This window comes from Cobetia sp. Ld8, from assembly GCF_045066615.1.
Classification (GTDB): domain Bacteria; phylum Pseudomonadota; class Gammaproteobacteria; order Pseudomonadales; family Halomonadaceae; genus Cobetia; species Cobetia amphilecti.
Genome location: NZ_JBISHF010000007.1, coordinates 1,208,236 through 1,265,906 on the forward strand (window position 1 = coordinate 1,208,236; position 57,671 = coordinate 1,265,906).

A 57,671-nucleotide genomic window follows, 5' to 3' on the forward strand; every position below is an offset into this window, starting at 1 on the left:
GGAAGCCGCAACGCATGTCGGGCAGTGACTTGAGCCCCCAGGCATTGAAGCCGCCTGGGAGATTCAGGATCAGGCTGACATGCTCCGCCAGCTCCGGCACTGAGCGCGGCGTGCCGTGGCTTGCCAGATAGTCCGGTGATGCACAGATGACGCGATGGTTGGTGGCCAACCGCCTGGCGATCAGGCCGAGCTCGGGCTGTGCGGTACTGCGTATCGCCAGATCCATCCCTTCATGGACCAGGTCGACCACCGCGTCCGACAGCGTCAGGTCCACGATCACCTCGGGATAGCGCTCCATGAAGCGCAACAGCAGGGGCATCACCTGCAGCTTGCCCAATGCATTGGAACACGAGAGGCGAATGCGCCCCTTGAGCGCACCGCTGCCTTCGGCGATATCCTGTTCGACATTGCGCAGGCGCTCCTGCAACTCGCGCGTCTCCAGGGCATAGAGCTGCCCTGCTTCACTCAAGCGCATCTGCCGAGTGGAGCGAATCAACAGCTGGGCACCAAGACGCTGTTCCAGCTGCGCGATGCGCTTGCTGATCGCGGAGTGGGTAATGCCAAGCTGGCGCGCCGCCCCGGTGAAGGTGCCGGCGTCGACGACGGCGTGAAAGATGTCGAGGTCCGTATGCGTTTTCATATGTTCCATTTGCTCACGGATACTGTGCGCGCACAACGGATTATCACCGTCCGCAAGGCATGTCACCCTGTCATCAGTTCCTGAAATGACAGATTCAGTGCCACATTGCTCAGCATATTCCTTGCCACATCTTTTACTTAACCAGCACCAAGAGAGACATCGCCACCATGACAGACCAGCCGACAGCCTCCGCCCTGTTCACCCCTTTCACGCTGCCAAGCGGCCGGGTGCTCGCCAACCGAATCGTCAAGGCTGCGATGTCAGATTCTCTCGGCGATGGCACGGGGCACCCCAGTGAGGCACAGCTGCGCCTTTACGAGCGCTGGGCAGAGGGTGGCGTGGCGGCGTCACTGGTCGGTGAGGTACAGCCTGACCACCACCATGCCGAGAAACCGGGCAATCTGGTGCTCAACGCGCAGTCCGATCTCGCGGCCTTCACGCAACTGGCCCAGCGCGGTCAACAGCACGGTGCAGACCTCTGGCTGCAGCTCGGCCACGCCGGTGCGATGGCCTACCCACCGACCAGCACGGCGCACGGCCCCAGTGCCCTGGATATTCCCGGGCTACGTTGCGAGGCCATGAGCCTGGAGGCCATCAAGGCATTACCTGCCGCCATGGCAACGACGGCTCGCCTGGCGCGTGAAGCCGGGTTTGGCGGGGTACAGGTACATGCGGCACACGGTTTCCTGCTCAGTCAGTTTCTGTCTCCCCTCTTCAATCAGCGCACGGATGACTACGGCGGCAGCCTCGACAACCGCATGCGCCTGATGCGTGAGGTGATCATTGCCGTGCGTGAGGCCGTTGGCCACGACTACCCGGTACTGGTAAAGCTCAACTCCAGCGACCAACTGCAAGGGGGGTTCGAGGAAGCCGAAGCGCTGCAGGTGATAGCAGCGCTCGATGAGTTGCCCATCGATCTGATCGATATCAGTGGTGGCACCTACTTCCCCGGCGCCAGCTCCGCGTCGGATGCCAGTGCCAGCGGCCCCTACTTCGTCGAATTCGCCAAGCGTGCACGCGAGGTAACGACCCTGCCCCTGATGGCAACCGGCGGCTTCAAGACTCTCGCCCAGGCCGAAGACGCCGTGGCACAGGGCGCCGTCGACCTCGTCGGCCTGGCCCGCCCACTGGCGCTGCACCCGACACTGCCCGCCCTCTGGCAGGCCGGAGAATGCCCCGCGCCAGAATTCCCGCGTTTCAGCGCGCCGCCTGAAGGCGGGGTGACAGCCTGGTATACCCTGCGCCTGACCCAGCTGGGCGAGGATCGCGAGCATGAGTCACTGGGCGAACTGGGGACGGTGCTGGCCGACTATGAAGCCCGTGACGCCGCACGCGCCGAGACCTGGAATGCGCACTTCTCGAACTGAGTCGCTTTCAGTAGGACAGACACAGAACGCCGCAGCGCTGACGCTGCGGCGTTCATGTTTCAGTCCCTTGCAGTGATACATGTCAGGTCGTGGGAAACCGCACCAATGAAGCGTCTTCAGGCAGCGTTGTGCACACTGACTGAAGGCGCTTCACTGCCGCCCCTGTTTCCCTGCGACTTGCCCTAGCGCTGATAGCTGCCCTTGCCCTTGCGCGCCTTTACCACGCGTTGCTTGAACATCGGGGTACGCAGCACCGCCTTGAGCGCATTGTCCTGCACCTTGCGCTTGTGGGTCATCGTGTCTTCTCCTGTCGTCGATGAATCAACACAGCGACTATAGACCTCGCCAAGTACAAATCAATCCCTGGCGAGGGACTGAACACTGAAAATACAGCATCGCCAACTCAACGATATGGGTTGAGTTTCCAGCGACTCAAACGTGCGTCAATGACGTGGTCATGCTCGGGTCACTCAGCATCATCAGCGCCTGCGGCTGCGCGATGACCCGCTCCGGCGCCATGCTGGCCAGACGCTCGGGGCTCTGCCATCCCCAGCTGACGGCAGCGGCACGACACCCTGCCTCGTGCGCGGCGCGAATGTCGCTGACGGCGTCGCCCACCATCCAGCTGCGCTCCACCGCCACTTGCGGCGCCGCCAACAGACCCGCCAGCTTGGCCCCCTTGCTGCCCGCGATCTCACCGCCCAGCACTTGTGACACGCAATCCGACAGACCGGCGGCGGCGAGCGTGGCACGAATCATCTCGCTGTGATTGGCCGACAGCACCATGACGTCGCCCTGTTCGGCGAGTGCTGACAAGGCCTCGCGCATGCCGGTGAAGACCGCCGGCGGCGTCGCCTGGCGGGTATAGGCAAAGACATGCGCGGCAAAGCGCGCGACGGCCTCGCCCGTGAAGCCCTGCACACGCGCCATCTCCTCGAAGGTCACGTTGTCCAGCGACTCCCAGCTATCGCGTTCCAGCACGATCGTCCGCCCTTCCAGGTGCGCCGCATGTGCACAGGCCTTGAGGCACAGTGTCAGGCTGTCGGCAATCACACCATCAAAATCAAAGACATATAACGCCTTGTTCATTCTTTTGCTGCCTCAGCTGCCTGCAAGGTATTGCTCAACGGCTCGCGCTCGCGAGTCGGAATCCGCTCATCGCGCTGCAGAGCGATCAATTCATCGAGCGCCTCCAGCGACTGGGCGGCCTCGAGCGTGTCGTGGAAGAAATAGCGGCGACTGTCATCCATGTAGAGGTGCAGGTGATTGACGATCTGCTCCTCGCCTATCATCAGCACGCCATAGGCCGGCGGCTCATGACTGCCGGCGAGACAATCCGCCGCGGAGACCAGATCCAGCCCGACCTGATGATTGACGCCCGGCAGGGTCGAGAACGAGAGCCCCCGCCAGACACCGCTGGCCGGACGATGCACATGCCCGAACAGCAAGTGCTCGACGTTGCCATGCCGCTGGATCACATCATGCAGCGACTGTGAATTCTGCAAGTGGATGTCGTCCATGTAGCGGATGCCGAGGGCCATGGGCGGATGATGCAGCGCCAGCAGGATACGGCGATCGTGATGCGCAGCCAGACAGGCATCCAGCCACGCCAGGCGAGACTCACACAGCAGACCACCATGCTCCCCCGCGACGGCCGAATCGAGCATCACCAGCACGCAATCATCGGCGTCGGGTCCGAAGGCATGCGCATACTGCACGAAGCCATCGTCATCACAGGGCAGCTCCGGGAAGGCGGCCTGCAGAGCCTCACGCGCATCGTGATTGCCCATGCCGAGGAAATACGGCATCGACAGCTCTTCCAGTACCTCACGCAGCGCCTGGAAGGCGGCCGGTTCACCGCGATCGGTCAGGTCACCACTGATGATCACGCCCTGAGCATCGCCGTGGCGCAGATTGATATCGGCGACGGCAGCCGCCAGCCGTGCACGTGGGTCCAGCCCGTAAAGTCGCTTGTCAGGGGCGACCAGATGGGTATCGGTCAGATGAATCAGTTTCATGCTATCGCGCGTTCCATGAGTGCCACCTTGAGGGGCCGCCATTATCAAGCTCTCAGGTGACGACTGCGTGACGCACGCCACACTCTCTTCGCGCAAAGCCAATCGGGTGCAATGGCACCTATCAAAAACGCCGCAGCGCTGAGCGCTGCGGCGTTTGATGTGCCGGTCATGATGCCCGGAGGGTCACGGCGTCTTCTTGCTCTCGAAGGACGCTTTCTCGTGGCGCAGGATGTTGGCGCTCAGCGCAATGCAGACGCCAGCGGCGACCAGCAGGCACACCGCCACGGCGCCAGAGTTGCTGAAGAAGAAGGCGTAGTTGCCAGCGTGTACCACAGTTTCGACAGTTTCCATTGCAAGACTCCTTGCGAAAGCGGATATCGGTTGGGTCTACCAGGACTGCAATAACGGGGCCAGTCAGCGCTTATCTCGACAGACCGGCCTTTTCAGAATGTGCGCCGGGGCTCAGCTGATGTCAGGACGCTTGTCCATTGGCGCCGCGACCACCCCACCGGAACGTGCCGGCACGCTGGAGCTCGTCTCGGAGGACAGGCTTTCCGGATAGGCCTTGGCCGGGACTTCGAACAGGTCCAGACCCAGTACCTCGACATGCGGTGGCACACGCAGCAGGTTGAACTTCTTGAGCAGATAGGCCACGCCCCAGCCCGGAATGAAGCCCGTCAGCGCCATCACCACCGCGCCGGTCAGCTGGCCGGTGAAGGAAACGTCCGGCACGCCTTCGCCGACATTCGGGAAGCCGGCCGCGAAGATGCCCACCAGTACCACGCCGTAGAAGCCGCAGAAGCCATGCACCGCGAAGGCGCCGACGGAATCATCCAGGCCACGCTTCTCGAGCAGTGCGCCGATCTTCGGCATCAGGGCGCCACCGGTGACCGCCAGCACGAAGGCCAGGCCCGGGTTGTAGAGATCCAGCCCCGCCGCGACGGTGATGATGCCGCCCAGCGCACCGGACATGGTCCAGAAGGGATCACGCGAGGACAGATAAGCACCGATCACGCCGCCGCCGAAGCCCATCAGGGTATTGAAGGCGAAGGCAGAAAGGTTGGTGCGATTGCCGTAGATGGTGGTCCAGCCGATGTCACCGGTGTTGAAGATGATGCAGCCGCCGAGGAAGCCGAAGAAACCGACGATGATCAGCATCAGGCCGATCAACGTCATCGGCATGTTGTGCGGCGCGATCACCTGCGGCTTGCCATCGTCACTGTACTTGCCGATGCGCGCGCCCAGATTGAGCAGCACCCCCAGCGCGAAGAAGCCGGCCACGGCGTGCACCACACCGGCGGCGCCGACATCGTGGTAGCCCAGCTTGTGCAGCATCCAGCCATCCGGATGCCAGCCCCAGGCGCCCGCCATGATCCAGACACCGGCGCCGAGAATCACCGCCAGAATCAGGAAGGCCCCCAGGCGGATGCGTTCGATCACCGCCCCCGACAGGATGGAGCCGGTAGTCGCGCCGAACAGGGCAAAGGCAGCGAAGAAGATGCCGGTGCCCATGTCATCGGCGTCCGGACGCATGCTCGCGCTCCACGGCAGAGCGGCGGACGCCTCGATGGGGATCAGCCCGTTGGGGAAGGCGTTGTAGATCCACCAGCCCACGAAGTAGAAGGCGGGGATGATCGAGGCCAGCGTCAGCACGTTCTTCATGCCGGATGCCAACGCATTCTTGGAACGCGAGGCACCGATCTCATAGGCCAGAAAGCCTGCATGGATCAGGAACATGATGGCGGTACACCACCAATAGAACACCTCGATGTTCATCGCCTGATGCATATCCAATATGCTTTGCAACGTCTTTTCATCCATCGTCTTTTCTCCTTTACCGGAGCCTGTGGATCAGCGCGCTTCACTGTGCAAGCGGCACTGCCCGTCCGGGGGTTGTTGTTGTTTTTCAAGGGGACCTGCTGGATAAAGCAAGCGACATGCCAGATGACCCTGATTGGCCACCCTCAGCAATTCGTTGTTTTTACTGCATCATTCTTGAAACCGAGGACTCCTCTTCAGATATGAAGCCCATGAAGCCTTCCCTGCGAGGAGGATGGGCGTTATTGAGGCATGCCGGCCACGGCATGCACCGTGAGATGACTTGCAGGGCGCTGCATATACGCAGGTCATTGCGCGCGACTTATCTCTCATGCTTCCCCTCCTGGCAGTGAGATCAGCTACGCACCTTGAGGCGCTCCGGGTCATGGAAGGGCAATGTCACCACCTCGGCGGCGAGGCGCTTCTGATGGCCATCCAGCTGACCGATCTCAAGCTGGGTTCCCGGGCTTGCGAAGTCCGGTGCCAGGCGGCACATCGCGATGGAGCGATCGAGCAGCGGCGACTGGGTGGCACTGGTGACCACGCCCACCGGATAGCGGCCGTGATAGACGAGGTCGCCATGGCTGACCAACTCGCTGCTGTGCATCTTCAGGCCCATCACGCGATGCCGTGATTCCGGCGCCTCGCGTTGCAGCGCTGCCCGCCCGACGAAGTCATCCTCCTTGCTCTTCATCGGCACGGTGAAGCCGATGCCCGCCTCATAGGGGGAGGTCTGCGGGCAGAATTCATGACCGGCGAAGATCAGCCCCGCCTCGATTCTCAGCATATCGAGGGCATCCAGTCCCAGCGGCGCGATGCCATGGGGCTCACCCGCCGCCCAGATCGCCTCCCACACGGCCGGGGCGTCCTTGGGATGGCACCAGATTTCATAACCGAGCTCGCCGGTATAGCCGGTACGCGACACCATCAGCGGAATGCCATCCGGCCCCGACAGACGACCGATCATGAAGCGGAACCAGCCCAGCCCCTGAACGTCTGGCTGGGTACGCGCATTCCAGATCAGCGGCGCCAGCACCTCGCGGCTCTTCGGGCCCTGCAGCGCGATGTTGTGCAGCTGATGAGTGGAGTCACGCACCGTGACGCGATAGCCCTGGCGCTGGGCAAGCTCCCTGAGCCACTGGCCGCTGGCCGGGTCACCGCAGATCCAGCGGAAGGTCTGCTCGCCCATGCGGAACAAGGTGCCATCATCGAGCATGCCGCCGGTTTCCTGACACATGGCCGAGTACACCACCTCGCCGATGGAGAGCCGTCGTACATTGCGGGTCAATGCGTATTGCAGCAGGCGTTCGGCATCGGGGCCGGCGACCTCGAACTTGCGCAGCGCCGAGAGATCCATCATCGCGACCCGCTCGCGGCAGGCCAGATATTCGGCCCGCGCGCCCCACCCTTCGTAATGCGTGGCCAGCCAGTAGCCGTGGTAGTCGATGAACTGCTTGGTCAAGGCGGAGGTGCAGGGATGAAAGGCGGTGGGCAGTGTCATGCGCGGCAATTCCTCGGGCCGATTGCGATAGGCGATCCCACGGGGGAAATCATGTTCAGCGGCGTAGATGCGCACCTGGATATCGGTCGGCACCCAGCCATTGGCGGCGTCGATGTCATCCGGACAGGCCGATGAGGCGCAGATGAGGTCACGGTCGGCGCGCAGCAGCACGTAATCGCCGGGGCGCGACCAGGGCTCGTCCACCGCCAGGGTCCCGCAGGGCTCTACATAGGCATTGAAGAAGAAGTTGATCGCCGGCCAGCTGGCACGCTGTTGAATGCCATGCGACGCCGACAGGGCGTTGTTGAAATTGATCGTGCAGCTATCGTGGCCGAAGTAGCCGTGGTGTTCGTAATACTGCGGCGAACAGGCGAGCATGAAGCTGTCATGGCGTCCCACCGTGTCCTGCACCACTTCCAGCATCGGATGCAGGTGCTGATCGAAGAACACCGAATAGAGCCCCGGGTTGGGCATGCAATGACCGGACAGGCTGCGCGTGGCGCCGGCGTCCAGCCCCAGCTCTTCACCCTGCGCCCAGGCATTGGCATCGAAGGCCACGAAATCGGAGCACTGGCGACCCGCCACATCGATGATCTGGATCCACTCGCCCTGCTTGACCTCATAGACCTCGACCGTGCCCGCCGAGACTCTCGTCTCCTGCTTGATCGGCGCCAAGGGCGCTGGCAGCTGCTCCTGCCCCACCAGCCCCTCGCAGAAGTGCGAGACCTCAAGCTCGGTGGCCAGATGCTTGCCATCGAGCTGCATGTCATCACCGGGAGCCAGCAGAATCAGGCGCGCGGCAGGTGCTTCACGCGGCCAGCGAATCTCGGCCGGCAACCCGGCCACTGACAAGCGCTGCCACTGCGACAGTGGCACCTGCGCGACTCCCAGCGCTGCCAGACGCTGCTGGGTGAACGGACTTCGTGCCTGCTCGGCCTTACCCTCTTCTCCCCCTTGTGGCTGGCTGGCAAAGGCATGTTCTTCCAGACAGGTGATGCTGGCGTAGCGCGCGAGTGTCAGTCCATCGACTGTGTCTGCAATCTCTCCAGCTTCTGCCCCTCCAGCTTCTGCCCCTCCAGCTTCTACCACCCCGTGCTGTCCCTCCCGGCCCCCTGGCGGCAATAGCAGCCACTCGCAGGCCTGGGCACCATCGACGGATGACACCTGCACGCTGTCCCCCGGCGACAGCTCAAGCGCCAGCGCATCCAGCCCGGGTATTCGATAACGATACGGCTGGCACGGCGTGGCAGCGGGTATCTCGACTGCAAGCTCCATCGTGGTGATACCTCTTGTGGTCATGGCAAGTGGGTTCGGCGTTGCACGCGTGATGGGGCGAAGCAGCTCCCCGATGTGCCTGGATGGTGCATGTTCCCTTCTGTGACGCACCACGTTCTTCATGGTTAATTAAATTTACTCACAGTGGAGATCGCGACAATCCATCAAGAGAGTTACCCATGAAGGGGTAAGCCGTTCACTGGCATGAAGCTTGCTCATCAAGCTTGCTGGCGCGACATCGCAAGCCCGAAGAAAGAACCCCGAAGCAGGAAGTAGAGAGAGGAGCTCGCATGCAAGTCATTCTCGCCGCAGGGAAGGAAGGCAAGGTGCCTGCTGCACGAACGGCGGCCGCCCTGGTTAATGCCCGCCGTGCCGACGAGCCACTGCACTCCTCCCCCGGCGATGCGAGACGCGAGACGCCCAAGCTCGACGCCATCACCCTGGGCATCGCCACCTGCGCTGACCTCACGGAGACGCTGCCATCATTGCTGGGAGAGCTGCTGCGAGAGCTTTGGGGAGAACTTCAGGGAGAGAGGATGGGCCTCTTCAGCCAGCAGGTTGCCGGCACTCAGGCTTGCTCACGTCCTGTCGAGAGCTGCGTGCTGCATCGTGGGGTCGATCAGCAACGCCATGAGGTGATCGCACCGACTGGCCTCGCCCTGCCCACAAAGACGCGTCAGACCCTGCAGGAGACCGTCAGCCAGATCGCCCATGACGCGCACGCCAGCCGCCAGCCGTTAGCTGTCTCGGGCAAGCCCCACGGGGTATTGATCGCCCTCACGCACACCACTGACAGACAGGCGACAGGCGATGACTGGTTGTGGCTTGGAGAGCCGGCCGCCGCAGCCCTCGAATCAGGGCCCGCGAGCGCCGTCATCGATGCCCTGAGCCGTGGCCTGGCACTGCATCAGCAGCAACAGGCGCGTCACGCTGAAGACAGGAAGGCAGCGGTGGCACAGGCGCTGAAGAACGAGCGCCGACATCTGGCGGCGGAGCTGCACGATACCCTCGCCCAGGAATTGAGTTATCTGCAGATGCAGAGCGCACGCCTGAATCGCGCCGCCCGCCATGCGCCACAGGAGGTGCAGGCACTGGCCGAGGACGTGCATACCCAGGCGCGGCGCACCTTGCGCCAGACCCGGGAGCTGATCAACGGCGCGCACGCCACCTGGGGAGACGCGCCGCTGGCCCGCGTGCTGGATGACTTGATCGAGGAATTCGAGACACGCTCAGGGATGGTGTTCGAGCTCGACAACCGCATCCAGTCACTGCACCTCCCCGATGCCCAGGCCCTGCAGGTGATGTTCATCGTGCGCGAAGCGATGACCAACAGCGTGCGCCATGCCCGGGCCACCCACCTGCGCCTGCAATTGCTCTATCAGTCTTCAGGGCCTCATCAATCTTCAGGGCCTCAGCCGGCGGAGCGGGTGTTGCTGACCATCGAGGACAACGGCTGCGGCTTTGACCCCGCCGACATCGCCCCCGCCCATTTCGGACTGGGCATCATGCAGGACCGCGCGCGCCAGCTCGGGGCCGACTTCGCCATCACCCAACCCCGCCAGGGCGGTACCCGCGTGACACTGAGCTGGGAGCGCCACGACACATGACCGTGACTCGCCAGGTGCCCTCGACACACCAGACACCCTCGACACCCCCGACACGAGTCGTGCTTGTCGACGACCATCCGCTGTTTCGACGCGGGCTTGCCGAGCTTTTGAGTGAAGGTGGCCTGTTCGAGGTCGTGGCCGACTTCGATGACGGCACCGATCTGCTTGACGCCCTGTCCACCCTCACCCCGGAGCTGGTGATCGTCGACTGGCAGATGCCGCAGCTCGATGGCCTGACCCTGATGCGCCATCTCAAGCAGCGTGATGCCACTCTCAAGGTAGTGCTGCTGACCGCCTCCGATGACAGCCGTCACCTGCTGGATGCCATCCAGCAAGGGGCGGATGGCTACCTGATGAAGGACACCGACCCCGAACGCATTCTCGAGCGCCTGCAGGCCGTGGTCGACGGCAAGCTGGGGCTGGAAGAAGAGACCTTGCTGCTGCTCGCTCGGCGTCTGCAGCAGGACCACCGCCAGCGCGAACAACACTCGCAAGCTCAAACGCATAAACAGCAGCATAAACAGCAGCAGGAGCGGGAGCAGACTGAGGCACCGCCAACTGTGGCGAATCCCCCTGCTGGCCCCACGCTCGACGGGGCCGCCGCTCTCGACCGACCCACGACACCTGACTGGCCCACGGCAGCTGACTGGCCCAAGGCACCTGACTGGCCCACGGCACCTGAATGGTACGAAGGCCTGACCGAGCGTGAACGCGATACCCTCAAATGGATCGGGCGCGGCCTCAGCAACAAGCTGATTGCCCGCGAGCTGGGCATCAGTGACAGCACGGTGAAGGTCTACGTCAAGAATCTGCTGCGCAAGCTGAACCTGCATTCGCGACTGGAGCTGGCCGCCTGGGTCTACGCTCACCCGCTGACGCCCGCGAGCGATGCCAGCCGAGCGCTCGCCGAGGACGCGACAGGCGCCGAAACGGATACGACCCGGGCCAAAAAGGAGAGCCTGCGATGATGCGCTTTCTCGAACAGTTCGCCTCCGCCTCGATTGCCTCGCCCGCCTCGACTGCCTCGCCCTTCAGCGCACAGGCGATTCTCGATGGGCTGAGTGATGCCGTGCTGGTGGTGAATGCCGACAGTACGCTGCTGTATGCCTCGCGCGGCTGGCAGTCCCTGAGCGGACACGAATCGCGCGACCCACGGGAAGACATGCCAACCGCCACTCGAGCGGACGGGCACGGCACGGCAGCGCAGCGCCTGCGCGATGCCCTGCACCCCGCGGATCAATCGCGCTGGGACATGCTCGCCCGCCACGTTTCGCGCCGCGAACGCCCTGACTGCTGGCGATTGCGCATCATGGGGGCGGACCACCACTATCGCTGGTGTGAAGTGCGCAGCCAGTCGCTCTCGCTGGCCTCGCCCTGGCCCGCCACGCTCACCCTGCATGACATCAGCGAGCGCGTGCAGCAGGAGCAGATCGACGCCGCCAACCTGCGCAGCCTGACGCGGCTGATCAAGGGGCTGCCCGCGATGGTCTATCGCGCGCGCAACAACCGCCACTGGTCGATGGAATACATCAGTGACGGCTGCCTGGCCATCACCGGCCTCAGCCCCCAGCAACTGCTCGACCATCCCTCCCTCACCTACGGCGAGATGATCCATCCCGAAGATGCCGACCGCGTGTGGGATCAGGTGCAGGCAGCCCTTGAGGCCCGCACCCCCTTCACCCTTGCCTACCGCATTCGCCATCGCGACGGCGAGGTCATCCGGGTGCAAGAAAAGGGCCATGGCATCTATTCACCGGATGGCACGCCCTTGGCGGTGGAGGGCATCATCTTCGCCGTCGACACTTCGGATATTCCAGGCGTACCGCCATCGACTGAATCATGAAATGAGACATGAACTGAGACATGAACTGATGTACCCCTTTATGGCTACCCTTTCCGAGCAATGTGCAGCCGGACCACATCTCGCTAGCCTGTTTCGTTGTCAGTGTTTCACGACGTCACCACGTCCTGAAGCCTCGGATAACGCATGAAGACACAACAAGAACAGGAAGGTATCCATGACCCAACGTATCGCGATCATCGGTGCAGGACCCAGTGGCCTGGCTCAATTGCGTGCCTTTCAATCCGCCGCCGACAAGGGCATCGAGATTCCCGAGATTGTCTGTTACGAAAAGCAGGATGACTGGGGCGGTCTGTGGAATTACAGCTGGCGTACCGGACTGGATGCCCACGGCGAGCCGGTCCACGGCAGCATGTATCGCTACCTGTGGTCGAATGGCCCCAAGGAATGTCTCGAATTCGCCGACTACTCCTTTGAAGAACATTTCGGGCGCCCTATCGCCTCCTATCCGCCGCGTGCGGTGCTGTTCGACTACATCAAGGGGCGCGTCGAGAAGGCCGGCGTGCGCAAGTACATCCGCTTCGGTTGCCCGGTGCGCCAGGTCACCTTCGATGATGCCAGCCAGCAATTCACGGTCAGTGTGCATGACCAGGCACTCGATCTGGTGACCAGCGAAAGATTCGATCACGTCATCGTGGCCTCCGGGCATTTCTCGACGCCCAATGTGCCGGAATTCCCCGGTTTCTCGAGCTTCAATGGCCGCATTCTGCATGCCCACGACTTCCGTGATGCCCTGGAATTCAAGGGCAAGGACCTGCTGTTGCTCGGCAGCAGCTATTCCGCCGAGGACATCGGCTCACAGTGCTACAAGTATGGTGCGCGCAGCATCACCACCAGCTATCGCACCGCCCCGATGGGCTTCAAATGGCCGGACAACTGGGAAGAGAAACCGCTGCTGGTGAAGGTCGATCGCAATACCGCCTATTTCAGTGACGGCAGCCACAAGCGCGTCGATGCCATCATCCTGTGCACCGGCTATCTGCACCACTTCCCGTTCCTCGAGGAGTCGCTGCGCCTCAAGACTGCCAACCGCATGTGGCCGCTGGGGCTCTACAAGGGGGTGGCGTGGGAAGAGAATCCGCGCCTGTTCTATCTCGGCATGCAGGACCAGTGGTACACCTTCAACATGTTCGATGCCCAGGCCTGGTGGGTGCGTGATGCGATTCTCGGCACCCTGCCCCTGCCGTCATTGGACGCGATGCGTGCAGACAGTCTGGCGTGGCGGGCCCGCGAGGAAACGCTGGAAAGTGATGAGGACATGATTCTCTTCCAGGGCGATTACGTGAAATCGCTGATCGAGGAGACCGACTACCCGAGCTTCGATATCGATGGCGTGAATCGCACCTTCCTGGAATGGGAGCATCACAAGCACGAGAACATCATGACCTTCCGCGATCACGGCTATCGCTCCTTGATGACCGGCACCCTGGCGCCCAGGCATCACACGCCGTGGCTGGAGGCGATGGACGACTCGCTGGAAGCCTATCTGGCCCAGCCTTCCGAGGCCGCGACACCATCCGATGCGGAATCAGACATTCAAGCGACGACCACGCCGCTGGCCTCCTGACGCTCCTGGTCACAAGGGCGCTTGTTCAAAGGGGCTTCTGGTCTCAGGGGTTCGTGTTGACAGGGGCTCTGGCCAAACAAGGCTGCACGAACGACTTGCCAGGCAGCAGGTGGAGGGTCAACAGGTGGAGGGACAACTGGCGGAGGGGCTCCCTCCGCCTTTTCCTGCATCAAAACATCAACAAAAACTCATATAGACTGATGTTGGATATTGATGAAACGCAGGCCTCTCACAGGTGATGAAACACCGCATTTCTCGACACCCCACAAGGACACCCGATCACCATGCGCATCACGCTCTACTTCCTGATCTCGACCCTGTGCGAAATCGGCTGGGCCACGGGCCTGAAAGTCGCCGACAGTCCGCTTGAATGGGCACTGACGGTGCTGCTGGTCATCATCAGCCTGAGTCTGGTCACCCAGATCGCCAAGACACTGCCCGCCAGCACCACCTACGCCATCTTCGTTGGCCTGGGCACGGTGGGGACGGTAGTCGCTGACCTGCTGTTCTTCGATCTCGAATTCCAGTGGTCCACGCTGGGCTTCGTGGTGCTGATGCTGATCGGCATCATCGTGCTCAAGACGGCCCCCAGCGCGCCTGCCGACAAGCAGCCTCGCGCAAGTGCCACACCGCAGACCACCCTCAGTGAATGACCAGGAGTGACGCCATGGATTGGGTCTATCTGATCGCCGCCGGCTGCTGTGAAGTCGTCGGCGTCACCGGTTTCAACCAGTACGCCAATCAGCACCGCCGCATGGGCGTGTTGCTGGTCGCGCTGGGCTTCAGCTCCTCCTTGAGCCTGCTGTATCTGGCCATGGACACCATCAGTCTGGGCATCGCCTATGCCGTGTTCTCCGGCATCGGGACCGTGGTCAGCGCCATCATCGGCGTGCTGTTCTGGCGCGAGCACTTCTCGTTTCGCCGCATGGCCTGCATCGGCGTCATCGTGCTGTCCATCGCCGGTCTGCACCTGTCCGGCGGGCATTGAGCGCCGGCCGGCGCTTGATTATTGCCACATGTGCAATAACCAATTGCCGACAGGCGCCTTTTTCTACCCGCGCCAGTGCACTAGCCTCGTGAACCAGCCTCCCGGACTCGGCACCGCAGGCACCCGCCTGAGTGCCTGTCCCTGCGGCATCCTCTGACAACCCATCGTGAAGGAGGTCTCGTTCATGTCAGCGCCCGTCCCTACCCGCATGGCGTTCGTCAATTATCAGCTCGACCGCCCGGAAGGCCTGCAGATCAAGGTGGACCCGAACGGCGAGACCGGTCGCCGCATCGAGCCGGAGCATGACCGCCGCGGTGTCAGGCTGCAGGACCTGCGCGCCACACCGCCCAGCTTCGCCTGCCAGGGATTGCTGTTTCTGGATACACCCGAGCTTGCCGTCGATGTGCGCGATGCCAAGGTTCGCGATCGCCTGCACACGCCGGCCATCGAGGCATTGCTCAAGCAGCAGCTCGGCGTCAGTGAAGTGCAGGTGTTCGACCACACCCTGCGCGGCTTCGAGGGTGAGCGCGTGCCGGCGCAGCATGTGCATGTCGACTACTCGCCGCGCTCTGGCCCGCAGCGCCTGCGCGATCTGCTCCCGCCCGAGCAGGCGGAGCAGTGGCTGAGCGGCCACTACGGCATCGTCAATGTCTGGCAGCCAGTCGAGCAGGCCGTCGCACGCGACCCGCTGGCCTTCGCCGATACCCAGAGCGTGCAACACGAGGACTGGGTCAACATCGACATCCTCTATCCGGACCGCTGCGGCCAGATCCAGGGCCTCGTGCACAATCCGGCTCACCGCTGGTACTTCGCCTCACGGATGCGCCCCGACGAAGCCATCGTATTCAATGCCTTCGACAGCGCCGGCAAGCCGCCGGTCGCGCATACCGCGGCCGAGCTGCTCGATACGCCCGACGATGCGCCGACACGCACCAGTCTCGAGACGCGGGTATTGGTCCGCTATCCCGACTGAGGTGACACGGCCGTTGGTTGAAAACGGCTGGTCGGTGGCGGCTGGTTGAAAATGACTGGTTGGTGGCGGCTGAGCGCCGCGGTCGAGATGGCAGACACCTGGCCCATCCGGGTAGCTGCCCCTCGCCCGCCCCTCGCCCGAACTTAACGGCACTCGCCGCCAGATGACCGTCGTCCAGGCCTCCCTCCTTGCAGGCCTGGCGGCCACCGCTTGGCGGACACCACTTGGCGGCCACCACGTTCTCGTCACACATTCTTCGTCATTCAGGAGCTTTGCCATGAGCTTGTCTTTCCATGTCGTCCGCCACGAACGCGGCTTCTCTCCCACGCCCCTGCCCATCTGGACCGACAACGGCGACGTGTCTGATCTCTTCCAGGCCGACGCGGCGCCAGAGGTGGTCCGTCAGGAGGTCGAGGGTGTCCCGGGTGCCTTCCAGCTGCTCAATGTGCTGACACCCGCCGAGTGCGACAACTTCGTCGCCGCCCTGGAGGAAATGGGCTTCGAGGAAGATGCGCCCGTCTCCCTCCCGCGTTCGGTACGCCACAACCACAACGTCAACTGGGTCGTCAGTGAAGCGGTCGATCAGGTCATCTGGCAGCGTTCGGCACCGCTGGTGACCGAGCAGATCCAGGGCGAAGGCGCCAAGGGCATCAATGCGCGCTTCCGCGTCTATCGCTACGAGGCCGGCGACTTCTTCAAGCCGCATACCGATGGTGCCTGGCCAGGCAGTCGCGTCATCAATGACGAGATCGTCCAGGACGCCTATCCGGGCCTGATGAGCCAGTACACCTTCCTCATCTTCCTGAGCGATGGTTATACCGGCGGGCGCACCGAGTTTCTGGTCAGCCGTCGCGACCCCGGCAAGCCGGCCCAGTCGCAGGATGACATCCAGAAGGTCTCGGTCTCCACGCCCAAGGGTGGCGTACTGTGCTTCCCGCATGGCTCGCATCCGCAGCACTGCGTGCATGCCGGCGAGCCGATCCGCGACGGTGCCAAGTACATCATCCGCAGCGATATCCTCTACTGATGGCTGCCTGAGCAGCAGTGGCCAGGCGCCGCTTGGCAGATACCGCCTGGCAGGTACCGCTTGGTAAGTGCCGCTTGGTAAGTACCCAGCGCGCAGCCTGAAAACACGAAGGGCCCGATCTCTCGAGACCGGGCCCTTCGTGTTTTCCTGCGTGCCATTCACAGGGCTTGTCAGCAGGACAGCCGCTCGCGGCGGGCAAGCAGGAAGTCGACCCAGGCACGTACGCGCGGGTTGTGCTGATTCTCGCGCGCGAAGACGACGTGGATACCGGTGTCGAAATCCGATGAAGTGACCTGAAAGTCCTCCAGCACCGGCAGCAGGCGGCCACTTGCCAGCTCTTCCCGGATGGCCCAGAGCGGCTGCACCACCACACCGGCGCCCCCCAGCGCCGCCTGGGTGAGAATGTCGGCGTTGTTGGTGCGTAGCGCGCGGGCGCGCACCGAGATGCGATGCTCCCGATCGCCCTGCACCAGCCGCCAGTGATGATTGGCGGTGGTATAGCTGAAGGTCAGCAGACGGTGCTGCTCCAGGTCCTGTGGCTGATGGATAGGCGGCTGGGCGGCGAGGTAGGACGGCGCGGCAGCCAGCACGAAGCGCTGATCACTGATATGGCGCGCGATCAGGCTCGAATCTTCCAGATGGCCGATGCGCAGGGCCACGTCGAAGTGGTCCTCGACCAGGTCCACCCGCTGGTCGCTGCTGACGATATCCAGCGCCACCTCAGGATAGCACTGCATGAACTCGCTCACCAGCGGGGCCAGATAGAGGCGTGAATAGCGCCACGGCACCGAGATGCGCAGCGGCCCTGCGACCCGCTCACTCAGCGTTTCCAGCTCATCCTCCAGTTGATCCACCTCGGCCAGAATGGCGCGAAAGCGGATCAGGGCGCGCTCGCCGGCCGGCGACAGCCGTACATGGCGCGTGGTGCGCACCAGCAGCGGCTCGCCCAGCTGGCGCTCCAGATGATTGACGTGACGCGTCGCCGTGGAACTGGCGATATCCAGCTCCCGCGCCGCCACATTGAAGCTCTGATGCTCCGCCACCTTGAGAAAGGTGCGCAGGCGTTGGGTCAGTTCGTTCATGGTGCTCCTGCTGTGCCCTCCATCGAAAGGTCGGCGTCCTTGTCGTACAGCCAAGCGGCCAGACAACCGGTTGGCGCTCGCCAGCCACGAGCATATCATCGACGCACCGCAGGATGACCGCGACACGAGGATGAACGACATGGACATGATAAGCAGCATGAAAGGACTCGCCGGTGGCGTCCTGATCGGTCTCTCGGCAGTGATGCTGATGGCCTTTCTGGGACGTATCGCCGGTATCAGTGGCATCACGCGCGGTGCGCTGCTGGAATCAGGCCAGGACCGCCGCTGGCGTCTCGCCTTCGTACTCGGGTTGATCAGCGGCCCACTGCTGCTTTTGCTGCTCAACCTTGACTGGGGCAACGTGGCCGCAAGCACGGATGCGCTGATCGGCAATCCCACCAGCGGAGTGCTGAGCATGATGTTCGCCGGTCTGCTGGTGGGTATCGGAACAGGCATCGGCGGCGGCTGTACCAGTGGTCATGGCGTCTGCGGTATCGCGCGTCTCGCCCCCCGCTCGCTGGTGGCCACGGTGGTGTTCGTGACTGTGGCCATGCTGACGGTGTTCGTGAGCCAACATCTGCTGGGGGAGTCACCATGAAAACGGTCATCGGCTTTCTCACCGGGCTGGTCTTCAGCCTCGGGCTGACACTCAGCGGCATGACCGACCCCGCGCGCGTGGTCGGCTTTCTCGACGTGGCCGGAGACTGGGACCCCACGCTGATCTTCGTGCTTGGCGGTGCCGTCATCACCACCTTCCTCGGCTATCGCCTCGTCTGGCGGCGTGGCACTCCCCTGCTGGGCGAGCGCTTCCAACTGCCCACGCGTCGCGATATCGATGGCCGCCTGCTGCTCGGCGCGGCCCTGTTCGGTATCGGCTGGGGGCTGAGCGGTTACTGCCCCGGGCCTGCCATCGTCTCCAGCAGCGCCATGAGTCTGCCATTGGCAGGCTTTCTGGTGACGATGCTGCTGGGCTGGTGGCTGGCCACTCGTCTGACGCGCAATAGCTGATCTGACAACCCCGCCTTGAAACGCAAACGCCCGCCAAATGGCGGGCGTTTGCGTCTTCCTGCAAGGGAGATCGTCACGGCTAGACGATGCCCTTGGCCTTCATTTCGCGCAACACGGCGGCGACATAGTGCATCTCCTCCGGCGTGCCGAGTGACATGCGACACCAGCCATCGGCCGGCGGGAAGGCGCGCCCGATCAGCACGTGGCGTTCCTTCATCGCGGTCTGGAATTCCTTCAGCGGCCTGGAGATACGGTGGAAGACGAAGTTGGTCTGCCCCGGCAGATACTCCCAACCCAGCTCGTCGAACGTCGCCGTGAAGATGGCGCGCGCTTCATCGTTGCTCTGCTTGCTGTGGACCAGAAACTCCGGTGACTGCATGGAGGCCGTCGCCGCCATCACGCCAGGATACGACAGCGTCATGGCATCGTCTTCGACGTAGTGGGAGACGTGCTCGAGACGATCGACATCGCCGACGGCGTAGCCGACACGCAGGCCTGCCATGGCATGAATCTTGGAGAAGGTCTTCAGCAGCAGGACGTTCCTGGCACCACCAGCAATCAGGTGATCGGCGGAGCGGAAGGCCGGGTCATTGACGAATTCGGCGTAGGCTTCGTCGATGATGAACAGCGTATCGTCGCGGCTGTCGTTGACCCAGGCCTCCAGTTCATCGCTGGAAATGATGGTCGAGGTCGGGTTGTTGGGGTTCACCAGATAGACGATGGAGGGGCCGGAGTGGTCGGCCACGGCCTGCTTCATGTCGGAAATCTTGAATGACCAGTCCTCGCGCGAGGACGGCACCTTGCGAATGGCGAGGTCATAGAAGCCGGCATACAGGGCGCCATCGCCATAAGTCAGCTCGGGAATCACCAGCTGGGTATCGGGAGTCGCATGGGCCAGCACACTGGCACGGATCGCATCCGAGGAGCCCGGCGTGAACAGAATGCTCTCGCTCGGCACCTTGTGGTGAGTCGCCACCAATGACTGCAATTTGCCCAGATGGGCGAAGGGATAGCGATTGGAATGCGGGATGGATGCCGCTGCGGCACGCTGTGCAGACGGTGCCATACCCAGCGCATTCTCGTTGTAGTTGAGTCGCACCGGTGACTTGGCGGAAGGCTTGAGCACCGCCGCCGCAGGTGCCGTCTCCTTGGCCAAGGCACTGGGGATACCCGGCAGGAACTGACCCAACGCCGCCCCGGCAATTGCCGCCCCACTCATGCCCAGGAAACCACGACGCGAACGCGATGATGGAGAGCCCTTCTCAACCGCCTGAACCACAGAAGACTCCTGCAGATCCTTCTCGACTACGTCTGTCATCGTGTGTCCTTTGTCTGTCGCTGCTGCCCTTCCCCCTCGTGTGAAACCACACGGGCAATCGGGAGCCAGCCGTTGTTTTTGTATGTGCTAATAAAGCACCACCAACGTATAAGACTTTGGTGAGAGGCACAACGAAACGACGCGCCGGATCGCGCAACCATGCGCCGCGGCAAGGGCAACCCCTTGAGAAAGCTGCGCGCTGCATTGTGAGCGCTTAGATAGAAGCAATATGATAGTTAATGAACTAAAAACCAATAATAAATCACAATCACTCCTAGCACCTACAATTATTTACGGTCGCTGAGATATAAAAGCTCACAATCTATATAACTTAATGGGAGCGAGAAAAATCCACCCTCCCAATTTAACCAAACTTAGCTTAACTTATTATATCAATACCCCATTTCCTTTAACTTTTTTTCAAACTCCTTCAGCCCTTTATATAACTTTCCGAAATTATTTATAGTCAGAGAGGGAGCATCAACTAATCTTTGCGTACCTTTTAAATGGGTGTGTGCTTCTTTATTTCTCATTGCCTTAAGATTACCGAGCGTCGCTTTAAATGTAATCAGGACGGCTGCATCGATTTTCTTTTCAAGCTTCTCCCACCCAGTCAACCCTATCAAAGAAACAATCATATTCTTAAAATGTTTCTCATACTCAAACCCAAAAGTTCTTTTCACTACACGGTCAGAAAAATATTTCTTACTGGAAGCGTCTTTAAGAACTCTGCTTGAAGATCTTAGTGCAATATCATCCATGCTCTCTTCAAGCCAACCGCACAATTCAAGCAAAGCCAGCTTAGAGTAATATAATTTTTTCTTGTTTCCAGTAGATTTATTATATAATCGATCTAAGCTATATAAATTTTCATTGATGTAAGACTTGGCAATCATAGCCTCAGATCACTCACTAAAAATTTGAATCGATGTCGAAATCCGCTCTTCGACCTTAGTCTTCTTCGCAATCCCCTCACTTAGGTAAGCAGGAGCTAATGATGCTGAACTTTTCAAATTATCAAACATTACTCTAAGCCGTCTTTGATCAAGGCTTTCCAGGTAATCAATATTCGTAGCGACACCTACAAGCAAAGCTTCAAGTGTTGAGGACCCGATGCGGTCTTCATCTCTAAGAATAGAACTATTAATAAGTTGGACAGTGCGATTAAAAAGTACCTTTTTACTATCCAAGAATTGCTCACTTGGATTCCTATTTCTCCGCATATATTCGTTAAGAAACTTGGATAAAACCCCATTATACTCTTGAAGGTTGTCATAAAAAGAGAAAAATCTTAATATAACCTCTACATTTTTAAACCTTTGATCCTCGGAGGCCTTAATATGATTTATATGCAGCCAGTCTTCATTTTCATTTAGCTCTTTGAGGAGGCTATTAAAATCTCCGCTATAAATACAGTTTCTTATCTCTTGATTGTTTAAGCGCATCCCTCCAGTATTCAGTCTATGAAAAATAGTAAACAGATATTCCATATGACTTTTTTTAGCATGGTCACAACGGAGCACAGTGATTGGAAGAGTTAAGTTTTCTAATCTCTGATATAAAATATGCTCTGAAGACTCGGGATCGCGTAACCTAGAAACCTTAACACCTGATAACCTCTTATCTATATCATCAAGATTTGACAGGCGCCAATCTTTATCCGTCATAAAACGAATAATAGCGGACATCCTTTGCAATCCATCAATAACCTGCCATTTCTGTGTCTTATAATCTAAGCTAAAACACATACTTGGAATAGGCAGTTGCTTTATAAGAGAGTCAATGAACCGAGTTTGTCCCGCAGACTTCCACACAGATTCCCTTTGAAATTCTGGTGTGATATCAAGCATTCCTTTTTCGTACATTCTAAAAAGGTCAGCACAAGACCTCAATTCATTATATGCAACTATGTCAGAAGGCGGCTGTTGCTCCGATTCGTCTTCATAGAATGTATTTTCTTCCACATTTTCTAAAGCAACATTCATATTCTCGTCGTTCATAATGGCGCTCACCTTAAGAATAATCAGACAATCATATATCAAAATATCAGTAAAGCATCAACTTCTAAAAACCAACAATCAACACAAACTGGTGCATAGATCCAGAACCTCACCATCATGGTGCATTTTATAAAGGAACGCATCTACATAATAGATTGATTTTACTACAAACCACTGAAATATAGTTATATTTTTTATATGGCACACTTCCTGCTAGACATTCAGCGAGGCACCGATAGGCATACAACAATCGAAAATCTACACCAATGGAGCGCTAGGGTTCCGGTGACTGGCTGATAGCCGTCACGACTGGTCCGAGAGCACTCGACCTCCAAGCTGGGGGTTACACGGCGGGACAAAAGCCCGGGAGACGCAAAGCCTGTAAAGGTCGGCGCCTCTCACTTTTTCCGCCGGAGATAACGACAATGACCCAGCTCACTCGCCTTTCCCAGTCCGCGACTTCCCCCTCGGATGCCAGCGCCCAGGTGTCATCCGCTGCTGTCTCATCTGCTTCATCTGCCATTTCCCGAAACGCTTCCAGACGTGCTGCGTTGGCCGGCGCCCTGCTGCTTGGCGCATCGCTGAGCCCGCAGGCCGTGGCGCAGGATTCCTTCAGCGTGTGCTGGTCGGTGTATGCCGGCTGGATGCCGTGGGAATACGCGGACACCCAGGGCATCGTCGACAAGTGGGCCAAGAAGTACGACATCAATATCGATGTGGTGCAGGTCAACGATTACGTCGAGTCCATCAATCAGTACACCTCCGGCAATGTCGATGGCTGCGCCATGACCAACATGGACGCCCTGACCCTCCCCGCCGCCAGCAGTGTCGATTCCACCGCGCTGATCCTGGGCGACTACTCCGATGGCAACGACGGCGTGATGGTCCGCGATGGCGATTCCATCGAGTCCCTGAAGGACCGCGAGGTCAATCTGGTGCAGTTCAGTGTCTCCCACTACCTGCTGGCACGCGCACTGGACAGCGTCGGCATGAGCGAGCGCGACCTGACCACCACCAATACCGGCGATGCCGATATCGTGGCTCTGGCCAGCAACACCGACACCCAGGCGGTGGTGACCTGGAACCCGCAGCTGGCCACGCTCAAGGAGATGCCCGGCTACACCGAAGTCTTCAACTCCAGCGACATTCCCGGCGAGATTCTCGACCTGATGGTCGTCAATACCCAGACGCTGAAGGACAACCCGGACTTCGGCCACGCACTGGTCGGTGCCTGGTATGAGGTGATGGAGAAGATGAAGGCCGGTGACGAAGACGCCCTCTCCCAGATGGCCGATGCCGCCGGCACCGACCTCGCCGGCTATCAGTCCCAGCTGGCCGCGACCCACATGTACTACACCCCCGCCGAGGCCGTGGCCGCTTTCAATGCGCCAAGCCTCAAGGACACCATGCAGCACATCGCCGACTTCAGCTTCGCGCAGGGCCTGTTGGGCGAAGGCGCCCCGGATGCCGGCTTCATCGGTATCGAGACCCCCGCCGGCGTCATCGGCAATGAAGGCAACGTGATGCTGCGCTTCGACCCTAGCTACACCGCCGCACTGGCCAACAGTCAGTAACGCCACGCGGTGGATGCCGCACACGCTCCGCGGGGCAGCCTGCCTCGCGGAACGTGAACCGACCGCCTCCCTCGACCGCACCCTCGTTCGCACCCGTGGAGCCCGCGCATGAAACGCCTGATCAATCTGACACCCTCCCGTGGTGGCCGCTGGCTGCTCGGTGGCCTGCCCTTCGCGCTGCTGGCCATCCTCTACATCGTGCAGTCCAACCAGCGACTACTCGACAACCCGAATGACCGCCTGCTGCCGTCCTTCGCCGCCATGGGCGAGTCGTTCTCGCGACTGGCCACCGAGGTCAACGTGCGCACCGGCGACCTGCCGCTGTGGACCGACACCTTCGCCAGTCTCGAGCGCCTGCTGGCCGGCGTGCTGATCAGTGCGCTGATCGGTCTGAGCGTCGGCCTGCTCACCGGTGGCCTGCCGCTGCTGCGCGCCAAGCTGTCACCGCTGATCACCGTGCTGTCCCTGATTCCGCCGATGGCGATCCTGCCGATCCTGTTCATCGCCTTCGGTACCGGCGAGCTGGCCAAGATCGCGCTGATCGTCATCGGCATCACGCCCTTCCTGATTCGCGACCTGCAGAATCAGGCCCTGCGCCTGCCCGATGAGCAGCTGATCAAGGCCCAGACGCTGGGCGCCAGCTCCTGGCAGGTGCTGACCCGCGTACTGCTGCCCCAGCTGACCCCGCGCCTTCTGAGCGCCACGCGCCTGGCACTCGGCAGCGCCTGGTTGTTCCTGATCGCCGCCGAAGCCATTGCCGCCCAGGATGGCCTCGGCTACCGCATCTTCCTGGTGCGTCGCTATCTGGCGATGGACGTCATCCTGCCCTACGTGGCCTGGATCACGCTGCTGGCCTTCCTGCTCGACCGTCTGCTGGTGCTCGTCTCGACCCGCGCCTTCCCCTGGTACCACGCTGAGGAGAGCCAATCATGAGCCTGATCCACGCCAAGGGCCTCGAGAAGCACTACGGCCAGCAGGTCGTGCTGGAACGCATGAACCTGACCGTCGAGGCCGGAGAATTCATCACCCTGGTCGGCGCCTCCGGCTGCGGCAAGACCACCTTCCTCAAGCTGCTGCTGGGCACCGAGGGCGTCTCGCGCGGTGAACTGCTGCTCGATGGCAAGCCCATCCCCGGCGAGCCGGGCCCGGACCGCGGCATCGTCTTCCAGAAGTATTCCGTCTTCCCGCACCTCACCGTGCTGGGCAACGTGATCATGGCCGAGGAGCTGGCACGAGCCCCGCTGACCGGCAAGCTGTTCGGGGCCAAGCGCCGTGAAGCACGGGTCGCCGCCGAAGCGCGCCTGGCGGAAGTCGGCCTGTCCCACGCACTGGACAAGTACCCGCATGAGCTGTCCGGCGGCATGCAGCAGCGCCTCGCCATCGCCCAGGCGCTGATGATGAAGCCGCGCATCCTGCTACTGGATGAGCCCTTCGGCGCGCTGGACCCGGGCATTCGCAAGGACATGCACCAGCTGATTTTGCGCCTGTGGGAAGAACAGCAGCTGACCATCTTCATGATCACCCACGACCTCAAGGAAGCCTTCGAGCTGGGCTCGCGCGTCTGGGTGTTCGACAAGGTGCGTGTCGATGCGCAGGCCCCGCAGGCCTATGGCTCGACCATCACCTATGACCTGCCCACCGAGCGTAGCAAGACCAAGGCGTCGTCCCAGCAGCCGGGGGCTCACCCACCGGGCTCTGACCAAACGACGCTCGAGCGCGAGCACGAAGCGCTGACGACACCAGCCAACTCCGTTTCCCAAGCCACTCTCACCGGAGGCCAATTCAATGAACATACCGCTTGATGCCGCAACCACCGACCGCGCCAGCTTTACCGCGAGCTTTACTGCAAAGTACAAGACCCATCTGCCCGGCGGCCATCACTGGTCGATGCGCATGCCGCGTGGCAGCGCGCTCAAGCTGACCGCGAGCGAGGCCAACGCCAATGTCGGCCTGGTGATGTACAACCCGCTGGATACGCTTGAGCGCCTCAATCTGCCGGATACCCTCAAGGGTCAGCACACCTTCCGCCTCACCGAAGGCCACTGCCTGTATTCCGACATGGGCCGTATCTTCGCCTCCATCATCCAGGACGATCTCGGCTGGCATGACAGCGCCAGCGGCAACCTGATGGAGCACCACTTCGCCGCCAAGGGCTGGCACAAGAAGGCCTATCAGCAAGCCTTCAATGACTTCACGCCCAGCGGCCACGACAGCCTGCTGATCGAGATGGCCAAGTACGGTCTGGGCGAGCGCGACCTGTGCGCCAACCTCAACCTGTTCTCCCGCGTGCGCGCCGATGAAGACGCCAATCTGCACTACGTCGCGGACCACTGCGCCGCCGGCGACAGCGTCACCCTGCGCTTCGAGATGGACACCCTCGTCATGCTGCACACCTGTCCGCATCCGCTGGACCCCGCCGAGGACTATCCGCTGCGCGGCGTGGACATGACCTTCGGCACCGCGACGCCGATGGATGAGCATGACGCCTGCTATCTGTCGCGCCCCGAGAATGCCCGCGCCTACGCCAACAACCAGCTCTATCACCTGGCGGGCTGAGGCGTCCCCCGACAGCAGATGGACGCCACGCCGACTGGCTAGTGGCAAACGACGCCCCAGATGACAAGGACAAAGGACATCCCCATGTGCACCTCGACACTCGAACTCCCACATGCCCACACCCCGGCCGCGACGGACGGCGCCCCGCTGAGCTACGCCGACCCCGCACAGCAGCCGCGCGAGCTTGAGCGCACCATCGAGGCCGGCGATCACTTCATCGGCCTGGTCCGCGCCGGCCAGCACCTGCGCATCACCGACCTGCATGGCAATCAGGCCGCCGACACCCTGTTCTTCTCCGCCGACGACACCGCCGAGCGCTACAGCGCGATGGACACCGTGCGCGAGCAGGGCAAGGTCTACCTGACCACCGGCACGGTGCTCTACTCCACGCGTGGCCGTGCACTGCTGACCATCACCGGCGATACCTGCGGTCGGCATGACACCCTGGGCGGCGCCTGCTCCAGCGAGTCCAACACCGTGCGTTACGACCTGGAGAAGCGCCACATGCACTCCTGTCGCGACAACTGGATGCTGGCCATCGCCCGCTACCCGAAGTACGACCTGACCAAGCGCGACATCGGCCACAACATCAACTTCTTCATGAACGTGCCGGTCACCGCCGATGGCGGCCTGAGCTTCGAGGACGGCCTGTCCGGCCCGGGCAAGTACGTCGAGATGGTCGCCGAGCGTGACGTCTACGTGCTGCTCTCCAACTGCCCGCAGCTCAACAACCCCTGCAATGGCTACGACCCGACACCGGTCGCCATCCGCATCAGCGACTCGCCGCTAGGCTGATCCGCCGAGCTGATCGGCCGAGCTGAGCCGCCGAGCTGACAGCGAAGCTTTCGAACACGCATACGACAAGAAACGGCCGAGCCCCACCTGACGATGTCATCTCTCTTGCATCACTCGTCAGCTCTCCAAGGCTCTGCCCGGCTACCGGACGACCGGCAGCTCACAGTTTGAAGGCGGGACGACCCGCCGCCGGAAGGATGACTCCGTCATGTTCCACAAGGTCCTGATTGCCAACCGTGGCGCCATCGCCACCCGAATCCAGCGCACGCTGCGTGCCCTCGGTGTCCAGAGCGTCGCCGTCTACGCAGAAGCCGACCGTGAATCCCCCTTCGTGCGCGAGGCCGATGAAGCCTACAGCCTCGGCGAAGGTGCCGCCGCCGAGACCTATCTCGACATCGACAAGCTGATCGCCATCGCCCGCGAGAGTGGCGCTCAGGCCGTGCACCCGGGCTATGGTTTCCTGTCCGAGAACACCCGCTTCATCCAGGCCTGTGACGCCGCCGGCCTTGTCTTCCTCGGCCCGACCGTCGAGCAGATCCACGCCTTCGGCCTCAAGCACGAAGCGCGCACCATCGCCGAGAATGCCGGCGTGCCGCTGGTGCCCGGTACCGGCCTGCTGGACGATGTCGAGAGCGCACTGAGCGAGGCCGCCCGTATCGGCTATCCGGTGATGCTCAAGTCCACCGCCGGTGGCGGCGGCATCGGCATGCAGGTCTGTGACGACGAAGCCTCCCTCAGCCGCGCCTTCGATTCGGTCAAGGGCCTGGGCGAGCGCAACTTCGGTGATGGTGGCGTCTTCCTCGAGGCGTACATCGCCCGCGCCCGTCATCTGGAAGTGCAGCTGTTCGGTGATGGAGAAGGCACGGTGATCGCGCTGGGCGAGCGCGATTGCTCCAGTCAGCGCCGCCACCAGAAGGTCATCGAGGAATGCCCTGCACCGGATCTGCCCGAGCGCGTTCGCGACGACATGATCTCCACCGCCATCCGCCTGGGCGAAGCCGTCAATTACCGCAGCGCCGGTACCGTCGAATTCATCTATGACGCCGAGCGTCAGGCCTTCTATTTCCTGGAGGTCAATACACGCCTGCAGGTCGAGCACGGTGTCACCGAGCTGGTGTGGGGCGTGGACATCGTCGCCTGGATGCTCAAGTTGGGCGCCGGTGAGCTGGGCAATCTGCGCGAGATGGTCGCGCCGCTCACTCCCCGCGGCCACGCCATGCAGGCACGTGTCTATGCCGAGAATCCGCAGCACGACTTCCGTCCCTCCAGCGGCCTGCTCACCGAGGTGGAGTTCGCCAATGACGCCGTGACCGCCGCCCTCGCCGACGACAGCCAGCTGCGGGTGGATCACTCCATCGAGGCCGGCTTCGAGGTCCCCGCCTGGTTCGACCCGATGCTGGCCAAGATCATGGTGCACGCACCGACCCGCGAGCAGGCGCGCGGCGATCTCTCCAAGGCATTGGCGGCCTCTCGCCTCTACGGTATCGAGACCAACCGTCAGTGGCTGTCGCACCTGCTGGAAGACCCGCGCTTCATCAATGTCGAGATCTACACCCGCTGGCTGGAAGGCCTCGAGTGGGCCGCGCCGACCTTCGAGGTACTCGTGCCCGGCACTCTGACCACCGTGCAGGACATGCCGGGTCGCCTGGGCCACTGGGATGTGGGCGTGCCGCCCTCCGGCCCCTTCGATGACTACGCCTTCCGTCTCGGCAATGCGCTGCTGGGCAACGCCGCCGATGCCGCAGGCCTCGAGATCACCCTCAATGGCCCGACGCTGCACTTCCACCGCGCCACGCGCGTGGTACTGGCCGGCGCGCCGCTGCCCGCCACGCTGTCCGTTTCAGCACCGCAAGACGGCGCTGATGACGCCGCGACTCACGAGCTTGCCCTGTGGCAGGTGCATGAGATCGCCGCTGGCAGCACCCTGAGTCTGGGCAAGGTCGCCGCTGGCGCGCGCAGCTATCTGCTGATCGCCGGCGGCATCGACTGCCCGCAGTATCTGGGCTCGCGCGCGACCTTCACCCTGGGCCAGTTCGGCGGCCATGCCGGACGTGCGCTGCGCAGTGGCGACATCCTGCCGCTGGCCGATCTCGCCGAGTGCCACCTGCCCGCCCTGACCCGGCTGCCCGAGGCGCTGATCCCGCAGGGCGCTGGTGCAGTGAATGAGGCGCAAGGCAAGAATGATCAAGGCAAGACAACGGGCCGCGAATGGCAGATCGGCGTGCTCTACGGCCCGCACGGGGCGCCGGACTTCTTCACCGAAGACGACATCAGCACCTTCTTCGGCCACCGCTGGGAAGTGCATTACAACTCCAGCCGCACCGGCGTACGCCTGATCGGCCCGCGTCCGCAGTGGGCGCGCGCCGACGGCGGCGAGGCCGGTCTGCACCCCTCCAATATCCATGACAACGCCTACGCCTTCGGCACCATCGACTTCACCGGTGACATGCCGGTCATCCTCGGTCCGGACGGCCCGTCGCTGGGCGGCTTCGTGTGTCCGGCCACCGTGGTGCGTGCCGAGCGCTGGAAGCTGGGCCAGCTGGCCGCCGGTGATCGCATCCGCTTCGTCGCGCTGACTCTGGAGGAAGCCCGCACCATCGAGGTGCAGCAGGACACCGTGATCGCCGCCCTCGCCAGTGGCCAGCTCGACACTCTGGAAAAGGGCCTAGCGGAGACCAGCGGCGCCACGCTGAGCGCCATCGCCGCAAAACGTCCGCGCCCCGCTGACTCGCCGGTGCTCAAGCGTCTAAGTGCCGAACAAGGCGGCGAGCAGATCGTCTATCGCCGCGCCGGCGATGACTTCCTGCTGATCGAGTTCGGCCAGATGGAGCTGGATATCGCGCTGCGCTTCCGCGCCCATGCCTGGATGCTGTGGCTCAAGGAGCACCCGCTGCCCGGTCTGATGGAGATGACCCCCGGCATCCGCTCGCTGCAACTGCATTACGACCCGCGCAGCCTGACGCTCGAGACACTGATGGCGCATCTCGAACAGGCCGAAGTCGCGCTCAAGGATGTCGAGGACATCGAGATCGAGGCCCGCACCGTGCACCTGCCGCTGTCCTGGGATGACCCGGCGTGTCAGCAGGCCATCGACAAGTACCAGCGCTCGGTGCGCCCGGACGCCCCCTGGTGCCCGAGCAATCTGGAATTCATTCGCCGCATCAATGGCCTCGGCGATGAGGCGGCAGTGCGCGAGACGGTACTCAACGCCCGCTATCTGGTGATGGGCCTCGGCGATGTCTATCTCGGCGCACCGGTGGCCACGCCGCTGGACCCGCGCCAGCGGCTGGTGACCACCAAGTACAACCCGGCACGTACCTGGACCGCCGAGAACTCGGTGGGCATCGGCGGCGCCTATCTGTGCGTGTATGGCATGGAAGGCCCGGGCGGTTATCAGTTCGTCGGCCGCACGCTGCAGATGTGGAATCGCTATCGCCGCACCGAACACTTCACCACCCCGTGGCTGCTGCGCGTGTTCGATCAGCTGCGCTTCCATCCGGTCAGCCATGAAGCACTCGAGCAGATCCGTCGTGATCATCCGCAGGGGCGTTACGACCTCAAGATCGAGAAGACGCGCTTCCGTCTCGCCGATTATCAGGCGCAGATCGCCGAGCACCAGGCCGAGACCGATGCCTTCCGTGAACGCCGCCAGGCGGCCTTCCAGCAGGAAATCGACGACTGGCATGAGCGCGGCCAGTTCACCTTCGAGGATCAGATCAACGAGGTGCAGGAAGCCGACAGCCTGAGTGATGACGAGCTGGGCATCGAGACGCCGGTCACCGGCAGCCTGTGGAAGCTGGAAGTCGCCGAGGGCGATGACGTCGAGGCCGGCCAGGTGGTGGCGCTGGTCGAGTCGATGAAGATGGAAGTCGAGATTCGCACCCACACCGCTGGCCGTGTCGTGCGCCTGCCGATCAAGGAAGGCAGTGGCGTCGCCCCCGGCCAACCGCTGATCGTACTGTCGACCGCCATCGAAGCCACGGATTCCGCTGATGCCAGCGCATCAGACAACACCCGATCGACCCTGTCCTCCGAGGAGACGCTGTGATGATGACCCATACCCCGCTCAACCTTAGCATCACGGCGCTGAGCAAGGCCTATCAGGCCGGTGAGATGACGCCGCGCCAACTGGTGGACGAGCTGCTGGCCGCGCAGGCCGAGACCGACGCCGCCTGGATCACCCGCCTGTCAGCACAGCAGCTGGAACCCTATCTGGCACGTCTGGACGACGTGGCGCCCGAGTCGCTGCCGCTCTACGGCATTCCCTTCGCGATCAAGGACAATATCGATCTCGCCGGCGTGACCACCACCGCCGGTTGCCCGGACTTTGCCTACACGCCGAGTGACGACGCCTTCGTGGTCAAGCAGTTGATCGCGGCAGGCGCGATTCCGATGGGCAAGACCAATCTGGACCAGTTCGCCACCGGGCTGGTCGGTGAACGCGCCTTGCCGGTCTACGGCACCCCGGCCAATGCCTTCGACCCCGCCTATGTGCCGGGTGGCTCCAGCAGTGGCTCGGCCGTCGTCACCGCCCAGGGCCAGGTCAGCTTCGCGCTGGGCACGGACACGGCGGGTTCCGGGCGGGTTCCGGCCTGCTTCAACAATCTGGTCGGCGTGAAGCCGACGCTTGGCCTGCTCAGTGCAGGCGGTGTGGTGCCGGCCTGCGCCACCCTGGATACCATCTCCATCTTCGCGCTGGGCTGCGATGATGCCGCGAAGGTGCTGTCCGTCACCGCACAGTTCGATGCCGACAACCGCTGGGCGCGCGAGCATGACTTCAGCGTTCACGGCCAGGCCTATGGCGTGCTGCCCGACCTGGCTGGCCTGCGCATCGGCGTGCCGCCGCGTACTCAGTGGCATACCGACAGCGATTACAGCGGCTACATGGAAGCGGCGATGCGCCAGTGCAAGGCGCTGGGGGCCGAGCTGATCGAGCTGGATTGCAGCCCGCTGCTGGCCGCCGCGCGCCTGCTGTATGAAGGCCCCTGGGTGGCGGAGCGCTACCACGCGGTGCGCGAGCTGATCGAGCGCAATCCCGAGGCGCTGCACCCGGTAACCCGCGAGATCACCCTCGGCGGTGCCACGCCGCTGGCCGTCGATGCCTTCGATGCGCGCTATCAACTGGCCGAATACCGCCGTCAGGCCGAGGCGCTGCTGGCGCAGGTGGACGTGATGCTGGCGCCGACCACGCCGCGCCTGCCGACCAAGGCGGAGCTGGCCGAGGCGCCGATCGCGGTCAATTCGGAGCTGGGCACCTGGACCAACTTCATGAACCTGCTGGATCTGAGCGCGCTGGCCGTGCCGGTGGGCTTCAACCGCCAGGGCCTGCCGGGGGGCGTGACGCTGTTCGCGCCGGCCTTCGAAGACCTGCAGCTGCTCAGCATCGCGCGTCTGCTCGAGCATGAATTCGCGCTGCCGCTCGGTGCCAGCGCCGTCGCCCGCCCCCAGGCGCGCCTCGCGGAAAGCCAGCTGCCCGCGGCGGCCAATGGCCGACTCGAGATCGCCGTCTGCGGCGCACACCTCAGTGGCATGCCGCTCAATCATCAGCTCACCCAGCGCGATGCCCGTCTGGTCGCGCGCACTCACAGCGCACCCAGCTACCGCCTCTATCAACTGGATGACGCGACACCCGCCAAACCGGCCATGCTGCGTGCCCCGCAGAACGGCACCAGCATCGCGCTGGAGGTCTGGTCTCTGCCCATCGGCAGCGTCGGCAGCTTCCTCGCCGGCATCCCCTTCCCGCTGGGACTGGGCCAGATCGAACTCGAAGATGGCCGCTGGGTCGCGGGCTTCATCTGCTCGGTATCCGCTGACAGCGGCGTGCCGATGACGGACATCAGCGAGTACGGCGGCTGGAAGGCGTGGGTCGAGCGCGAGTGAGCGCGCCGTAACCTCTGATCCGTAACCCTGAGCCGTCCTGCACCACAAGACAAAGAGCAACAGATCTGAAACGAAACGCCCCGCGACCGGATGAACGGTCGCGGGGCGTTTCAGTATGACGCTTGCGTGCGTGGCCTGAATGTGTCGAACACGTGGCCCGCATGCATGGCCTGCATGAGTGGCCCGGCAGCTGTCTCTGGCCTGCCGCATGACCAGACCCATCGCCCGATAGCACCACGTCGGGCTCATGAAGTTCCCCGAAATTTTCATTCTTGGCATCCCGCAAAGCGTGTCTGGCATTTCGCAAAACAAAAGTGCCGCCAGCGGGTAAATAATAATGATTATTATAAACAACTAGGGAACGCAGTCTTGGCTCACTCACTCCGCCGTCCAGGTTTCACTCGCTCGCCACTCGCCCTCTCCATTGCGCTCGCGACCTCGTCACTGCTCAGTGCCACCGCTATCGCGGATGAGACTCGCACACTTGAGGCGATGACCATCGTCGGCGAGGCGCAAGGCGGCACCACGGAAGAGACTCAGGCGTATACGGTCGACTCCAGCACCAGCGCCAATGGCTTGACCCTGTCGCCGCGCGAGACACCGCAGTCTGTCAGCTTCCTGACCCGCCAGCAGATGGATGATGAGGCGCTGACCAGCACCACGGAGGCGATCAACCGCCTGCCGGGCGTGTCCTCCAATCGCCTGGACGGCACCCGCGCCAGCTTCCAGTCGCGCGGCTATACCATCCGCAATTTCCAGTTCGATGGCCAACAGAGCAACACCAGCAGCTTCTGGCCGTTCGGCGACGCCGAGTGGGACACCGCCATCTATGATCGCGTCGAGGTGGTCCGCGGGGCCACCGGCCTGATGACAGGCGTCGGCGACCCGTCCGCCACCGTCAACTTCGTGCGCAAGAAGCCGCTGGACGAAGCCGCGGCCAGCGTGACAGGCGCTGTCGGCAGCTGGGACCGACGACGTGGCGTGGTGGATGTCAGCACGCCGCTGGATGATGCCGGCAAGGTCGGCGTGCGCTTCGTGGCCGCCAAGGACCGCTCCGACAGCTTCATGGATGATGTCGAGAATGACCGCGAGACCCTCTACGGGGTGATCGCCGCCGAATTGACGCCTGACACCGAGCTGAACGTCGGGGTCGAGTATCAGCGCTATGACCAGGATGGCGCCTATCTGGGCGTGCCGCTCTACTACACCGACGGCACGCGCACCGACTTCGACCAGTCGGTCGCCAACAATACCGAATGGGCGCACTTCTTCACCGAGAACACGCGCGGCTTCGCCGACCTGACCCACTACTTCGCCAACGGCTGGAAGGCGACCGCCGCCTACAGTCATGGCGATGCCAACTACGGGCTGACCTACAACTACCGTGGCGGCTATGTGGATCGTGACAACGGCATCCTCTACTACGACAGCAATCGCGAGTATCCGACGACCTCCTATCTGGTCGACTATCGCGGTGATCGCACCCAGAAGAACCTGAATCTGAGCGCCGAGGGCCCCTTCGAGCTGCTCGGTCGTGAGCACCAGCTGGGCTTTGGCTACATGCAGCTCAAGGAAGAGTACGAGATCTGGAGCCGCACCCCGGCGAGCGCCGTGCCGGCGCTGGGCAGCTTCACCGATCGCGATGACCCGGCGCTGGTCGAGCCGGAATGGGGCGAATGGGGCCTGACCGACGACACCGAAACCGAGCAGAGCGGTTTCTACGCCGTGACGCGCTTCTCGCTGGCCGACCCCGTGCACCTGATCATCGGCGCCCGCCTGACCGACTGGGAGATCGACCAGGACTACCGTGGCGAGCGCAGCTACGAATACAACGATGAGTTCACGCCCTATGCCGGCCTGATCGTCGACATTACCGACAACCTCACCGCCTATACCAGCTACACACAGATCTTCAACACCCAGAGCGAACGTGCCCCCGATGGCGCCCTGCTCGACCCGCTCGAGGGCACCAGCTATGAAGCGGGCCTGAAGGCGGCGTTGTTCGAGGACCGCGCTGACGTGTCCTTCGCCGTCTTCCGCAGCGAGCAGGACAATCTGGCCGTCGAGATCCCCGGCGTCTATGTCGCCGGCACCACCGATCAGGCCTACACCGAGTCAGACGGCGCCGTGGTCGAAGGCTTCGAACTGGAAGTGGCCGGTGAAGTCGCGCCGGGCATCAATCTCTCCGCCAGCTACGCACTGGTGGACGCCGAGGACTCCGATGGCACCCAGCTCAATACCAGCTATCCGCGCCAGCAGGCCAAGGTCTACGCCACCTGGCAGCTGCCCGGCGACTGGTCGCGTCTGACGCTGGGCGCTGGTGGCACCTGGCAGGGTGATACCTACAAGGATACCGACACGCCCACCGGTACCGAGAAGGTCGGCCAGGGCGATGTCTTCCTCGCCAACGCCATGGCGCGCTATCGCTTCAATGACAACTTCAGCACCCAGCTCAACGTGTCCAACCTCTTCGATGAGGAGTACTACACGCAGCAGGGCTTCTACAGCCAGTACCTGTACGGCGCGCCGCGCAGTGCGCTGCTGAGCATGACCTACGACTTCTGAGCATGGGCCCGCCCTGCCGACAGGGCACTCGTCTCCACACGTAACGCTTGCCTACCCAATGACAGCCTCTCCCCGCCAGGGGCTGTCACCTCGTCTCTGGCCAGCGGCGTCTGCCGCCAGCCGATCACACAAGGAGTCTCCCTTGCGACTCACGCGACTTTCCTGCGCCATCGGCCTGACCACCGTCATGGCTGCCTGCCTCACGCCTGCCGTACAGGCACACGAGTCAGCGACTGCACACACGTCGTCTGCCAGAACATCTGCCGCCTCCGCCGAGGCAACGGCGCAGTATCCGCTCACGATCGAACATGCCTTCGGTACCACCGTCATCGAGAACAAGCCGCAACGTATCGCCACCGTCGCCTGGGCCAATCATGAAGTGCCGTTGGCACTGGGCGTGGTGCCGGTGGGCTTCCCCCGTCAGGACTTCGGGGATGATGATGGCGACGGCATGATGCCGTGGGTCAAGGCGCGCCTCGAAGCACTGGGGGCCGACTCGGCCAATCTGTTCGATCAGGGCAAGACCCTCGATTTCGATGCCGTGGCCGCCAGCCAGCCGGACGTCATCCTCGCCGCCTATTCAGGATTGAGCGAAGACGATTACGCCAAGCTCAGCAAGATCGCTCCGGTCGTGGCGCGCCCCGGCCCGCGCTGGTCTTCCAGCTGGCGCGACATGATTCGCCTCGACAGTGCCGGCATGGGCATGGCCGCCGAAGGGGAAGCACTGATTGAGCGTCTCGAGGCGCAGGTCGCCGAGAACATCGCCACCCACCCGGAGATCAAGGGCAAGTCGGCCATCACCCTGCGCTATATCGATCCCGAAGACCCGACCCGGATCGCCTTCTACAACGACAACGATGCCCGGGGGCGCTTCCTTGCCGAGCTGGGGCTGACCTCCCCGCCCTTCGTGACGGCGAGTGCCAGCGACGGCAAGATCGGCGGGCGAGTGCCCCCGCAACAACTGGCGGAGCTGGCCGACGTCGATATCATCCTGACCTATGGTGGTCAGGCGCTGATTGAGCGCCTCAACCAGCATCTTGCGGACAATGACCTGCCCACCTTCAGCAACGACAGGGTCATCCTGCTGGAGAATGACCCGATGGGCACGGCGGCCAACCCGACACCGCTCTCGATGCCGGAAGTGCTCGATGCCTACGTGACCCAGCTTGCGCGGGCAGCGAAAGCCTCGAATGGCTGATGGTGGCTGGCGTGTTCTACTGAAACAGGCGACTGGCTCGTTCTACTGAAACAGGCGACTGGCTCGTTCTACTGAAACAGGCGACTGGCTCAGAACAACTGAACCAGGCGGGCGCAGCTGAGACCCGCCACCTGAAAGACGAAAACCCCGCGACCGGTGACCCGGTCGCGGGGTTTTTCATGGAGCCTGAACTCGCCCGATCTACTTCTTGAGGCTGTCGATCAGCAGCTCAGCGACACCTTCGGAAGACATCGGATTCTGACCAGTGATGATCAGGCCATCCTGAATCGCGAAGGAGGTGAAGTCGGCCTTCTTCTCATAGATGCCACCTTTCTGCTGCAGGGCATCTTCGACCAGGAACGGCACGACATTGGTGAGGCCGACGCCTTCTTCTTCGCCATTGGTGAAGCCGGTGACACGCACGCCATCCACGAAGGGAGTGCCGTCAGGCTTGCGGGCGTTCAACAGCACTGCCGGGGCGTGGCAGACGGAGCTGACCGGCTTGCCAGCCGCATGGAACTGCTCGATCAGACGGATGGAATCCGCGTCGTTGGTCAGATCCCACAGCGGGCCGTGGCCACCCGGGTAGAAGATGGCGTCGAAGTCTTCGACCTTCATGTCTGCCAGTACGGCGGTGGTGGCAAGATCCTGCTGAGCAGCGGCGTCCTTGTCGAAGCGACGCGTGGCATCCGTCTGGAAATCCTCGCCTTGGCTTGCCGGGTCCAGCGGCGGCTGACCGCCCTTGGGAGAGGCCAGCGTCACCTCGATGCCGGCGTCCTTCATGACGTAGTAGGGAGCCGCCAGCTCTTCCAGCCAGAAGCCTGTCTTCTTGCCCGTGTCACCCAGCGTATCGTGGGATGTCACTACTACCAGAACCTTGCTCATGATGCTCTCCTCAACGTGCGGGATAGCCCGCAACGGTCACTTCACGAAAGATGTCGGCGACGTGATGGTCACCACGTGATGCTCACCACGTGATGGCCACCAAGTGGTGCTCGCCCTGTGTTGAATGAAGCTTACTGCTCACGCCACCATCGTCATAATCGATAGTCCGGATAGCCACTATCGCACACACAAATAGTTGTCTTGCGCCAGCGTGCTTATCGAGCGCACCCGCTCGCCAACTCGCATGCCGGCAACCGGCTCAATAGGTCGGCATCAGATGCACTTCGCGGATATTGGCACGCGGCGAAGCACTGATGGCGTAGAGCACGGCATCCGCCACATCCTGCGGGTCCAGCTTGTCCGGCTTGGGCTCATCGAAGAAGGCGGTATTGACCATGCCCGGGGTAATGGTGGTGCAGCGGCCTTGCCACTCGGCCATTTCCATCGCCAGGTTCTGGCCAAAGCCGTAGGCGAACCACTTGCTGGAGCTGTAGATGGAGCCCGCATGATTGGCGCGGCCGGCCACGGAACTGGTGAGGAGGAAGTGGCCCTTGCTCTCTCTCAGGTGCGGCAGGGTCGCGTGGGCGGTCCACAGCAGCGCATTGATGTTGATGTCGATGACTCGCTTCCACTCCTCGGGATCGCCGTTCTCGGTGCCTGCCTGGCTGACGCCGGTGCCGGCATTGGCGAACGCCACATCCAGACGGCCATGCTGGGCGACAGCCTGCTCGACGACCTTGGCAAGCTGATCGTATTCCGTGGCATCGGCGGCAATCGCCAGCACCTTGTCGCTGCCCAGTTCATCGACCAGCGCATCGAGGCGCTCCTTGCGACGGGCGGTCGCGACGACCTTGTGCCCGGCCTTCACCAGTGTGCGCGCGGTGGCCTCACCGATACCGCTCGAGGCACCGGTGATCAGCACGATCTTTTCCCCTTCGGCTTGCGTCCGCTTCACATCACTCATGGCTCACTCCTGTGGGTCGCTTGGATCACTCGTCGTGTTCTGATCACTACCCTACCGCCTGAACTTGGCATCGTGATAATCGATAGTACAGATAGCTGCTATCATCCAGACAAATAGTGCTCACTCGCCCGAGTGCAGCCGCGACACTCCGCCTGCTCTGGTAGTCATCATGAAGCTCAACTACGACCTCAACCTCCTGCGCACCTTCCATGCGCTGTATCTCGAGCAGAACGTCACGCGCGCCGGCGAGCGTCTGCACCTGAGTCAGCCCTCGGTGAGCGCGGCGCTCTCCAGGCTGCGCGAGCTGTTCAATGACCCGCTGTTCATCCGCGACCGCCAGCGCATGCGCCCTACCGAAAAGGCCGATCACCTGTTCCCGACCATCGAGGCGGCGCTGACCGACCTCGACGGCCTGATCAACAGCGAGCGGCACTTCGACCACACCACCGAAAGCCGTCATTTCGAGATCGCCGCCAACGACTACTTCGAGGTGCTGATCCTGCCGCAACTGGCGACGATCCTGCGTGAACAGGCGCCGGGTATCACCCTCCAGGTACGCCGTCTCTCGCAGGACATGAGCGAAGCCGGCGTGATGAGCGGCACGACGGACCTCGCCTTCGGGCGTCAGGTCGATCCGCCCGAGAATCTGGTGGTCAGGGAAGTGATCACGGAAGGCATCGACTGTCTGGTCGGCAACGGGCATCCGCTATTGGAGCGTCTGGATGATGAAGGCCGCATGACAAAGGCGGATTTCGAGCACCACGCCCATGTGCTGGTACAGCCCCATACCCGCCTGAAAAGCGGCATCTTCAAACAGCTCGAGGGCCAGGGGCTCAAGCGTGAGGTGGCCCTGGCGGTCACCTACTTCATGGCCGTGCCTTCGCTGCTGGAGCGCTCGCCACTGATCGCGAGCCTGCCCACCGGGCTATGCCAGCACTTCTGTCGCCAGTTCGCCGTCACCCGTGTGGCACCGCCCCTCGCCTTCGCCTCCTTCCCCTTCCACTTGAGCTGGCATCGCCGCTATCAGAAGGACCCCGCGCATCGCTGGATCCGCGAGCAGATCATTGAATGCTGTCAGCGTCTGGCGGAGGGACAGCAGGTGCTGCGCTAAGTCCTGAGCCCTGAGCCCTGAGCCCTGAGCCCTGAGCCCTGAGCCCAGAGCACAGAAAATAAGCGCCCGGCTACGAAAACGGCCCCTCACCATCCAGTGAGGGGCCGTTCTTGTCATGCCACGGGATTCAGCAGGCGAGCATCAGCCCTGCCTGGCCGCCAGGGCAGCACGATGGGCGTGCAGTTTCTGGTAGCTTTCGATCAGACGCAGGTGGCGATCGAGTCCTTCCAGCTGCATGTTGGTCGGCTCCAGACCATGGAAGCGCACCTCGCCCTGCACGGAGCCCACCACGGCAGCCATGGTGTCTTCCCCGAACATGCGGCGGAAGTTGTAGAGGTAGTCCTCAAGCTCCAGCTCGTCATCCAGCGTGATCTCCAGCACCGCCTTCATGGCCTGATAATAGAGGCCGCGCACGACGGTGTTGTCGTTGTACTGCAGGAACATCTCGACGCGATCCAGCGCGTCCTCGTGCTGACCCAGCGCGAGGTTGATCATCAGTTTCAGCTCGAGAATCGTCAGCTGGCCCCAGATGGTGTTCTCGTCGAACTCGATGCCGATCAGCGTCTTGATGTCCATGTGTTCATCAAGCTGGCTCTCTTCGAGGCGCTCGCCCAGGTCCGCCAGCTGCTCGTCATCGAGACGATGCAGATTGAGGATGTCTTCGCGGTAATCCAGCGCCATGTTGGTGTTGTCCCACACCAGGTCCTCGACCGGATAGACCTCGGAATAGCCCGGCACCAGGATACGGCACACCGGCGCACCGAGATCCTCATGCACCGCCATGTAGGACTCCTTGCCGATCTCATCGAGGATGCCGAACAGGTTGGCGACTTCTTCTTCATTGCTGCCGGAGAAGTCCCACTCGACGAACTCGATATCGGTCTTGGAGCTGAAGAAGCGCCAGGAGACCAGACCCGAGGAGTCGATGAAGTGCTCGACGAAGTTGTTCGGCTCGGACACGGCCAGCGAGTTGAAGGTCGGCGGCATGAAGTCGTTGAGCCCCTCGAAGCTGCGGCCCTGCATCAGCTCGGTCAGGCTGCGCTCGATGGCGACCTCAAAGCTCGGGTGCGCGCCGAAGGAGGCGAAGACACCGCCGGTCTTCGGGTTCATCAGCGTGACGCAGGCCACCGGGAACTGACCGCCCAGCGAGGCGTCCTTGACCAGAATCGGGAAGCCCTGGGCTTCCAGCGCCTCGATGCCTTCGACGATTTCCGGGTACTTGGCCAGCACCTCCTGCGGCACGTCCGGCAGGGTCAGTTCCTGCTCGAGAATCTCGCGCTTCACGGCACGCTCGAAGATCTCGGACAGACACTGCACCTGAGCTTCCGGCAGTGTGTTGCCGGCGCTCATGCCGTTGCTGAGATACAGGTTCTCGATCAGGTTGGACGGGAAGTAGATCGTCTCACCGTCCGAACGGCGAGTGAACGGCAGGGACACGATGCCACGATCCGCACGCCCGGAATTGGTGTCGATCAGATTGGAGCCGCCCAGCTCGCCATCCGGATTGAAGATCTCCAGGCAGTAGTCATCCAGCACACCTTCCGGGATCTCGTCATTCGGGCCCGGCTGGAACCACTTCTCGTTCGGGTAGTGCACGAACTCGCTGTCAGCGATGGCTTCGCCGAAGAACTGGTCGTTGTAGAAGAAGTTGCAGCTCAGGCGCTCGATGAACTCGCCCAGGGCCGAGCACAGCGCGCTCTCCTTGGTCGAGCCCTTGCCGTTGGTGAAGCACATCGGTGAGGCGGCATCACGAATGTGCAGCGACCAGACGTGCGGCACGATGTTGCGCCAGGAGGCGATCTCGATCTTCATGCCGAGATCATTCAGCAGGCCCGTCATGTTGGCGATGGTCTGCTCCAGCGGCAGGTCCTTGCCTTCGATCCAGGTGCTCTGCCCTTCCGGCGGCTCCGCCATCAGCAATGCCTGGGCGTCCTCGTCGAGGTTGTCGACCGTCTCGATCTCGAAGCCCGGGCCGGTCTGGACGACCTTCTTCACCGTGCAACGCTCGATGGAACGCAGGATACCCTGACGGTCCTTGTCGGAGAGGTCTTCCGGCAGCTCCACCTGGATCTTGAAGATCTGGTTGTAGCGATTCTCCGGGTCGACGATGTTGTTCTGCGACAGGCGGATGTTCTCGGTCGGGATGTCCCGCGCCACGCAGTACACCTTCACGAAGTACGCCGCGCACAGCGCCGACGACGCCAGGAAGTAGTCGAACGGACTCGGCGCCGACCCATCACCCTTGTAGCGGATGGGCTGATCGGTGATGACCGTGAAGTCGTCGAATTTCGCCTCGAGCCTCAGGTTGTCGAGAAAGTTGACCTTGATTTCCATGAACGATGCACCGCTGTGAAGAGTGTGGGCGCCAGCACGCCAGTCTGACGGCTACGCGATGGCCGCCATTATCCAGATTTTGGGGGCCTGCGTCGCGGGTGAGGCGAAAAGCGAAAACGCCGTGACTTCCTTGACGGTAGGGGGATTGTCACCTATTGGTTAATTTATACGCATAAATACAATAATTGATGCTTTGCCATGCCTGGTTCCCTGCCATCGACACGACAGGTCACAACCCGCCCCACCAACCACAATAAAGGGGAATGCAATGAGAAAGCGCTTCACGACCCGCAAGGTCGCCATCTACGGCAGCATGCTGCTGGGATTCTTGATGCTCGAGAGTCCATTGATGCTGATGGCCAACAAGATCGAGCCCATGGTGATGGGAGTTCCGTTCTTCCTCGTCTGGAACCTGGTGTGGTGGGGCTTCCTCACCGCCGTGTTCCTGTATGCCTACCTGACCAACTGGGGTAGCGCCAGAGCCCCTTCCACCGGCGGCAAGCGCTGAGGAGCTCACCATGACTGGAAGCATCTTGATCATCGCGGCCTTCATGATCATTCCCTTGATCGTCGGGCTCGTCTCGGCCCGCAAGTCCCAGACGACGAGCGAAGACTTCTTCGTTCAGGGGCGGGCCATGGGCAGCATTGCCGTGTTCTTCACGGTGGCGGCCACCTGGTGGAGCGCCTTTGCCTTCCTGGGATCGAATGCCACCTTCTACACCAGTGGCCCGATCTATCTCACCGCGCTTGCGTGGAACCTGCTCTTCGGCTTCATGTACTACTGGGTGGGCAAGCGCGTCTGGTATCTCGGCAAGCGCTTTGACTACCTGACGCCGTCAGACCTGATGGGCGATTTCTACAACAGTGAAGCACTCAGAGTCCTCGTTGCCGTCATCACGCTGATCTTTACCGTGCCATATCTGCAGATCCAGCTGACAGGCGGCGCCTACCTGATCGAGGTCGCCTCCGGTGGCGTCGTGCCCTTCTGGCTGGCCGCACTGCTGTTCTACTTCATCATCATCGTCTATGTGTGGGTCGGCGGAATTCGCGCCATCGCCTGGACAGATGTGATCTACGGGGCGCTGCTGTTCTTCGGCATGATGTATGCGGGTTACTACATCGCCGGCCAGGCAGGTGGCCCGACCAGCATGTTCGCTCAGCTCGCCAGCGATTCGCCCGCGCATCTGACGCTGCCGGGGCCGAATGGCAACATGGGCTACTCCATGTGGTTCTCTCTGTTCGTGATCGTGGCCATCGGCGCCTTCATGGGTCCCCAGATCTGGCTGCGCATGTATTCGGTGAAAAGCGGCAAGCTGTTCGGCTTGATGCCCTTCCTGCTGGGGCTCGCCGCCTTCGCCTACTTCGGCTCGGTACTCACGGGGTACACCGGCGTACTGCTGGAGCCTGGCCTGGAGAATGCTGACCAGATCCTGCCCGTCATGCTGATGAACTATGCGCCCTATCTGCTGGCATCACTGATCATGGCGGCTGGCGCGGCAGCGGCGATGTCCACCGCCAACTCCCAGATCCATGCGGTATCGACCGTCGTCACCATGGATATCTACAAGCGCTACGTGAACCCGCAAGCGGATCAGAAGCGCATCGTCCACATCGGGCGCCTGTCTCTGGTCGGCTTCTCTCTGGCGGCCTACATCCTGGCACTGACCGTTCCGGGGCTGCTCGTCACCATCGGGATCGCGGCACTGGCGGGCACTGCTCAGCTGATCGTGCCGACACTGGGCGCCATCACCTGGCGCAAGGCACACCCGCAAGCGGCCTTCTGGGGCCTGATCCTGGGTATCGTGACCGTCCTCTGGCTGTCCTACGGCGCCAGCGTCAGCAACCCGCTTGGCCTGCATGCCGGCATCTGGGGCCTGATCCTCAATGCGTCAGCCTTCGTCATCATCAGCCTGGCCTTGCAGCGCAAGGATGCCGATGTGGTGGAACGCTTCGCGCGGGCGCGTCGGGATTACACCGCGGAATATCACCCGGAGCAGCTGGAAGATGATGCGGCTCCCTCACCTCAGGTGATCGAAGCCCGCTGACCAGCGACAAGGGCCTGCATTGCGCAGGCCCTTTTCATTGCCGAGAACATCTCACGTGCCGAGAACGTCCCACGTGCGAGTGCTTGATCACAGTACCTGATAGCCGGCACTTGATAGCCAATGGACAGGATCTGACATGACCCCAGCCTCTCTTCCCACGCAATTATCTGAATTGACCGCCACTGACGCCCTGACGCTATTTCGCCAGGGTGAGCTATCCCCTGTCGAGCTGACCCGGGACTGCCTGGAGCGTATCGATACGCTCAACCCCAAGGTCAATGCCTTCGTGCATATCGCCCATGATGGGGCAATGAAGGCGGCGAAAGACGCCGAAGCCCGCTGGATGAACGGCTCGCCCTGCGGCCCGCTGGACGGTGTGCCGACAACGCTCAAGGACCTGACGCTGTCCCAGGACATGCCGACCCGGTACGGCTCCGCCACCACATCACCCGACGGGGGGAGTGACGTCGATTCCCCCGTCGCCGCGAGCCTGCGCAAGGCAGGCGCCGTCTTTCTCGGCAAGACAGCCTCACCGGAGTACGGCTGGAAGGGAGTGACGGACAACCCCCTGCATGGCGTAACGCGCAACCCCTGGAATACCGCGCTGACGTCGGGTGGATCCTCAGGCGGGGCTGGAGCAGCGGCCGCGCTGAACCTGGGCATGCTCCATCAAGGAAGTGACGCGGGCGGTTCGATCCGCATACCCTGCAGCTTTACCGGCACCTTCGGCCTGAAACCCACGTTTGGCTGGATTCCTCAGTGGCCGACCAGCGCCATGTCGACACTCTCACACCTGGGACCGATGACGCGGACGGCGTCCGATAGCGCCCTGATGCTTGCCAGCATGGCAAGACCGGATGCCCGAGACGGATTGCTCGGCAACCCGCATGGCATTCATTGGAATGCGCCACTCCCATTGTCTCTTGAAGGATGGAAAATCGCTTACAGCCCGACGCTTGGGTATGTCGACGTTGCACAGGACATACGCCTGCGAGTGGACGAAGCGGTCGCTCTACTGTCGAGACTGGGCGCTGACGTCATCGAGATAGACCCCGGGTTTTCCTGTCCCCTCGATACCTTCAATACCTTGTGGTTCGCGGGTGCCACCCAGGTGGTCGAAAAGATGACCGACAGCCAGCGAGAGCAAATGGACCCGGGCTTGCTGGACATTGCAGAGCGCGGCAACAACATTTCCTTGTCGCAATATCTGGCGGCAAGACGAGAGCGGACTGCACTTTGCGCACACATGCAATCCTTCCACGAGCAATGGGATCTGCTTGTTACCCCCACCTTGCCCATTTCACCCTTTGTCGCTGGGCACAACGTCCCACCCGGCGAGAAATACACTGACTGGATGGACTGGACGCCGTTCAGCTACCCCTTCAACCTGACCCAACAACCCGCGGCATCACTCCCCTGCGGATTGGATGACAATGGGCTGCCTGTCGGACTGCATCTGGTGGGAGGAAAGTTCCAGGATATGAAAGTGATGCATGCGGCCATGTTGCTTGAGGAGATGCTTCCTGGCCTTGTCTATCCCAAGCCCTAGCCAAGAGAAGTCCATCAACCAGCCGCCGAGCTTATGGCATGCCTCAAGCCTCTGGCTTCAGCTCGCTTCACACCTCACTCCTCACATCCCACCCCGCCCCGCCCGAGCAATCGTGCGGGGCAAGCGTATTGATGAGAATCCTGATACCCACAGCATCAGGAATTTGATGCTAAAGATTGGCGAAGCAGTGTCGATAGTAGATTCAACAGTAAATAAACATTACTTCAGCACAATCGCATCAAGGATGTCCGCAGTCGATGACGGATTGGTGCCTCCCCTCTCTTGCCAGGAACTCTCCCATGCTGCTCGATCGTGCCCAGGCCCTGCGCCGTGCGCTGGAAGACCACACTGCCTGCATCTTCTTTCGCCCGGATGGCAGCATTCTTGGCGCAAGCGACGCCTTTCTGTCAGCGACGGGCTATCGCCGTGATCAGGTCGTGGGGCAGCATCACCGAATGTTCTGCTCGAGCGAGGTCCATCAGGCCCCGGACTATCAACACTTCTGGCAACAGCTGGCCGCCGGCCATTCACGCGGTGGCACCTTCGAGCGACGTGATGCCAGAGGCGCGACCTTGTGGTTGGAGGCGACCTACCTGCCGGTCATGACTCGCCGCGGGCGTGTGCGTTACATCATCAAGATTGCCCGCGATGTCAGTGAGCGTCACGAGAGCGCCAGCAGTCAGGACGCCATTCTCACCGCGCTCAACACCTCGATGGCAGTGATCGAATTCGCGCCGGATGGCACCGTGCTCAAGGCCAACGACAACTTCCTCAAGGTGATGGGGTATCAGGCCCATGACGTCATCGGGCAGCATCATCGCCGCTTCTGCGCTGACAGCTTCTATGAGGAAAACCCCGACTTCTGGCGCGAGCTGGCCAACAACAGCTTCAAACAGGGGCGTTTTGCGCGCGTCACGGCCAATGGCAGCCCGATCTGGCTGGAAGCGACCTACAACCCGGTGCTCGATGCCCGCGGCAAGGTGGTGCGCGTCATCAAGTTCGCCAGCGATATCACCGCCGAGATGCAGCAGCATCAGGCCACGCGAGACGCCGTCACTGCCGCGCGCACCAGCGCCCAGCAGACGGAGACCATCGCCGCTGACGGCCTGACACAACTGGCGGCCGCCGTGGAGGATGTCACCCGTGCCGGCACGGAAGTCGCGACGGCGCGGCAGGTCATCGAGGCGCTCAATCATCATGTGAGAAGCATCAACCAGATGGCCGAAAGCATTTCCCACATTGCGCAGCAGACCAACCTGCTGGCCTTGAACGCGGCGGTCGAAGCCGCCCGCGCGGGAGATCATGGCAGAGGCTTTGCGGTGGTGGCCCATGAGGTTCGACGTCTGTCACAAGCCACTACGCAATCCGCCGAGCAGATCAGCAAGGTATTGCGCGACAACACCGCCTTGATCCGCCAGGCGGGCGAGCGCATGAACACCGTCGTCATCCACAGTGAAGCCGGCCAGCAGAGCGTCGATCAGACCCAGGCGGTCATCGCCGAGATCCTGGCCGGTGCCCGGCAGGTCAGCGCCGCGATCGATCGCCTCTGAGGCTAGCCTGCGCCATCCATCCGCCAGCCCTTGCATGCCCTTGCATACGACGACGCCCCGCCCACGCTGAGAGATCAGCATGAGCGGGGCATCATATTGCAGCGTGACAGCGGTTCCCGGCGCGCTTCAGCCAGCCAGAGAGCCGAGCGTCTTCTCCATCGTCGCGACCACTTCACGGCACAGCGCATCATCGAGTGCGTCAGCGTGCGGCGGTGCGAATCGCTGGGCGTCGTTGTCGAAGTACTGACCATTGGCGCCGGCGAATTCCTCATCCAGTGCCGCACGCACCAGGATATCGGCACCGATGCCCAGGTCCTTGCCCGGCACGCCGAAGCCTTCCTTGACCATCTTGCTGGCCAGCAGAGAGCCCGGGTTGACCGCGATCAGGATCGGCCCCTGGCCTTCCCAGTCCTGGGCAAGCATGCGGGTCCATATGGTGATCGCGAGCTTGCTCTGGGCATAGGCCGCGTAGTGGTCGTTGAACGCGACCTCTCCGGTCAGCGCCTTCAGGTCCACGGAGGATTGAGCCGCCGAGGAGAGGTTGACGACCCGCCCGGCCGGACGCAGTGCCGAAGCCAGTTTCTGGGTGAGCAGATACGGGGCAAGGGTATTGACCACGAAGCGCAGGTCGAGACCGTCAGCCGTCACGACGCTGGGGGCCTGGAAGACACCGGCATTGTTGATCAGGACATCCAGACTGGCGTTGGCCGCCAGCACTTCGCTTGCCAGTGAATCGATGGCGGCCAGGTCGGACAGGTCGGCCACGAAACCGGCGACACGCTCAGCCCCTGCCAGCGCCGCAAGTTCAGCGACGACGCCATTGACCTTCTGCTCACTGCGCCCGTGAATCAGCACGCGATGGCCGCGCTCCAACAGGGCCTTGGCCGTGACCAGGCCGATGCCATCGGTAGAACCGGTGATGAGGATGGTTTTCATGCGCTCTCTCCTTGAAATGTCACACGACGCTTGAGACGCGAACTACAGGGTGTGCCGTATGGCCACTCCCTGTCGTTCATCTGTGCCAGCGCAGTGTCAAAATACTGCCGCCTGGATGGCTGGCGGGTCTCGCTATCAGGTCTCGCTATCAGGTCTCGCTATCAGACCTCGGCATCAGGCCTCAGCAGCAGGTCTTGGCATCAGACCTCGACGATGACCTTGCCGGTTGCCTTGCCGCTGCCCAGACGGGCGTGGGCCTGGCCCACTTCCTCAAGCGGGAAGACCTGATCATCGATGATCGGCTTGAGCGCGCCGGCATCGGCGATACGCGCCATGTCGGCCAGAATCTCGTGGTGCTGCTGACGACGGAAGTCATGCAGCATCGGGATCAGCATGAAGACGACATGCAGTGACAGGCCCTTGAAGTGCGCGGTGGTCAGATCGATTTCCATGAAGGACACGGTCGTCGAGACATGGCCATTGAGCGCGGCAGCCTCGAAGGAGGTCAGCAGGTTGGCGCCGCCGACGGAGTCGAACACGATGTCGAAGCCCTTGCCGTCGGTGTGCTTGGCCACATAGTCGGCGACCTGCTCATTGCGGTAATTGATGGCACTGGCACCCAGCCCTTCGACCAGCGTCTCGTGCTCATCACGACCGACGGTAGAGGCGACGTCGGCACCGAAGTGACGGGCCAGCTGGATGGCGATGTGACCCACACCACCCGCACCACCGTGAACCAGCACCTTCTGACCGGCCTCGATGTTGGCGCGCTTGAGACCTTCATAGGCCGTGATGCCGACCAGCGGCAGCGCCGCGGCTTCCACCATGCTCAAGGACTTCGGCTTGTGGGCGATCAGGCGGACATCGGCGGCGATATACTCGGCCAGGGTGCCCGGAAGGTCGGCCAGGCCACCAGCACAACCATAGACTTCATCCCCGATGGCGTAGCCTTCGACGCTCTCGCCCACGGCTTCGACGGTACCGGCGAAGTCCATGCCCAGCAGCGCCGGCAGTGCCGGAGACAGCGGCAGCTCAGGGCCCATCTCGCGAATCATGGTGTCGACGGTGTTGATGCTGGTGGCGGCGATGCGCACCAGTACCTGACCTGCCGCCGCTTGGGGCTTGGCGATTTCCGCCGCTTCGAACACCTCGGGACCACCGAATGATTTGACGAGCATCGCTTTCATGAGTCTGTCTCCTGCGTGGATGTGGAGCCAGCATAATTGTCATGGGCCTGAATGATAAACGGCGATAAACTACAATCAGTTTATTGTTTTTATTGAAAGTAATAGATGTGTTGGACGTATTGGGCGTATTGAACATCACGAACATTGCGCCAAGCCGTTGCTGGCGTGCCTCTCGCCATCGGGAGCCACGCACATCGACGCAAATGAGGACACCCGCATGAATCTTGAGCACCTGAAGTTGTTCGTCCGTCTGGCCGCCGTGAACAGCATCAGTCAGGCCGGCGAGGATCTGGGGCTGTCACCCGCCGTCGCCAGCTCTCACTTGCGCAAGCTCGAGGACCGTCTGGGGGTGCGCCTGTTGCATCGCACCACGCGTCATGTGGCACTGAGCGAAGAAGGTCGTGCCTTTCTCCCCCATGCAGAGGAGGTACTGATCAGCGCCGAGGCCGCGCGGGCTGCCGTCGGCATCGGCACGACCTCCCCCAGCGGCACCTTGCGCATCACCGCATCCGCCTCCTTCGGGCGCATGCACCTGGTGCCGGGCCTGGCCGGTTTTCTCGAGCGCTGCCCTGATCTGGAACTGGACCTGCGCCTGACCGACACCATCGTCGATCTGGTCGAGGGCGGCTTTGATATCGCCATCCGCAACTCCGCCCTCAAGGATTCCAGCCTGATCGCGCGGCGCCTGGCACCGGACAAGCGCATTCTGTGCGCCTCGCCGGACTATCTCGCGCGCCATGGCACGCCGACGCACCCCTCGATGCTGCACGAACACGAATGCCTGACCCTGATCGGCATGGACCAGTGGTGCTTTCAGTGCGAGAACGGCGTCGAGCCGATTCGGGTCAAGGGGCGTATCCGCACCGACAATGGCGAAGCCGTTCGTGACGCCTGCGCCGCTGGCCTGGGCATCACCCTGTCCTCGACATGGAGCATTTACCGCCACCTGGCCGAAGGCAGCCTGGTAGAGGTACTGCCCGAGACGCCCTTGATCAGCGAGACCGGCATCTGGGCGGTCTATCCCAGCAACCGCCAGCTGGCCCCCAAGGTGCGCGCCTTCCTGGACTACTTCTCCGAATACTTCGGCAGCCCGCCCTATTGGGATGTTCAACAGGGCTGAGACGCCGGAAAGCCCGTCATCCCGCCGCCAGCACCCAGCGCTGGAGCATCGGCTTGTAGTGAGCGAAGTCCGGCGTCTGCATGCCGGCCACCTTGGCGGCATCATCCAGGCGACGCACCTTGAGAATGGCCGCAAGCTGGGGCAGCTGGGCAAAGGCCGCGGCCTCGTGCGGCTCCATCGCCCCGCCCTGCAGGGCCAGGCTATCCAGCGAGGCCTGTGACAGACAGGCGCGATAGCTCGGCTCCACCGCGACCAGATAACGCTTGGCCGCCACGTGCTGGCGTACCGGCTCGACGATCTCGGCCGGGAAGAAGCGCGCCAGCCAGTCGGCACCGCTGACCTGATGACGATTGTCCTGGCCGTTCATCAAGACCTCCGGCGGCAGCGCATTGGCGTAATGCCCCACGTCATGCAGCAAGGCGGCCAGAATCACCGACTCGGATTCTCCCTGCTGCTCGGCCAGATGCGCCGCCTGCAGCATGTGCTCGGCCATGGTCACCTCCTCGCCCAGATAGGAGTCCGCACCGTGCAGGGCGAAGATGTCCTCGATCAGGCCGACGATGCCCTCGGCGTTGGCAGGCTGAGTGATCATCGGGCGTTCTCCAGCAGGTTGAGAGTGGAATACAGACTGTCGAGATCGGCGTAGGCGCCCTGCAGATGACGATTGCCACCGGCCACGAAGGCGGTACGGGCATGCATCACGCGACTGTTGTCGAACAGCAGGCAGTCCCCCGGGGCAAGGCGCAGGCGCGTGGCCTGCTCCGGCTGACCGATCACGCGCGCCCAGTCGTGATAGGCACGATAGAAGGCGCGTTGCGCCTCAAGCGGCAGCGGCAGAGAGGCGATGGAGCGGTTGTTGTAACGCACCTGGCGGATGTTGCCCTTGTGGTCGGTCTCGATGAACGGCACCCAGCTTCTGAGATCGGCATGGTCCGCGTCATGGAAGCGGAACGGCACCCGCGTGCGCGTCAGCAGCGCGAAACTCTCGGGCGCCAGTTCGCGCAGGCGCTCGGCGGCGGCGAAGCCATCCACCAACAGGGTCTGGCCGCCTTCCACCTCGTTGCTCAGGCAATGCAGCAGCTGGATGCTCGGCGCCGGATCACGATAGGGGTTGTCGGTATGCGCCCCGAGTCCGAGATTGCTGAAGGCGAGATTGCTCGGCGAGACCTCGGTGCGAACATCGAACAGCTTGCCGTAATTGGTTTCGCGCACATACCCGAACTGCTCGATCACCTCGAGCACCTTGCCCGGCTCGACAGGCACGCCACGCAGGCACACCACCCCGGTGTCACGGACACAGGCCAGTGCCTTGCGACGTGCCTCTCCCCCGGCGATGACATCGGCCCACTCGACCCGGGCGACCGAGAACTCGCTGCCCTGCCAGAGCGTCTTGTGCGCACTGCTGCGCTCATCGGGGAAGCCGGTGCTCAAGGCGGCCAGCTCATCGACGCCGTAGCGAATCTCGCGTGCATTGCTCAGTGTCACTCGCAGGACGTCGCCCTGTTCAAGCGCCGCCTCGCTGATGGCGGCGTCCCAGTCGAGGTCGAGCACACTGTCCAGACGCTGGCCATTGGCATGGCGACGGGCGGGGTCATGGTCTTGCAGCCACAGCACATGCTGGGCAAGGGTCTGGCCATCATCCAGAGTCAGGTGAAGCTGTTCGGCGTCAAACGCGAGGCGAGGCATGCAGAGTCTTCCTGTCTGTCGAGTGCGATCACAAGCCGCAAGGCACGGCATGACGAACGGGTGTGGCTGGCGCTCATGTCAAACGAGCGATCCGCCAGGGAATGCCCGCCATGCTAGTGAACGCAGCCCCGTGACCATAGCGAGACTTTCTGGCGGCGAGCCTTAGTTTTTATGCGCGCAGACTGTCACGTCATCGTCATGCACGGCTGCAAGAATGAGCGCCCGGCCGCGTGCCGCGGCAGGATCTGCAGTCATGGCTTCAGCACCAGCCGCCGATGCGGCGACTGGCTCAGTCAAGCTGGAGTTCTGCATGTCGCGTCCTGCCTATCACCCTTCCCAGCGCCTCGCTCAGCGCCTGCCCCCCTTCAATGCCCTGACCGCCTTCGAGGCCACCGCCCGCCTCGGCAGCCTGACCCGCGCCGCCGCCGAACTGTGCATTACCCAGGGCGCCGTCAGTCAGCGAGTCAAGCAGCTGGAAGACTTCCTCGCGGTCAGCCTGTTTGTGCGCCGCGGCAATCGCATCGAGCTGACCGACGAGGCGCATGCCTATCTGCCGCTGGTCAGTGGCGTGTTCGAGACCCTCAAGCGCGGTACCGCCACCCTCTTCCAGCACGATGAGCAGCAGAGCCTGACACTGCGCTCCAATCACAGCTTCGTCGAATACTGGCTGATCCCCAGGCTCAAGGACTTCCAGCGCCTGCATCCGAACATCCAGGTCACGGTGCTGCCGCACAACCAGGTACTCCCGGAAGAGCAGCCCGACGTCGATATCGAGATCATCAATGGCTACGGCGGCTGGTGCGGGCGCGAGTACGAGAAACTGGCCGATGAGCAGTGGGTCGTCGTGGCCAGCCCCACCTTCCTGCACCACTCCCTCGCTCCCAATGCCTCGCCCGCGAGCCCACTCGACGAGCTGGCCCGCGCGCCCAGAATCGAGTGCATCGGCTACCGCGAAAGCTGGCTGGACTGGTTCCGGCTGCAGAAGTTTCGCGGCCACATCCCGCCGGCCGGCCTCAAGTTCGGCAATGCCAGTCTGGCGATTGCCGCGGCACTCGAGGGGCATGGCTTCCTGCTCGTCCGCCAGTCCTTCGTGATGGACCTGATCAAGAACGGACGCCTGCAACTGGCGCACGCCTTGCGCATGCCCAGCACCAGCAGCCAGTACCTGCTGGTGTCTCCGGAGCGCCGCCATGCCCCGGCGGTCAACGATTTCTGTGCCTGGTTGCGCAGCACCATGCACACCTCTCAGGCCAATCCTGTCACCAGCGAGATGCCCTCCCAGCCCCGCTAGCACGGGCAGGAAGACGCGAGCCTCAGAATTTCTAAGGCACAGTCGCAGTTTTTGTTGCGGCCAACGGCTGGCATCTGTCACGGAAACGTCATCATCTGCGCCAAAGATGACGCCTCAAGACGACAGCGTTGCCGCAGTCCGGCCGTCCCGGCGGACTGCGCCACGAGCCATCCAACGGCCTGCCTGTCGACCTGACCCGGTCTTGCGGAACCTGCTTGCTGTCACTGATGACCGTACCTGACGACCGCCCCTGACCACTGTCCCTGACTACCGTCCCTGACCGTTGTCCTTGCCTGGAGCCTGACATGAAGAAGCCCTTGATCGCCGCCATCGGCCTTGCCGCCTTCGCCCAACTGGCCGTCCCCCAGCTGGCCCATGCCGAGACACTGCGCACCCCGCATTGGGTCGAGTTCAGTGGCAAGGAGTCGCTGGATCCCATCTCCCCGACGCGCTTCTACTCGGCCAACCAGCTGATCTACAGCCGCCTGGTCCGTCAGGGTAGCAAGGGCGAGCCGGTGTCGGACCTGGCCTCCGAGTGGCAGGCCAATCCCGCTGCCGATGAGTGGACCTTCACGCTGCGTGACGGGGTCAGCTTCCACAACGGCAAGGCGCTGAGCGCGGATGACGTCATCTACAGCTTCACGCGTCTGCTCGACCCCGAGCGCGATGCCCCGGCACGCGCCGCGCTGTCAGTCATCGAGGACGTCAGCGTCAATGAGGCCGGCCAGATCGTGTTCCGCCTCAGCCAGTCCCATGCTGACCTGCCGATTCTGCTGATGGATTACCGCGCCAAGATCGTGCCGGTCGGCTTTGATGACGACATCTCACTGCAGGGCATCGGCACCGGCCCCTTCAAGCTGGTCGAATTCGATCCGCAGGGCACCACCACCTTCGAAGCCTTCGCTGACTACTGGGAAGGCGCTCCGAAGCTGGATGGCATGGACCTGATCGGCATTCCCGATGACAACGCCCGCACCCAGGCATTGCTGGCCGGCCAGATTGACTGGTCGGGCTGGAATGGCGTCAACGCCCAGCAGCTGCGCCTGTTCTCCAGCAACCCGGCCTACCACTACGACTCCATCGCCACCGGCGACTGGCGTGGCATGGTGTTCCGCGCCGACGACGAGGTCTTCCAGGATGTGCGCGTGCGCCGTGCACTGCGTCTGGTGGCCGACCGTGAAGAGATGGTCAACCTGCTGTTCGGCAAGGGCGGCGCCACCATTACCTGTGACAACCCGGTCTGGAATGGCGATCAGTACAAGCTGGCGCAGCAATGCCCGCAGGACCTCGACACCGCTCGCAGCCTGCTGAGCGACGCGGGGTATGCCGATGGGCTGGAGATCGACGTCTACACCAGCGGCGTCGACAACTACTTCCGCCCGATGACGGAGCTCTACCAGCGTCAGGCAGCCGAGGCCGGCATCACCGTCAACGTGCACAACGTGCCCGCGGCGGATTACTGGAACACCGCCTGGATGAAGAAGCCGGCCTTCACCGCGGCCTGGGGCCAGCGCCCCACCGATCAGGTGCTCAACGAGATCTTCCAGAGCGAGGCCAACTGGAACGAGTCGGCCTACAAGAACCCCGAATTCGATGCCCTGCTCGCCAAGGCGCGCGCCACCCTGGATGACGAAGCTCGCACCGAGCTCTATCACCAGGCCCAGGCGCTGCTGACCGAGACCGGCGCGACGCTGATTCCCTTCCACCTCAACAACAACCGCGTCATGAAGCGTGAGGTGCATATCCCGGCGGTCGAGCACTTCGCGATTCGCTGGCACCAGGTCGACAAGCAGGGAGAGAGCTGATGTCCCGCCCTGGCCTGATCCTGATTCTGATGGACGGCATCAGCAGTCAGCGCTTCGCCGAGACGCGAGCGCGCCTGCCGCATCTCGATGCCCTGGCCAGAGACGGCCTGCTGATCGAGCGCCTGGGTGCCGATACCAATGCCAATTCGATGCCCGCGCGAGCGGGTGTCCTGACCGGGCAACCGGCTCAGGTGCACGGCATCTATTCCAACGGTATCTATTGCCCCGGTTCTGAGACGGATCGCGACAGTCACACCTCAGACGCCAGCGCCACTGCAGGGCATTTTCGTCCAGCAACGGTCGAGGACCTGCGTGGCGAAACCCTGCTCGAGGCCGCGCGCGCGGCAGGACTGCGGGTGGCCAGCCTCGGCTTCGGGCTGGCCCGCCCCGAGAGCTGCGACTGGTATCTGTCGCCCTGGTGGGAGGAAGGCGACCTGCGCGCCAAGGGCATGACCGCGCCGCGTCTGAATCACTGGGACGCCCGCAATGACGCCCTGATGCGCGCGATGAGCAATGACCAGCAACTGCTCAACGAGGCACTGTCGCTGATCGAGCGCGAAACGCCAGAGCTGGTGCTGCTCGAACTCAACACTCCCGATTACTGCCTGCATGTGCATGGCAATGATGACGCCCTGGTCGATGGGGCCCTGATGATGGTCGATGCCCAGCTCGGCAGCCTGCTGGCCGGCCTTGAGGCCATCAACAAGCGCGAGGCCTATCACCTGTGTGTCTTCAGTGATCATGGTCATGCCCCGGTCCAGCGGGCACTGGTGGCAGACCGCCTTCTACCGGATGTCGCGCTGCAATGTGATGGTGGCCTGTTGCTGGTGGCCTGTGATGATGACGAACGCCAACGCGAGCAGGCCGCGCGCCTGGCCGAATTCGGCGTCACGCTGCTCGCGGCCGCCGACTTCCTGCCCCCGGATGTGGAGCATATCCAGCTCTATCAGGCGCCGCCGGGCATGAGCTTCGAACCCGCCTGCAAGCATGCCCATCACGCAGAGCTGGTGGCAGCCCCCGGCTATGTCTCCACGCACGGTTTCGGCCCCGGTGCCACGTCGGACCAGCGCTTCGCCATTCTGCACGGCCCGTCAATCACTGCGGGCGAGCGCCTTGAACTCGAGTCACTGGCCCTCCACCCGCGCCTGCGTCAGGTGCTGGGCCTGCCGCCCCTCGGTGAGGCTTCGACGCCACAGCGGGCACCTGATCTTCAAGAGGTGAACTGAGATGTGGGCAATGCTGTTGCAGCGCTGCCTGTATGGCGGCTTCACGCTGGTCTTCGTTGCCTGCGTGGTGTTCTGGGTGATCGAGATGCTGCCCGGCGACTTCTGCGTCAACTATCTGGGACGCAGCATGACACCGATCAATCTCGCCCAGTGTCGCGCCGAACTTGGCTTGGACACGCCGGTGACGACGCGCTTCGTCAGCTGGTGGGGGCAGTTGTTGAGTGGTGATTTCGGCACCTCGCTGACCAGTCGTGCACCGGTCAGCGATACCCTGATGCCGCGTCTGGCCAACACCTTGCTGCTGGGCGGCATCGCGACCGTGATGGCCATCCCGCTGGCCATCCTGCTGGGGCTGATCGCGGCGCTCAAGCGCGACAGCTGGATCGATTCCAGCCTCTCCAGCCTGGTGCTGATCGCCATGACGGTGCCGGAATTCATCAGCGCCATCCTGCTGACCCTGGCCTTCGCCATCTGGCTGCCATGGTTCCCTGCCATCACCGTGGCCGGTGCCAATGAGAGCCTGTGGAACCTGCTGCCCGGTGTCTGGCTGCCCGCCATCACGCTGGCGCTGGTGGCCATGGCACACATGATGCGCATGACCCGCTCCAACACCATCAGCGTGATGGACAGCGACTTCATGAACATGGCGCGTATCCGCCAGCTGCCGCGCTGGCGTCTGGTGATCCGCCATCTGGCGCCGGCCGCCCTGCTGCCGACCATCAGTCTGGCCGCCATGACCATCGCCTGGCTGCTGGGCGGCGTGGTGATCGTCGAACAGGTCTTCAACTATCCGGGGCTGGGGCGCCTGATGATCTCGGCCATCAATGACCGCGACATGCCGGTGGTGCAGGCCTGCGCGCTGGTGCTCTCCGTCACCTATGTGCTGTGCAATCTGGTCGCCGACATGCTGGTCATCGTGCTCAACCCCAAACTCAAGACAGCCTGAGTCACTCATGAACGCTTCTTCCTCGACGACCGCGCGCGGCCCGCGACTGGCCCTGGCCAGCCTGCCGGGTCAACACACCCTGGCGCTGCTGTGGGCCAACCGCCAGGGCCGCCTGGGCCTGGTGCTGATCGGCCTGCATCTTCTGCTGGCCGTCGCTGGCCGCTGGCTGGCGCCCCATGACATCTCTGCGGGTGACAGTCTCGCTTCACTGCTGCCCCCCAGTGCCGAACATTGGCTGGGCACCGACCAGCTCGGCCGCGATGTCCTCAGCCGCACCCTGGCCGGGGGCCGCGAGGCCATCTACACCTCGCTGCCGGCCGCCGTGCTGGCCGTGGTATGGGGCAGCGCCTGCGGCATGCTGTTGGCCATCATCGGTGGGCGGGTCGAGAACATCGCCATGCGCCTGGTGGACGCCCTG

Annotated in this window: 49 protein-coding genes and 1 riboswitch (2 of these 50 only partly in view); of the genes, 31 read left to right on the plus strand and 18 right to left on the minus strand. The window is 62.5% G+C overall.

Annotated features, from left to right (window positions below; translation table 11 throughout):
* On the minus strand, nt 1-640 hold the 5' portion of the coding sequence (locus ACJJV2_RS09885) for a LysR family transcriptional regulator (RefSeq protein ID WP_405280440.1). 239 nt of this gene lie to the left of the window's left edge; 640 of the gene's 879 nt are visible here — the first part of the coding sequence; it begins with the start codon at nt 638-640; its stop codon lies off the left edge, out of view.
* Nucleotides 641-807: 167 nt separating this feature from the next.
* Here ACJJV2_RS09885 and ACJJV2_RS09890 point away from each other — a divergent pair, with 167 nt between their 5' ends.
* A complete protein-coding gene (locus tag ACJJV2_RS09890) occupies nt 808-2,007 on the plus strand; it encodes an oxidoreductase (RefSeq protein WP_405280443.1) in 1,200 nt (399 codons plus the stop codon).
* A 182-nt stretch (nt 2,008-2,189) separates the two neighbouring features.
* Here ACJJV2_RS09890 and arfA read toward each other — a convergent pair whose 3' ends face one another.
* The 6 genes from arfA to ACJJV2_RS09920 all read right to left on the minus strand — a co-directional run bounded on the left by arfA (nt 2,190) and on the right by ACJJV2_RS09920 (nt 8,643).
* Entirely contained in the window at nt 2,190-2,303 is a 114-nt protein-coding gene (gene arfA, locus ACJJV2_RS09895) for an alternative ribosome rescue factor ArfA (protein ID WP_405280446.1), read from the minus strand.
* A gap of 136 nt (nt 2,304-2,439) precedes the next feature.
* On the minus strand, nt 2,440-3,096 hold the full coding sequence (locus ACJJV2_RS09900) for an HAD family hydrolase (RefSeq protein WP_405280449.1): 657 nt from the start codon (nt 3,094-3,096) through the stop codon (nt 2,440-2,442).
* Nucleotides 3,093-4,025 (minus strand): phosphodiesterase, encoded by a 933-nt coding sequence (locus ACJJV2_RS09905; RefSeq protein ID WP_405280452.1) that lies wholly within the window; start codon nt 4,023-4,025, stop codon nt 3,093-3,095. The genes ACJJV2_RS09900 and ACJJV2_RS09905 overlap by 4 nt, the downstream gene beginning before the upstream one ends.
* 183 nt (nt 4,026-4,208) lie before the next feature.
* Nucleotides 4,209-4,376, minus strand: a complete 168-nt coding sequence (locus ACJJV2_RS09910; protein ID WP_405280454.1) for a hypothetical protein — start codon at nt 4,374-4,376, stop codon at nt 4,209-4,211.
* 111 nt (nt 4,377-4,487) lie between these two features.
* Complete coding sequence (locus ACJJV2_RS09915) at nt 4,488-5,846, minus strand: ammonium transporter (RefSeq protein WP_107335007.1); 1,359 nt, start codon at nt 5,844-5,846, stop codon at nt 4,488-4,490.
* A gap of 352 nt (nt 5,847-6,198) precedes the next feature.
* Nucleotides 6,199-8,643, minus strand: a complete 2,445-nt coding sequence (locus tag ACJJV2_RS09920; protein ID WP_405280458.1) for a DUF1989 domain-containing protein — start codon at nt 8,641-8,643, stop codon at nt 6,199-6,201.
* A gap of 266 nt (nt 8,644-8,909) precedes the next feature.
* Here ACJJV2_RS09920 and ACJJV2_RS09925 point away from each other — a divergent pair, with 266 nt between their 5' ends.
* From ACJJV2_RS09925 to ACJJV2_RS09960, 8 genes are all read left to right on the plus strand, one after another.
* On the plus strand, nt 8,910-10,226 hold the full coding sequence (locus ACJJV2_RS09925) for a sensor histidine kinase (RefSeq protein ID WP_405280461.1): 1,317 nt from the start codon (nt 8,910-8,912) through the stop codon (nt 10,224-10,226).
* Nucleotides 10,223-11,194, plus strand: coding sequence for a response regulator (locus ACJJV2_RS09930; protein WP_405280464.1), 972 nt, complete (start codon nt 10,223-10,225; stop codon nt 11,192-11,194). Before ACJJV2_RS09925 ends, ACJJV2_RS09930 begins: the two co-directional genes overlap by 4 nt.
* Nucleotides 11,191-12,069 carry a PAS domain-containing protein gene (locus ACJJV2_RS09935; protein ID WP_405280466.1) on the plus strand — a complete coding sequence of 293 codons (879 nt, stop codon included), beginning with the start codon at nt 11,191-11,193 and terminating at the stop codon, nt 12,067-12,069. Before ACJJV2_RS09930 ends, ACJJV2_RS09935 begins: the two co-directional genes overlap by 4 nt.
* 175 nt (nt 12,070-12,244) lie before the next feature.
* A complete protein-coding gene (locus ACJJV2_RS09940; protein WP_405280469.1) occupies nt 12,245-13,654 on the plus strand; it encodes an NAD(P)-binding domain-containing protein in 1,410 nt (469 codons plus the stop codon).
* Nucleotides 13,655-13,938: 284 nt separating this feature from the next.
* Entirely contained in the window at nt 13,939-14,307 is a 369-nt protein-coding gene (locus ACJJV2_RS09945; RefSeq protein WP_052384368.1) for a multidrug efflux SMR transporter, read from the plus strand.
* A gap of 14 nt (nt 14,308-14,321) precedes the next feature.
* The gene (locus tag ACJJV2_RS09950; protein WP_043332225.1) at nt 14,322-14,642 is read left to right on the plus strand and encodes a multidrug efflux SMR transporter; all 321 of its coding nucleotides are present in this window, start codon (nt 14,322-14,324) and stop codon (nt 14,640-14,642) included.
* Nucleotides 14,643-14,826: 184 nt separating this feature from the next.
* On the plus strand, nt 14,827-15,615 hold the full coding sequence (locus ACJJV2_RS09955) for a CmcJ/NvfI family oxidoreductase (RefSeq protein ID WP_405280473.1): 789 nt from the start codon (nt 14,827-14,829) through the stop codon (nt 15,613-15,615).
* Nucleotides 15,616-15,892: 277 nt separating this feature from the next.
* Nucleotides 15,893-16,642, plus strand: a complete 750-nt coding sequence (locus ACJJV2_RS09960) for an oxidoreductase (protein WP_405280475.1) — start codon at nt 15,893-15,895, stop codon at nt 16,640-16,642.
* Nucleotides 16,643-16,812: 170 nt separating this feature from the next.
* Here ACJJV2_RS09960 and ACJJV2_RS09965 read toward each other — a convergent pair whose 3' ends face one another.
* Nucleotides 16,813-17,724: a LysR family transcriptional regulator gene (locus tag ACJJV2_RS09965; RefSeq protein ID WP_165873919.1), complete on the minus strand. Its 912-nt coding sequence runs from the start codon at nt 17,722-17,724 to the stop codon at nt 16,813-16,815.
* A gap of 139 nt (nt 17,725-17,863) precedes the next feature.
* Here ACJJV2_RS09965 and ACJJV2_RS09970 point away from each other — a divergent pair, with 139 nt between their 5' ends.
* Together ACJJV2_RS09970 and ACJJV2_RS09975 are read left to right on the plus strand one after the other, a co-directional pair.
* On the plus strand, nt 17,864-18,322 hold the full coding sequence (locus ACJJV2_RS09970; protein WP_405280478.1) for a YeeE/YedE family protein: 459 nt from the start codon (nt 17,864-17,866) through the stop codon (nt 18,320-18,322).
* The gene (locus ACJJV2_RS09975; protein WP_043332231.1) at nt 18,319-18,732 is read left to right on the plus strand and encodes a DUF6691 family protein; all 414 of its coding nucleotides are present in this window, start codon (nt 18,319-18,321) and stop codon (nt 18,730-18,732) included. The genes ACJJV2_RS09970 and ACJJV2_RS09975 overlap by 4 nt, the downstream gene beginning before the upstream one ends.
* Nucleotides 18,733-18,811: 79 nt before the next feature.
* Here ACJJV2_RS09975 and ACJJV2_RS09980 read toward each other — a convergent pair whose 3' ends face one another.
* The 3 genes from ACJJV2_RS09980 to ACJJV2_RS09990 form a co-directional block, all read right to left on the minus strand.
* A complete protein-coding gene (locus ACJJV2_RS09980; RefSeq protein WP_405280482.1) occupies nt 18,812-20,050 on the minus strand; it encodes a pyridoxal phosphate-dependent aminotransferase in 1,239 nt (412 codons plus the stop codon).
* 392 nt (nt 20,051-20,442) lie between these two features.
* Nucleotides 20,443-20,946, minus strand: coding sequence for a hypothetical protein (locus tag ACJJV2_RS09985; protein WP_405280485.1), 504 nt, complete (start codon nt 20,944-20,946; stop codon nt 20,443-20,445).
* A gap of 9 nt (nt 20,947-20,955) precedes the next feature.
* Nucleotides 20,956-22,050, minus strand: coding sequence for a DUF262 domain-containing protein (locus ACJJV2_RS09990; RefSeq protein WP_405280487.1), 1,095 nt, complete (start codon nt 22,048-22,050; stop codon nt 20,956-20,958).
* Between the two features lie 263 nt (nt 22,051-22,313).
* Nucleotides 22,314-22,422, plus strand: a riboswitch (guanidine-I (ykkC/yxkD leader).
* A gap of 53 nt (nt 22,423-22,475) precedes the next feature.
* Here ACJJV2_RS09990 and ACJJV2_RS09995 point away from each other — a divergent pair.
* From ACJJV2_RS09995 to ACJJV2_RS10035, 9 genes are all read left to right on the plus strand, one after another.
* Complete coding sequence (locus ACJJV2_RS09995; protein ID WP_405280490.1) at nt 22,476-23,624, plus strand: putative urea ABC transporter substrate-binding protein; 1,149 nt, start codon at nt 22,476-22,478, stop codon at nt 23,622-23,624.
* A 108-nt stretch (nt 23,625-23,732) separates the two neighbouring features.
* Complete coding sequence (locus ACJJV2_RS10000; protein WP_253061817.1) at nt 23,733-24,557, plus strand: ABC transporter permease; 825 nt, start codon at nt 23,733-23,735, stop codon at nt 24,555-24,557.
* A complete protein-coding gene (locus ACJJV2_RS10005) occupies nt 24,554-25,426 on the plus strand; it encodes an ABC transporter ATP-binding protein (RefSeq protein WP_405280494.1) in 873 nt (290 codons plus the stop codon). Before ACJJV2_RS10000 ends, ACJJV2_RS10005 begins: the two co-directional genes overlap by 4 nt.
* Entirely contained in the window at nt 25,410-26,180 is a 771-nt protein-coding gene (locus ACJJV2_RS10010; protein WP_285461882.1) for an urea amidolyase associated protein UAAP1, read from the plus strand. The genes ACJJV2_RS10005 and ACJJV2_RS10010 overlap by 17 nt, the downstream gene beginning before the upstream one ends.
* Nucleotides 26,181-26,264: 84 nt before the next feature.
* The gene (locus ACJJV2_RS10015) at nt 26,265-26,975 is read left to right on the plus strand and encodes an urea amidolyase associated protein UAAP2 (RefSeq protein WP_405280498.1); all 711 of its coding nucleotides are present in this window, start codon (nt 26,265-26,267) and stop codon (nt 26,973-26,975) included.
* 208 nt (nt 26,976-27,183) lie between these two features.
* Nucleotides 27,184-31,023 (plus strand): urea carboxylase, encoded by a 3,840-nt coding sequence (gene uca / locus ACJJV2_RS10020; protein ID WP_405280501.1) that lies wholly within the window; start codon nt 27,184-27,186, stop codon nt 31,021-31,023.
* On the plus strand, nt 31,023-32,855 hold the full coding sequence (atzF, locus tag ACJJV2_RS10025) for an allophanate hydrolase (protein WP_405280504.1): 1,833 nt from the start codon (nt 31,023-31,025) through the stop codon (nt 32,853-32,855). The genes uca and atzF overlap by 1 nt, the downstream gene beginning before the upstream one ends.
* 369 nt (nt 32,856-33,224) lie before the next feature.
* Nucleotides 33,225-35,420, plus strand: coding sequence for a TonB-dependent siderophore receptor (locus tag ACJJV2_RS10030; protein WP_405280507.1), 2,196 nt, complete (start codon nt 33,225-33,227; stop codon nt 35,418-35,420).
* A 142-nt stretch (nt 35,421-35,562) separates the two neighbouring features.
* Nucleotides 35,563-36,618: an ABC transporter substrate-binding protein gene (locus ACJJV2_RS10035; protein WP_405280510.1), complete on the plus strand. Its 1,056-nt coding sequence runs from the start codon at nt 35,563-35,565 to the stop codon at nt 36,616-36,618.
* A 201-nt stretch (nt 36,619-36,819) separates the two neighbouring features.
* On the opposite strand, the gene ACJJV2_RS10040 is transcribed toward ACJJV2_RS10035, so the two are convergent.
* Together ACJJV2_RS10040 and ACJJV2_RS10045 are read right to left on the minus strand one after the other, a co-directional pair.
* Complete coding sequence (locus ACJJV2_RS10040) at nt 36,820-37,503, minus strand: type 1 glutamine amidotransferase domain-containing protein (protein WP_054555908.1); 684 nt, start codon at nt 37,501-37,503, stop codon at nt 36,820-36,822.
* A 259-nt stretch (nt 37,504-37,762) separates the two neighbouring features.
* Nucleotides 37,763-38,467, minus strand: coding sequence for an SDR family oxidoreductase (locus tag ACJJV2_RS10045; protein ID WP_347421080.1), 705 nt, complete (start codon nt 38,465-38,467; stop codon nt 37,763-37,765).
* A gap of 169 nt (nt 38,468-38,636) precedes the next feature.
* Between ACJJV2_RS10045 and ACJJV2_RS10050 the strand changes: the two genes are divergently transcribed.
* Nucleotides 38,637-39,578: a LysR substrate-binding domain-containing protein gene (locus ACJJV2_RS10050; RefSeq protein ID WP_347421079.1), complete on the plus strand. Its 942-nt coding sequence runs from the start codon at nt 38,637-38,639 to the stop codon at nt 39,576-39,578.
* Between the two features lie 141 nt (nt 39,579-39,719).
* On the opposite strand, the gene ACJJV2_RS10055 is transcribed toward ACJJV2_RS10050, so the two are convergent.
* On the minus strand, nt 39,720-41,912 hold the full coding sequence (locus tag ACJJV2_RS10055; RefSeq protein ID WP_216060952.1) for an OsmC domain/YcaO domain-containing protein: 2,193 nt from the start codon (nt 41,910-41,912) through the stop codon (nt 39,720-39,722).
* Between the two features lie 268 nt (nt 41,913-42,180).
* Here ACJJV2_RS10055 and ACJJV2_RS10060 point away from each other — a divergent pair, with 268 nt between their 5' ends.
* The 4 genes from ACJJV2_RS10060 (at nt 42,181) to ACJJV2_RS10075 (ending at nt 47,056) form a co-directional block, all read left to right on the plus strand.
* Nucleotides 42,181-42,420 (plus strand): hypothetical protein, encoded by a 240-nt coding sequence (locus ACJJV2_RS10060; RefSeq protein ID WP_107335026.1) that lies wholly within the window; start codon nt 42,181-42,183, stop codon nt 42,418-42,420.
* Between the two features lie 10 nt (nt 42,421-42,430).
* On the plus strand, nt 42,431-43,957 hold the full coding sequence (locus ACJJV2_RS10065; RefSeq protein WP_225347913.1) for a sodium:solute symporter family protein: 1,527 nt from the start codon (nt 42,431-42,433) through the stop codon (nt 43,955-43,957).
* A gap of 136 nt (nt 43,958-44,093) precedes the next feature.
* The gene (locus ACJJV2_RS10070; RefSeq protein ID WP_225347911.1) at nt 44,094-45,506 is read left to right on the plus strand and encodes an amidase; all 1,413 of its coding nucleotides are present in this window, start codon (nt 44,094-44,096) and stop codon (nt 45,504-45,506) included.
* A gap of 299 nt (nt 45,507-45,805) precedes the next feature.
* Entirely contained in the window at nt 45,806-47,056 is a 1,251-nt protein-coding gene (locus tag ACJJV2_RS10075; RefSeq protein WP_054555892.1) for a PAS domain S-box protein, read from the plus strand.
* Nucleotides 47,057-47,182: 126 nt separating this feature from the next.
* Here the strand turns inward: ACJJV2_RS10075 and ACJJV2_RS10080 are convergent, their stop codons facing one another.
* Nucleotides 47,183-47,992: an SDR family NAD(P)-dependent oxidoreductase gene (locus ACJJV2_RS10080; protein ID WP_317292890.1), complete on the minus strand. Its 810-nt coding sequence runs from the start codon at nt 47,990-47,992 to the stop codon at nt 47,183-47,185.
* Between the two features lie 200 nt (nt 47,993-48,192).
* A complete protein-coding gene (locus ACJJV2_RS10085; RefSeq protein WP_347421078.1) occupies nt 48,193-49,179 on the minus strand; it encodes a zinc-dependent alcohol dehydrogenase family protein in 987 nt (328 codons plus the stop codon).
* Between the two features lie 217 nt (nt 49,180-49,396).
* On the opposite strand from ACJJV2_RS10085, the gene ACJJV2_RS10090 reads away from it, so the two are divergent.
* On the plus strand, nt 49,397-50,299 hold the full coding sequence (locus ACJJV2_RS10090) for a LysR family transcriptional regulator (RefSeq protein ID WP_347421077.1): 903 nt from the start codon (nt 49,397-49,399) through the stop codon (nt 50,297-50,299).
* 16 nt (nt 50,300-50,315) lie between these two features.
* Here the strand turns inward: ACJJV2_RS10090 and ACJJV2_RS10095 are convergent, their stop codons facing one another.
* Together ACJJV2_RS10095 and ACJJV2_RS10100 are read right to left on the minus strand one after the other, a co-directional pair.
* Nucleotides 50,316-50,891, minus strand: coding sequence for an HD domain-containing protein (locus ACJJV2_RS10095; RefSeq protein WP_043332289.1), 576 nt, complete (start codon nt 50,889-50,891; stop codon nt 50,316-50,318).
* Nucleotides 50,888-51,985: a TauD/TfdA family dioxygenase gene (locus tag ACJJV2_RS10100; protein WP_347421076.1), complete on the minus strand. Its 1,098-nt coding sequence runs from the start codon at nt 51,983-51,985 to the stop codon at nt 50,888-50,890. The genes ACJJV2_RS10095 and ACJJV2_RS10100 overlap by 4 nt, the downstream gene beginning before the upstream one ends.
* Nucleotides 51,986-52,238: 253 nt before the next feature.
* Between ACJJV2_RS10100 and ACJJV2_RS10105 the strand changes: the two genes are divergently transcribed.
* From ACJJV2_RS10105 to ACJJV2_RS10125, 5 genes are all read left to right on the plus strand, one after another.
* Nucleotides 52,239-53,276 (plus strand): LysR substrate-binding domain-containing protein, encoded by a 1,038-nt coding sequence (locus ACJJV2_RS10105; RefSeq protein WP_405280521.1) that lies wholly within the window; start codon nt 52,239-52,241, stop codon nt 53,274-53,276.
* Nucleotides 53,277-53,581: 305 nt separating this feature from the next.
* Nucleotides 53,582-55,081, plus strand: a complete 1,500-nt coding sequence (locus ACJJV2_RS10110) for an ABC transporter substrate-binding protein (protein WP_347421074.1) — start codon at nt 53,582-53,584, stop codon at nt 55,079-55,081.
* Nucleotides 55,081-56,307, plus strand: a complete 1,227-nt coding sequence (locus ACJJV2_RS10115) for an alkaline phosphatase family protein (protein ID WP_284891730.1) — start codon at nt 55,081-55,083, stop codon at nt 56,305-56,307. The genes ACJJV2_RS10110 and ACJJV2_RS10115 overlap by 1 nt, the downstream gene beginning before the upstream one ends.
* 1 nt (nt 56,308) lies before the next feature.
* Entirely contained in the window at nt 56,309-57,253 is a 945-nt protein-coding gene (locus ACJJV2_RS10120) for an ABC transporter permease (RefSeq protein ID WP_405280526.1), read from the plus strand.
* Nucleotides 57,254-57,260: 7 nt separating this feature from the next.
* Nucleotides 57,261-57,671: the 5' portion of an ABC transporter permease gene (locus tag ACJJV2_RS10125; RefSeq protein ID WP_284891729.1), read on the plus strand. It continues 489 nt past the right edge of the window; the window shows 411 of its 900 coding nt (coding positions 1-411); it begins with the start codon at nt 57,261-57,263; its stop codon lies off the right edge, out of view.

What these genes read in the sequence shown, in the direction of transcription:
- ACJJV2_RS09890 (WP_405280443.1), top strand. Translation starts at nt 808, where the DNA reads ATGACAGACCAGCCGACAGCCTCCGCCCTGTTCACCCCTTTCACGCTG.
- arfA (WP_405280446.1), bottom strand. Translation starts at nt 2,303, where the DNA reads ATGACCCACAAGCGCAAGGTGCAGGACAATGCGCTCAAGGCGGTGCTG.
- ACJJV2_RS09900 (WP_405280449.1), bottom strand. Translation starts at nt 3,096, where the DNA reads ATGAACAAGGCGTTATATGTCTTTGATTTTGATGGTGTGATTGCCGAC.
- ACJJV2_RS09905 (WP_405280452.1), bottom strand. Translation starts at nt 4,025, where the DNA reads ATGAAACTGATTCATCTGACCGATACCCATCTGGTCGCCCCTGACAAG.
- ACJJV2_RS09910 (WP_405280454.1), bottom strand. Translation starts at nt 4,376, where the DNA reads ATGGAAACTGTCGAAACTGTGGTACACGCTGGCAACTACGCCTTCTTC.
- ACJJV2_RS09915 (WP_107335007.1), bottom strand. Translation starts at nt 5,846, where the DNA reads ATGGATGAAAAGACGTTGCAAAGCATATTGGATATGCATCAGGCGATG.
- ACJJV2_RS09920 (WP_405280458.1), bottom strand. Translation starts at nt 8,643, where the DNA reads ATGACCACAAGAGGTATCACCACGATGGAGCTTGCAGTCGAGATACCC.
- ACJJV2_RS09925 (WP_405280461.1), top strand. Translation starts at nt 8,910, where the DNA reads ATGCAAGTCATTCTCGCCGCAGGGAAGGAAGGCAAGGTGCCTGCTGCA.
- ACJJV2_RS09930 (WP_405280464.1), top strand. Translation starts at nt 10,223, where the DNA reads ATGACCGTGACTCGCCAGGTGCCCTCGACACACCAGACACCCTCGACA.
- ACJJV2_RS09935 (WP_405280466.1), top strand. Translation starts at nt 11,191, where the DNA reads ATGATGCGCTTTCTCGAACAGTTCGCCTCCGCCTCGATTGCCTCGCCC.
- ACJJV2_RS09940 (WP_405280469.1), top strand. Translation starts at nt 12,245, where the DNA reads ATGACCCAACGTATCGCGATCATCGGTGCAGGACCCAGTGGCCTGGCT.
- ACJJV2_RS09945 (WP_052384368.1), top strand. Translation starts at nt 13,939, where the DNA reads ATGCGCATCACGCTCTACTTCCTGATCTCGACCCTGTGCGAAATCGGC.
- ACJJV2_RS09950 (WP_043332225.1), top strand. Translation starts at nt 14,322, where the DNA reads ATGGATTGGGTCTATCTGATCGCCGCCGGCTGCTGTGAAGTCGTCGGC.
- ACJJV2_RS09955 (WP_405280473.1), top strand. Translation starts at nt 14,827, where the DNA reads ATGTCAGCGCCCGTCCCTACCCGCATGGCGTTCGTCAATTATCAGCTC.
- ACJJV2_RS09960 (WP_405280475.1), top strand. Translation starts at nt 15,893, where the DNA reads ATGAGCTTGTCTTTCCATGTCGTCCGCCACGAACGCGGCTTCTCTCCC.
- ACJJV2_RS09965 (WP_165873919.1), bottom strand. Translation starts at nt 17,724, where the DNA reads ATGAACGAACTGACCCAACGCCTGCGCACCTTTCTCAAGGTGGCGGAG.
- ACJJV2_RS09970 (WP_405280478.1), top strand. Translation starts at nt 17,864, where the DNA reads ATGGACATGATAAGCAGCATGAAAGGACTCGCCGGTGGCGTCCTGATC.
- ACJJV2_RS09975 (WP_043332231.1), top strand. Translation starts at nt 18,319, where the DNA reads ATGAAAACGGTCATCGGCTTTCTCACCGGGCTGGTCTTCAGCCTCGGG.
- ACJJV2_RS09980 (WP_405280482.1), bottom strand. Translation starts at nt 20,050, where the DNA reads ATGACAGACGTAGTCGAGAAGGATCTGCAGGAGTCTTCTGTGGTTCAG.
- ACJJV2_RS09985 (WP_405280485.1), bottom strand. Translation starts at nt 20,946, where the DNA reads ATGATTGCCAAGTCTTACATCAATGAAAATTTATATAGCTTAGATCGA.
- ACJJV2_RS09990 (WP_405280487.1), bottom strand. Translation starts at nt 22,050, where the DNA reads ATGAACGACGAGAATATGAATGTTGCTTTAGAAAATGTGGAAGAAAAT.
- ACJJV2_RS09995 (WP_405280490.1), top strand. Translation starts at nt 22,476, where the DNA reads ATGACCCAGCTCACTCGCCTTTCCCAGTCCGCGACTTCCCCCTCGGAT.
- ACJJV2_RS10000 (WP_253061817.1), top strand. Translation starts at nt 23,733, where the DNA reads ATGAAACGCCTGATCAATCTGACACCCTCCCGTGGTGGCCGCTGGCTG.
- ACJJV2_RS10005 (WP_405280494.1), top strand. Translation starts at nt 24,554, where the DNA reads ATGAGCCTGATCCACGCCAAGGGCCTCGAGAAGCACTACGGCCAGCAG.
- ACJJV2_RS10010 (WP_285461882.1), top strand. Translation starts at nt 25,410, where the DNA reads ATGAACATACCGCTTGATGCCGCAACCACCGACCGCGCCAGCTTTACC.
- ACJJV2_RS10015 (WP_405280498.1), top strand. Translation starts at nt 26,265, where the DNA reads ATGTGCACCTCGACACTCGAACTCCCACATGCCCACACCCCGGCCGCG.
- uca (WP_405280501.1), top strand. Translation starts at nt 27,184, where the DNA reads ATGTTCCACAAGGTCCTGATTGCCAACCGTGGCGCCATCGCCACCCGA.
- atzF (WP_405280504.1), top strand. Translation starts at nt 31,023, where the DNA reads ATGATGACCCATACCCCGCTCAACCTTAGCATCACGGCGCTGAGCAAG.
- ACJJV2_RS10040 (WP_054555908.1), bottom strand. Translation starts at nt 37,503, where the DNA reads ATGAGCAAGGTTCTGGTAGTAGTGACATCCCACGATACGCTGGGTGAC.
- ACJJV2_RS10045 (WP_347421080.1), bottom strand. Translation starts at nt 38,467, where the DNA reads ATGAGTGATGTGAAGCGGACGCAAGCCGAAGGGGAAAAGATCGTGCTG.
- ACJJV2_RS10050 (WP_347421079.1), top strand. Translation starts at nt 38,637, where the DNA reads ATGAAGCTCAACTACGACCTCAACCTCCTGCGCACCTTCCATGCGCTG.
- ACJJV2_RS10055 (WP_216060952.1), bottom strand. Translation starts at nt 41,912, where the DNA reads ATGGAAATCAAGGTCAACTTTCTCGACAACCTGAGGCTCGAGGCGAAA.
- ACJJV2_RS10060 (WP_107335026.1), top strand. Translation starts at nt 42,181, where the DNA reads ATGAGAAAGCGCTTCACGACCCGCAAGGTCGCCATCTACGGCAGCATG.
- ACJJV2_RS10065 (WP_225347913.1), top strand. Translation starts at nt 42,431, where the DNA reads ATGACTGGAAGCATCTTGATCATCGCGGCCTTCATGATCATTCCCTTG.
- ACJJV2_RS10070 (WP_225347911.1), top strand. Translation starts at nt 44,094, where the DNA reads ATGACCCCAGCCTCTCTTCCCACGCAATTATCTGAATTGACCGCCACT.
- ACJJV2_RS10075 (WP_054555892.1), top strand. Translation starts at nt 45,806, where the DNA reads ATGCTGCTCGATCGTGCCCAGGCCCTGCGCCGTGCGCTGGAAGACCAC.
- ACJJV2_RS10080 (WP_317292890.1), bottom strand. Translation starts at nt 47,992, where the DNA reads ATGAAAACCATCCTCATCACCGGTTCTACCGATGGCATCGGCCTGGTC.
- ACJJV2_RS10085 (WP_347421078.1), bottom strand. Translation starts at nt 49,179, where the DNA reads ATGAAAGCGATGCTCGTCAAATCATTCGGTGGTCCCGAGGTGTTCGAA.
- ACJJV2_RS10090 (WP_347421077.1), top strand. Translation starts at nt 49,397, where the DNA reads ATGAATCTTGAGCACCTGAAGTTGTTCGTCCGTCTGGCCGCCGTGAAC.
- ACJJV2_RS10095 (WP_043332289.1), bottom strand. Translation starts at nt 50,891, where the DNA reads ATGATCACTCAGCCTGCCAACGCCGAGGGCATCGTCGGCCTGATCGAG.
- ACJJV2_RS10100 (WP_347421076.1), bottom strand. Translation starts at nt 51,985, where the DNA reads ATGCCTCGCCTCGCGTTTGACGCCGAACAGCTTCACCTGACTCTGGAT.
- ACJJV2_RS10105 (WP_405280521.1), top strand. Translation starts at nt 52,239, where the DNA reads ATGGCTTCAGCACCAGCCGCCGATGCGGCGACTGGCTCAGTCAAGCTG.
- ACJJV2_RS10110 (WP_347421074.1), top strand. Translation starts at nt 53,582, where the DNA reads ATGAAGAAGCCCTTGATCGCCGCCATCGGCCTTGCCGCCTTCGCCCAA.
- ACJJV2_RS10115 (WP_284891730.1), top strand. Translation starts at nt 55,081, where the DNA reads ATGTCCCGCCCTGGCCTGATCCTGATTCTGATGGACGGCATCAGCAGT.
- ACJJV2_RS10120 (WP_405280526.1), top strand. Translation starts at nt 56,309, where the DNA reads ATGTGGGCAATGCTGTTGCAGCGCTGCCTGTATGGCGGCTTCACGCTG.